This is a genomic window from Marinomonas sp. PE14-40, from assembly GCF_051623805.1.
Taxonomy (GTDB): Bacteria; Pseudomonadota; Gammaproteobacteria; order Pseudomonadales; family Marinomonadaceae; genus Marinomonas.
Genome location: NZ_CP130700.1, coordinates 230,687 through 288,357, shown reverse-complemented (window position 1 = coordinate 288,357; position 57,671 = coordinate 230,687). Strand labels below are relative to the sequence as shown.

The following is a 57,671-nucleotide window of genomic DNA, read 5'->3' as shown; positions in this document are numbered from 1 at the left end:
AACAGTAACAAGAGAGACACTGTTCAAACTGATTCTGTAAATAGATTTAGTAGAATGATAATAAAAACTGCTATCAACGCTTAAGGCAGATGAAAATGGCCACTGAAAAAACCGATTCACACCAGGAAATCATTGATAACTCTTGGGATAGGTGTCGAAAATATGGTTTAACTCACAGCAGTGAAATCAATATCAATCGTCCTCAAGCTGACGTTATATCAGATATTGTTGAAGCCAATAACTTCCTTGTTCATACCACGCACACTGAAGTGTTACCCTACTATGAACACATTTTGTCCAATACTGAATGCCTAATCATGTTGGCGGATCACTCTGGTCGAGTCCTCGACTCTTGGGGTGACCAGCGTTTTATGAATTCCGAGCGCAAAGCCATGTTTGAACAGGGCGTTGCTTGGCAAGAAAGATCATTAGGAACCAATGCTATAGGGACAGCTTTAGCAACAGGCCAGCCAGTACAAATAGAAAGGGATGAACATTTCTTAAAAGCTAATCGCTTTATGGTGGGTTCAGCGGCGCCTATCTATGATGTAAACAGAGAATTAGTTGGCGTTATTGATGTTTCAAGTGACGCTTATTTACCTCAGGCTCATACTCTTGGCATGGTTAAAATGATGACGCAGTCGGTTGAGAATCGATTAATCATTTCTATGTTTAAAGACGAAGCCTTTACCCTTACCTTTAATACCAACTTAGATATTCTTGATAGCCAATGGTCAGGGTTAATTGTATTCAATGAAGAAGGCTCGATTATTTCAGCCAATCGTCGTGCTGAACTTTTATTAGCGCAAGATTTGGCTCTACTTAATATTGAAAGTATTTTGAACATTAGTTTAAGAGAGCTGAAAAACCACCCAGAAGAGTTACCACTTGATCTAGTAGCCTGTAATAAGTTCCGTATCTATGGCATGTTAAAGCGCCCTAATATGCCCAAACCCCGTGAATTAGATTTTAGAAAGCAGCTCAAACCTGTTCCGCAAGCGTTTACTTTAGAAAGCATAAACCTTGGTGACTCTAAACTTAAACGCGCTATTGATCAGGCCAGTCGTGTCATTGAGAAAGACATTCCTATTCTGATACACGGTGAAACAGGTGTCGGTAAGGAAGTTTTTGTTAAAGCGCTACATAACTCCAGTAGTCGTGCAAAAATGCCATTAGTGGCATTAAACTGTGCCGCGATTCCCGCAGATCTGGTTGAATCAGAATTATTTGGCTATGAAAAAGGGGCTTTTACCGGTGCTAACAATAAAGGGTCGATTGGTCTCATTCGTAAAGCCCATAAAGGAACACTCTTTTTAGATGAGCTTGGCGACATGCCTCATAATGTACAAGCAAGGCTTTTAAGAGTCTTACAAGAAAGGCAAGTCACACCATTGGGTAGTACAGAAAACTATTCGGTCGATGTTCGTCTAATCTCAGCTACTCATAAGAGCTTAAAGCAAAGTGTTGCCATTGGTGAATTTAGACAAGATTTATTTTACCGAGTATCTGGTCTGAATATTTCTTTACCTGCACTAAGAGAGCGGGAAGACAAGCAACTGCTTTTCCAACAGGTGCTTAACCATTATTCAGAGGCAAATATTCCGCCATTATTATCGGCTAGTGTGACTAAGTTATTTGGGAGCTATTCTTGGCCTGGCAATATTCGACAACTTGTTAGCGTACTTCAAATAGCTGAAATCATGTCTGATGGCCAAAGCATTCAACTGATGGATCTACCTGATGACTTTATTTTGGAAGTAGAAGAAGAGCAACGCCAAGTTGAAGATAATATCGATTACGCCCCACCAGAAAAGCAAGATAACTGGCTAGCTGTATTTGAAGCAAATGATAGAAACGTTTCTAGAACAGCAAAAGCACTTAATATTAGTCGCAATACGCTTTATAAAAAATTAAGAGAGCTGGACTTAAAATAAACTTACCTCATAATAGCCGGTTTTCTTGGCTCCTAATTTTCCATGACAGACTCTAGAATACGATTTAACTTGCATCAGGTTGATCATTTAAGGCAGTACTGCCAATCTATTTCAACCCGTCCATTTGTTGCAAGGGGCGCAAACTTAACCCGCTGCCCTTCTTGCCTTATGGCTCATGACGCCTGCTTTTGTGATGCAAGAGTTGAGACAAATTTACCGATTGAAATTGTGCTCTTGTACCATAGAGATGAGATCCATAAGCCAACAAACAGCGGTCGCTTGATTGCAGACCTATTTCCAAAACAAACTCATGCTTTTTTGTGGTCGCGCAAAGACCCAGAGTCTAAGTTACTTGATCTTTTAAATGAGGAAGATAGAGAGATAGTTTTACTCTTTCCTGATGTGGAGAAAAAGAATACGTCATTTGAAGTTAACTCTGAGACAAGCCCGTCTAGCACTAAAAAGACGACCCTCATTTTATTTGATGCGACCTGGAAGCAGGCGAGTAAGATGTTTCACTTAAGCAAATGGTTAAGAAATTACCCTTGCTTCAATATTAATGTGGAAAAGCAAAAAGCCTTCTTAGTGCGTCATGCCAAACATGACATGCAGTTTGCGACGGCTGAAGTGACGGCCATGGCGCTGAATGCCCTTGGTTATCACGAAAAAGCCAGCCAACTCATGCAATACAATGCGACTTTTAATCAGCATTGCTTGATGAGTCGTAAAAGGTCTGGACAGGTGAAAGCTAATACTTAAGACTTTTTTGATAATAAGGTACAGGTACCATCACTAAAAAATTGAACCGCCTGCTTCTTCTTTTTCCCTAACAGAAGTGGGCCATTATCAAAGAAAAGAAAATTCTTCCAACTACGCTTAAATACGCCATAGCTTGTTTCAATCACATCATCTTGGTGATAGCAGAAGTAAATAATATTGTCGTCTTGCCAGTTTTCTAAATGCGCCAACACCTCATCAGGCAGAGGCTCATCGTCAGACTCCCAACGGGTTTGCCAATCTAAATTAAGGCCAATGGCTTCAGGATCTTGAGACCAATCCTTTTGGTTAAGATGATCAGGATGAGTGCGCTCTTGACTAATATAGTCTCGCCATACTTGATTAGCCCTAAGTTCAGAGAAAGGTTTTATATGAGCAAGATCTTCAGGTTGAATAAAAGGGTCTGAACGTTTGAATATCCAGGCTTTAGCAAAGCCATCAAGCGGTTGGTAAGGCATTTAGAATTTGGTTTCCTAACAATTTAGAGGGCGAATTTTAAGCAATTCGAATCACACAATTTATTGGCTATAAGATACAGCAAATAGGTAAATTTTAACATAAGCATACACGCCTTTTATCAAGCATCACCTAGAAGTAGATAGATGAATTTAATTCACCTACTTGCTGAAAAAGCATCGTTTGTTGAAATAAAATCCACTCTTTATAATCTCCCAAATAGACATTAACTCCATTTACAGAGAAACAAAATGAACAACATATCAAGCACAGAAATTTATGACTCAAACACATTCACGCTTCTTGCAACCTTAAAAGAGTACATAGTTAAAATCAAAAACATGATCACAAGCCCCGAAAAATTAAGCGACTTGACCATGCAAAACCCTGTCGATTTAGACTCAAAAATTGAATTAATTAACAAAATCAACAAACTAGACTTTATGTCAAAGTGATAATATAAAGTCTAAGCTTAACCTTCACTTATTAAGGAAGTGGAAGATGTCATTTAAAGCCATTATTTTTGATTGTGACGGTGTCATCGTTGATACAGAGACTATCTCTAATAATATTTTTAAGGCAAAACTCGCGGCATTAGGACACTCTCTAACTGAACAGGATATTCAAACACTATTTACTGGCTATACAACAGAGAAGAACTTAGAAACTGTCGCTAATATTCTTGGTTATTCATTACCTGAAAACTTTAAGTCTGAACTAAAGGCCGCTTATCAAGCCGAAATGGAAAGACACCTCGAATGCATTCCAGGCATTCCTGAGATACTTCATAATCTAAACTGCCCTTTTGCTATGGCAACCAATGCCCACCGATCAGATATGGAGTTTAAGTTAGCAAAACTTGAACTTGGCCAAATTTTTACTCAAAGGTTCTGTGTTGAAGATGTTGAACAGCCTAAACCTTCACCAGACCTATACTTACTCGCCTCAAAAAACTTAGGGGTACAAGTAAAAGAATGCTTAGTCATTGAAGATTCAATTGCAGGTATCAGAGCTGGCGTTGCAGCTGGAATGACAGTATTTGCCTATAGCGAACAAATGAATGAAAGTGAGCAATTAAAGGCAGGTGCTAGTCGATGCTTTGAGTCCATGATAGAGCTAAAACATCAACTAGATGAGATTGGGCTGTCTCGCAAAATTTTTACTTAGTTAAATTGCGGTTACTTAGCTAAATCCTTTTGTAATTGCTTTAGTAAGCTTCTCGGCAAGTCATTAATCGTTAATGATTGAGTGGCTTCATTAAATGAAATGCTTTCCCCTAATAAATCACTATCAAAACTTAACGTTAGCGTCTTATTGCTACCAGAATAACGTGTTAGTTTTTTCAAGCCAGCCTTTTCAATAAAGATTTCTTTTTCAAGATTAAAGCTTTCTGAAGCAGCAAGATCCAAAAACTTACTCGCTTGATCAGCCGAGAACTGAGTTTCTATTTCGGCAGCGATGTCTTTAAGTTCAATCGGCTCTTTATCTTCGACTTTTTCAAGGCAACGATCAGCCACTACTCGCTTTAATTCCACAGCAGCTTTTTGTGGTACATTCATCTCTTGGCAGAAAGCAGAGGTTAAATCTACTAGCTTACGGGTTTCTTTAGCGGCAGCTGCAGGTTCGTTACACCCGATGAAGGCAGTAAAGTAATCACTTTCATGGCGTGGTGCGCGACCAAATCGAAAAGCGATATAACGCGCCTCGTCTTCCGCTTTCCAAGCAGATAGATTAATGCGCAAAGCCATATGCAACTTATCCATTTCAATTTGGTTAATTTGCTCAAGACTCAAATCAGAATTAAGTACGACACCTTGTTTTCGCTTCAATAAAACAATTAATAAAAAACTAGTATCTTGAACTTGATAATGATGGAACCATAAAAGTCCACCTTCCACATCTTCAACAGGCTCTAAGTGTCTAACATATTCGGCCGCGCAAGCTTTGGAAAATCCGACAAAGTCACTAAAACCTACCCCATCAAAATGCTGCTTAATTAAACCCGGTAATTGAGACCCTTCATCACTTCCATCTGGATTACTGAATCGGCCAGTATTCATGCCAGAACGATTAAATAAATCATTAATTTTTTGTGATAATGCCAAGGCTTGATCATCAACAGCCATTTCTTCAGGACGTGCAATCAGGAGTGCTTTATCATTGGAACTGTTTTTTTGTATTTCATGAACAATGAGGTTCGAAATAGACACTATTAGCCTCTTAAAGTATTCTGTTTTATTAGCCTTGTATTTTGCTGCATTCATGCCAATCTATCTAGTTAAATAAATAAAACTGTTTGTAATTAATCAGCTAGTTAGGCAATCAGTTAGACAATCGCTTTAATTTAAAACGTTTTGCGGAGCAAGTCCCTTTATTATGGTAAAACCCAAACCGACGAAAAAGGAAACCAGACAAGAAATTGCCGATCAAATTGAGGCATTCTTAAAGTCTAAAGGGGAAATACAGCAAGCAGACATGGGTGAGTCTGGGCTTGTTGACGGCAAATATAACACTAGCCACATTGGTTTTGGTGAGCCTAGACAAGAAAGGACGCCTTTGAACCATGTTGTTGCGGAAATGCAAAAAAGAAAAACGGGATCAAATACACAAGCACCAGCGATTAAGCGTCGTAAGAAAGTCATTGTTTATGATGATTTTGGCGACCCTATACGCTGGTATTGGGAAGAAAGCTAAAACAGTCTTTCACTGGAACCAAGTGAATTTTAACACGCGTAACACAAGGATCTATCGTAAATGAGCATAAAATATCTTCACGCCATGATTAGAACATCTCAACCAGAAGCCAGCCATGAATTTTATACCAAAGGCTTGGGTCTTATTAAAACGCGTCAATTTGATAGCGAATCTGGTCAATTTTCTTTGATATATTATGCAACAGAAGAAGGCGCACCCGAGGTTGAGCTCACCCATAACTGGGATGATAGAAGCTATTCTAATGGGGACAACTTTGGCCACCTTGCGTTTAGCGTGTCTGATATTTATAAAACGTGCGACACCCTAAGTAATATGGGCATTACCATCTTACGCCCTCCAAGAGACGGTCATATGGCCTTTGTTAAAGATCCTAATGGTATATCTATTGAACTATTGCAAGAAGGTGAATATTTAGCACCAGCTGAGCCTTGGCAATCAATGGAGAACACAGGCTCTTGGTAATCTGACATTCAAGAAACGAAAAATTGAGAATAGCAAAAGTCGAAGACATCCGTTTTTGCTATTTTACTTATAACTTAAAAGGATTTCAGTCCTCAAAATAACGATTACAAATTAGATCAAAAGCTACATTCAATAACATTCCTATCCAATCAAAATTACAAACCACGCTTTTTTAACACAAATTACACAAAGTTCTGCAAACCATTGAAATTTGCTACATTTTTTGTATAAAACTTTTTCTAGCAATACTTTATTATTATTAAATAGTTATTGTGGAAATTTTTATTAGGACTCACTGTCGAGGCATTATGAAAAAACATCTTCTATTCATTCTGACGTTACTTATCTGTTCACAGATAAATGCCGGCTCCTTATATGGAGACAAGGTGCGTTCACGCCTTGCAGATACGGATAAAGATGGTGTCATCGATATAAGAGACAGATGTAACAATACAATATATGGCGCTAAGGTAGACAACTATGGCTGCAGCAAAACCAGCACCAAGCTTTTATCTGTCGAGCTAAAGGTATTGTTTGATACGGGCAAGCATGAAGTAAAACCTAAATTCTATAGCGAGCTAAGAAAACTGGCTAGCTTTCTTAGGAAGAACCCTGCCAGTGCGGTTGTAATTGAAGGCCACACAGATAACGTAGGATCTGCTAAAAGCAATCAAGCCCTATCACAACGACGTGCATCAGCTATTGCAGATGTACTCACCAGTAAATTCCGCATAGCTAAAAACAGAGTTGAACCAAAAGGCTTTGGCGAAACGGCTCCAATCACGACAAATGATACTGATTTTGGTCGTGAAGCGAACCGCCGTGTTGTTGCAGAAGTCTTCTCAAGACAAACAGCGTCCCTAAAACGTTGGACAATTTACAGTGTTGATGAAGAAAATAAAACAGCGCTCACTAAACGATAAGCCTAAACATAAGGCCATGACTTGAAGCAAAATCCCAAATCAAAGTAATAAGCCTTATATCCTCCCCCCTAATCTTTACCATTTACAATCAGTTTCCTTTAACCACACCTTTCACTTATACCAATAATGCTGCAGTCAAAGAAGGCAGGTTTTGCCTCTTCCTGCGATGATGATGTAAACAAGCTTAAAGACAGAAATGACAAATACATTTGTTTCAATAGGCTACAACTAAATAACAGAGGAAGTAATAGATGAGGGTAAGAAGCAAGAACAAAAGAAGAGTTCAAAATATCAATGCACTCTTCTAATGCCCTTTTCAAGCAAATGAATAACGCTATAGCAATAGGACTCACTATAGGCTGGATAGATTATTGCTTTTTAAAGTCTCTCTCAGCCACATGAGAAAGAAGTAGGTAAGCAGATCCGATGAGTCCACCCATTGAATCTCCATAGCGGCTTCTGTTTAAATATAAAAATTGGTCATTTTTAACCGCAAATAAATTTTTCCATTGAGCCGAATTACGAAAGTCTTCTGTATCCTCTCTGCTATCTAACATAGGCTCATAAGTGTCTATAATGATATCCGCATCCATATCACTAATACGCTCTAAGCTATAATTAATGCCTTTTTTAGCATCCAAATAACCTTGAGGTCGACCCAAGCCCATATCGGCGATCACTTCGTCTAATCCACCGCGGCCAATTAACTGGAAATTATCTTCATAAATCTCCAGTGTCGTCACTGTAATTTTCTCTGGCTCAGGCACTAGACGTTTAAATTCACTGATAATCCAATCATATTCTTTTTGCTGATCTTCAAAACGCGCCGATTTGCCCGTCAACTCTGCTAACTGACGCGCCCATTCCTTGATCGTCTTAACCTTGGTTGGAAGAATAACCACAGGGGCTATCTGATCTAACTTCTCTTTAAATTTACTCTGATAAGAAAGGCCAACAATTAAATCCGGCTCAAGTACGGCTATCGCCTCTTCGTCTGGTGACTTATGACTACCAACATAGGTTAAACCTTCCGTATTAAAACGGTGTTGGACACCCCTAAAAATAGGGTCAGACCATAGTCTTTTTCGAGCGACTGAGCCACATGGTTGAACACCCAGTTCAAATAGCTGAATAGTTAAACTAAAGTCATGTAATGACACGACACACTCAGGCGCGACTGGCACTTCCACTTTGCCATATTGATTTTCAAAGGTTTGCACTTCTGCTGCTTGTAAGCTCAGTCCAACCAAACCAACACAAGCTACCGCTAACTTCTTAAACATTATTTATTCCTATATAAAATGACTACGCTTTACGTAGACGGCTAATCAAAACAATAAAATAAGGAGCACCGATTAACACCAACACAAGCCCTGCGGGCAATTGCAATGGTGCAAACAAACTCCTTCCTAACGAATCCCCTAAAACCACTAAACAAGCACCAATGACGGCAGACAAAGGAATCAAAGCACCATGACGGTTAGCACAGAAACGCCGGGCTATATGAGGTGCAATTAAGCCAACAAAAGTTAGCGTTCCTGCTGTTGCGACAGAGGCAGATGTCAAAGCGACACATAAAAACAATAAGAAAGGTAAGGCTTTACGATTATCAACCCCTCTTGAAAAGGCGACTTTATTTCCTAGAATTAAGAGGTTTAGTTGTCGAAAACATAACCAAGCTAAGCTTCCCGCTATCAAGAGCCAAAACAACATGACTTTCACTTGTGACCAAGAGGCTTGATGTAAGCTCCCCCCGAACCACATCAAAGCAGATTCGACTAGATCGATATCACCATAGGTAATCAGCATTTCTGAAAATGCACTTAACATGGAAGTAATACCAACCCCAATTAGAACCAGTCGAATGGGAGAATAACCACGCAGTGACGATAATATCCAAACACATGAAGCAACAATAAAACCGCCAATCATGGCAAAGACGGGTAACAAGAAGATTGGAATGATACCCGGAACAATCACCACAAAAACCAACATGGTGGCGCTCGCCCCCGCCTCAACACCGATGAGACTCGGTGATGCCAAAGCATTGCGCGTGATGGATTGCAAAATCACACCCGCAATCGCAAGTGCAGCACCACATAAAGCGGCTACCAGCAAGCGAGGTAAACGAAACTCCCAAACCACGCGCACCAATTTTTCAGGTGCCAATTCAGGTGCAAGAATAATCTGCCAGCTTTTTAGAATACTTAATTGATAGCTACCTATTGCTGCGCCCCAAAGAAGCAGAAACAACAATAATAAACTAAAGAAAGCTAACCAAAAGACATCATTTGATCTGGCATAAAGGCTCACATTTGGAAACAGCTTTATGTGGATTGGGCGAGAAGAAGCTAATGTTTTTTTCACTTCATTCTCCCCAATACAAGTGCAATAAAGACGGGAGAGCCAACAAAAGCAGTGATAATACCGGTATTAATTTCGTAAGGGCGCAAAGCAAACCGTGCGGCAATATCTGAAAGAATAAGCAGTAAGGTGCCAATCAATAAGGAATAGATAAAGAGCCAAGCATAGCTATTCCTAACCAATAATCTTGCAAGATGCGGAACCACTAATCCAACAAAGCCAATAGGACCTGCGACAGTAACCACACAACCTGACAGCACGACGACTAAAGCTAATCCGCTTATCTTTAGCAGTAAAACATTCACACCTAAACTAGCCGCGACACGCTCTCCCAGATGAAACGCATTTAGAGAACGAACCAAGGCAAAACAGCCCACCATGGCACAGATCAAATAGGGATATACCCAATGCAGCTTTTTAAGATCAGATGCCCCAATAGCTCCAGTTAGCCAATGCCTTACTTTCTCAAGACCCTGTTGATCAATCAGTAATAAAATGGCTGTCATAGCAGAGAACAATGCGGTTACGACGACACCTGCTAGCACCAGTCTCTCAGATCCTTGCTCCCAACCACTTAGCATCATGACAAGAAATGCAGCAAAAGCGGCACCTAAAAATGCAAAAACAGGCACATAACCTTGTCCAAACATAGGTAAAAATAACAAGCTAGCCACAACAAAAAATGCAGCACCACTGTTAATTCCGAGTAATCCTGGATCAGCCAAAGGGTTACTGCTGATCGCTTGCATAATGACACCTGCTAAGGCAAGTGATGCCCCCACAACCACGGAAACAATAAGGCGTGCCTGGCGGCTTTCTCTTATGATTACCTGATCCATATCTGCAGTGTTATAGTCGAACAAGGCCTGCCAGATAGTTATCCAATCAATATCTTTTGCGCCAAGACTAAGATGTAAAAATGCTGCGATAACGACAGCCAAAAGCAGCAATACAACACCACTTACACGAGCAACTGGAAAGCCACTCATACGATGAGTTTCCACGGTACTACGCATAATGCATTTGCTGCCTATTGTTCAGGTTTGTTGTTGAAGCCTCAGCATCAGACGATGCCACCACAGGAAGCGCAATAGGCGTGTCATTGTAAGGATCAGTGATGATATTAGCGTTCAGCCCGAACACCGAGTTTAGATTCTCTTTGGTAAATACATCCTTTACTTTTCCTTGTGTATAGACTTCACCTTCTTTCATCATGACAAGATAATCTGAATAGGTCGCGGCCTGATTCAAGTCGTGTAATACCGCTATGATTGTTTTGCCCTTGGATTTAAGGGATGAAATCAAGTTCATCAATTCAACTTGATGTGCCACATCTAAATAGGTGGTAGGTTCATCTAATAATAAAACTGGCGTATCTTGTGCAAGCGTCATGGCGATCCAACAACGCTGTTGCTGCCCACCTGAAAGTTGCTCTAAAGGTAGGTCCAAATAGTTCTCTACATTGGTCACTTTGATCGCATCATTAACTGCTTTCTCGTCGGCATCTGACCATTGTTTCCACCAATTTTGCCAAGGAAAACGTCCTTGCATAATCAATTCACGTGCAGTTAAACCAGACGGCGTCGTAGCGATTTGAGGCAAGAGCGCCAGCCTTTGAGCAACATCCTTGCGCTTCAACGTTAACAAGTTAGTCTCATTCAAAAAAACATCACCCTTGGTGACCTTTAATAAACCCGAGATAGAATGCAACAAGGTTGTTTTCCCACACCCATTCGCACCCATTAACGTAATAAAGCCACCTTCCGATAGCGTCAAATTAATGTCTTTTAAAACCTGTTTATTCTTGTAGCCTGCATTTAGGTGCTCGATAACCAGCATTCAAATGTTCCATTTCATATAAACAAAAAATCAGCGCCACTTAAAAAGTGGCACTGATACGATATTTCCTAATTTTTAAAGGTTAGAAATCTATACGTGCTGTCGCATAAATGGTACGAGGATCACCTTGGCTGATTCGATAAGTGTTACTACCACTGGCTGTGTAATAAACTTCATCCGTTAGGTTTTTCACACCCGCGTTTAGTCGTAATTGTGTTTCCTCAGATAGAGGTAGGTAGTACCAAACTGATGCATCATAAACCGTATAGCTTGGCAGGCTAAAGGTGTTGCTATCATTACCATAACGTTTGCTAACATATTCAGACCCCATACCAAAACCTAAGCCAGCTAAGTCGCCACCTTTAATTTCGTAAGATCCCCAAAGACGCATTTTATGATCAGGAATATTATATGGTGTATTACCATCATCATTACCATCATCAGATTTTATAATTTCTGCATCCATATAAGAGTAAGAAGCCAGTACATTTAAGCCCTCTAGGAACTGCATAGAAGCACTTACATCAACACCATTTGTTTCTGTTTCGCCATTAAGAACCGTGTTTAAATCACCATCAACTGTCGCCACATTTTTACGTTCTAATGCATAGGTAGAAACACTTAAACGTAACTTGTCATCAAGCATGCTAGATTTTAGGCCCACTTCAATTTGTTTCGCTGTTTCAGGATCAAAGTCACCGCTATAAACACCCTCAGTAATCGACGGGAAGTTGGGCTTAAAGGATTCTGCATAAGATGCGTAAACAGATACGTCATTTGAAACATCATAGATAGCGCCCAACTGACCGCTGATATGATCATTTGAACTATCAATATCAACCGCCTGAGGATCAGACACTTCTGTGTAGGTCAACTCATTATTCGTTGTATAATAAGAAGTGGCATCCCCTTCAATCTTATAATAATCGTAACGAGCACCCGCTAGCACATTCAAGCGATCTGTCACATAGGTTAAGTTCTGAATAGACAAACCGAATTCATCAGTAGTGGTATCGCTATTACTAATATCCGTTGTCGTATGCTTGGAATTCGAAGCAGAGACTGAATCTGTGACATCGATGATATCGGCATTAACAGCCATAGTTCCGCCTCCAATATCAACTAGGGCCAACCCGTCAGTCACATCTTCTTTTTGACTGTGGTAATTCACGCCAATATAGAGGGTATTATCTAACCCGCCTAACTCATAATCACCCGTTAGGCTATCAGAGAAGAAAGTATCACTCAGCTCCATCTCATTAGAGTCTGTACGACGCAGCAGTAAATTATTACTTTGCACAGAACTTGAAACGATATCTGTGTTACTGCCTAAAATATCTAAGACACTTGAACTTGTGTTAAGAGATGTACCATCACTCAAACCTCGAACACCACGAGTTTGATAATCATCAAGCTCTTTTTCGTAATAGCCTATTTTGAATTTATTAGTCCAACCATTATCTAGCTCATAATCCCAGTCAAACTGAATAAGATCATCTGTACTATCACGGATATCGAATTCCGTACCCAAAGCTCTTTCATACGGAATATCTGCGATGGAAAGATTACCACTTCCGTCGTTCACCATTACCGTACCACGATCAATCGGTAGTTCTTGCTCCGAGTGATTTAGGCGTAAGGTAAAGGTATTTTGATCATCTGGTGTGTAGCTAATCGAAGGAGACACAGTCAAACTCTTTCGCTCTGTATTGAAGGTACCATCTTCTGTCGTTACTTCACGGTAAGTTTCCGTATCTTCTCCACTAATCACAATGCGATACTGAGTCGTATCTGACAAAGAACCAGTACTATCTACTGTTAGTTTTTGCTTACCATGCTCATCCACATCCATCTGTACAGAATGAGCACTTTCTTCCTGTGGCTTTTTCGTTACTACGTTAATAAGGCCACCTGGACTCACTTGTCCATGCAGAATCGACGCTGGCCCAAGAACCACTTCAACACTTTCAATATTGGCAACATCAATATTGTAACGTGAGCTAACAGGGCTGCCGTCTAAAAACAGGTATTCGTTTCCAATACCACGAATATTCACTTCTGTTTCAGCGCCACCAAAACCATCAGAACGAGTAACCGCTGCCGAGTTAGATAACACGTCATTAAGGTCTTTTGAGTTCTGGTCAAGAATTAACTGCTCAGGGATGACCTGAATTGTACGAGGCACTTCATCAATGTCAGTCACAAATCCAGTCGCAGATTCTGCTTCATCAAATTCATAACGGCTAAGTTTAGTGCCTTGAACCACGATAGGTGTTAATTCAACATTTACTTCTTCTGTATTCTCTTCTGCCATTGCTAAAGGAACAGTAAACAAAGATAAAATAGATGCTCGCATCACCTTAAGTTGCACTTCACGACTAACTAAACGAGCCAAAACCGTTCTCTTCATGTACTAATTCCTTAATTCAATATGTGTAAGAGTTATAGAAAATTTTAATGTAATTCACAATTTACAATAATGGGAATTATTATCATTTCGTTCATTATTGTCAACAATAATTAAGTTATTGTCTTTGTTAATTTTTATATAGACAATATACGGCCTCAAGGGAGAATCACCCCAAAAGTTAATTACAAACTATAAAGTGAATAAATCAGTGCTCATTTTGACAATGAACGAAGAGATGAAATCACAAAACTTAAAAGTCTCGATCTAGGGAGCAATAGCGTAAAATGCAAAAACACACGTCTGTTTTTCCAATCAATACACAGATACAAGGAAGCCTCCCCACCCTATTTTGTTTACCAAGCGCAGGCGGGTCTGCTGCCATGTATCGTGAATGGCAAAAAAATTTACAAAAGATTCAGGTAATCCCAGTGGAATACCCTGGTAGAGGTTCTCGATTTACCGAAACCTTTGCTGAAGATATAAAATCCTTAGCGAGGGATATTGCGCATACGATCGTACAAACTAAGATTACTCAATTCAGTCTATTTGGACATAGCCTTGGTGCACTCATCAGCTGGGAAATCACGCTTGAACTACAAAAGCGAAACTACCCTCTTCCCCAAAAACTTTGGGTCTCCGCCAGAAAAGCTCCTCACTTTAAACCCTCAACAGAACGCAGAAGTGACTTAAATGACACTCAATTACTGGCATTATTAAAAGAGATGGGTGGCACTCCTGAAGAGTTCTTAAACAACATTGAATTCCAAGCCTTACTTCTGCCAATTATTCGAGCTGACCTTAAGCTGCATGATGATTACGTGTTTCATCAAGAGCATAAAGAGCGCCCTATTTTAGCAGTTCCCATCATTGCATTAGGTGGGCAAGATGATACGCAAGTCGCTTACGACACCTTATCAGAATGGGGTCGATACTCGGATTTGCGGTTTGAGCAATTTGAATTTCAAGGTGGGCATTTTTATTTACAAGAAGCGTCTTTTTTAGACTGGTTTAAAAATAAGCTCTCTCTTTGATTTTTCTTTGATAAGAAAATGACCTTAATCGCTCAGAAGAATAGCCATTAATTAACACGTTTTTTGAAAAGAAATTCATGATGCACTCTAAGTTCTTTAGCGTGCATCATCTTAATTAAACGATAAGAACAAGAAAGTCTAAACGCGCTTCCAAGCCGTTAACCCGTTTTCAATGTCCCATGTTTGAGTAAAGTCAGAAAAGGCTTGTCGTTTAGCCCTAGATGTTTTCTTCGGTGTACCAATAGACAGCACGCCTAAAACCTCATCTTTCTCTTTTAAATTGAGAAGATAGCGTAATGCATCATCAGACTCTAGAGTATGCCAAATCCCAGCAAAACCAAGTGCATGAGCCGCCAACAATATATGTTCACAAGCCGCTGCACCTGAAAGCTGTTGGTCCAACACTGGCACATGATGCTCTAAAGTAAGGTCAGAACACACAAAGATCATCATGGGTACAGCGGCGATCTCCTCCACAAAAGCGTCAAGATGCTTTTTTGACATACTGGCTGAATATTTCTCTTTCACCAACATAGACAGATCTTGAATCCCCTGCCCTTGCACTAGGATAAATCGCCAGGGTTTTAAATTTCCATGATCAGGCACTGTCATCGCCGCTTGCAGTATCGTTTCAATTTGTTCCTTATCTGGCGCAGGTGCAGCTAGGTTACCACGCGCATAGGAGCGACGACTCATGAGTGTATCAATAGCATCCATTTATAACTTTCTTCCTCATAGACTTTTATACTTTTCTTTAAGCTGTTGCTGTTTTTTCAATCGGAGTGTGAAATAAAGAGTCCGTTTTGAGATCAAACGCACTAATACAACCTCGATCCAATCGATACACTTTATCAGCGGCATCAAAATAACGATCATCATGGCTAATAGCAATAATGGTTTTTCCTGCTGCTTTCAACTCAGGTAAAATTTCTCTGTAGAAAACATCTCGAAATACTGGATCCTGATCAGCTGCCCATTCATCCAGCAAGAGCACCTGTCTATCTTCCATATACATTAAGAGTAACGCCAAACGCTTACGTTGTCCCTGAGACAAAGAAGTCGTAGATAGCTTACCCTTCTCAATACTCACCTTATGATCTATGGCTAAACGCTTTAAGTAGTAATCGACTCTTTCTTTAAAGTAATCATTATCATGGTTATTTGAATTTGCTTTATGTGAGCCATCTAACACATCATCAAATAGAAAGAAGTTCGGGAAAATAGTCGAGAAACAACTGCGATAATGGGCAACATTACCAGAAGTAACTGGCTCTTGGTTAAACTTAACAAGACCGTCTGTCGGCAAATACAAGCCCGTTAGTAACTTGGCTAATGTAGACTTACCACTACCATTACCTCCCACTAAAAAGATCAACTCTCCTCGATTTAGCTCTAAATTCGCTGGCCCTAAGGTAAATCCAGTTTCTTCTCCCTGACTTGGATATTGATAGCAAGCATTAACCAAGGTCAGAGACTCAAACTTAACTTCCACGACAGGCTTATCTGCACCGCTTCCTGTTTCTATATCTGTGCAATCAGCATCAGCAAGCTTTAATTTATCAATCGCTTTAAGGGCAACGGTTCCTCGTATCACCGAAGGAATCGCTTCAAGAATCATGGCGATGGGTGTGCGTAAAAACATGGTTGTCAGTACATAACCAACCACCACATCCTGTGTGATAGATGCCTGAGTCATGCCCAAGAAAAAGGCTAAACCAATCAAACCGAACACCAGCACTGTGGTCCAATTTAAGTTAATTGCCCACAATAGATCCGCTTTAACAGCCGTATCCATAGCGCCTTTTGCCGCAGGTTCGAAGCGTTTATCAAATAAATGCTGACGCCTTGGTTGACTTAAGCCCAATTCATTACGACCCTCAATCACAGCCTCATATTGCTCAAAGAGACGTTCATCATAACGACGCACATCCGCCATCATGACCTTAGTACGCCCCACTAACTTAAAGTCACCCCAGACTCCCAAGGCAACCAATACAAGAGTACAAAGAAACAATAAAGGCGAAAGCCAAGCCAAATAACTAATGCCGGCCAATAACAAAAGGCCATTGTAGAGTGAAATAGGTAATTGCTTGGTCGCATTAGCCACCATGGTCACATCTCGTGTTAGAACGTTATAGAGAGCGGGCCCTCCAAGCTGCTCCTGGCGCTCTAATGAGGTATTTAGAATCCGCCTAACAAGTTGCAAGCGTAACTGATACACCATGCGGTGACCCAACCCGACTAATAAAGATTGAGACCAAACGCCACTCATAAACAAAATGGCGACCATCACAACATAAGCAATGACAGTATTTGTCAAAGATTCAAAGCCATGTTCCAAGGCATGATTCACACCACCAATAATCATGACCCCTGCCACAGCACTTAAAGCACTCGCAACAATGGCCAATAACATAGTACGACGAGACTGTGCCAACAGCTGTTTAATCATCTCCACCTTAAAACTCTCCTCTGTATACCAACATTAGGCACTCTCTTTTTCTAAATCGTTAACAGGCTTAGTTAGTTGAATCTCATCAACTAATGTCAGCAATTGCTGCGCCATTTCGTTTGAAAACAAAATACTAAAATGATCTGACAAGATATTGTTTCCTATGATTTTATCTGAAGTAAAGGCACGCCATGCGTCTATCCCAGAGATATTATTATCACTACACCAAACCCAAAGCGGCACATTAACAACTGGAATAGCTTGTGCATAGAAGACTTTTTTCAAAGCCCATCGCTGCAACACAGTCTGATAAACCCAATCCGTTGGTAACTCCTCTCCTAGTAAGTGTTGAACATCAGGGTTATCAAGGGCTTCTTTAAGCACATGCTTATAATCAGCAGTTGCAGATGTTTTTGTTGTTAAATTATTAACTAAAAGATCGAGCTTTTTCGCATCATAATGCCCATTATGAATTGCGAGGTAGTGCTCTAAATCGGCTTTTATCTGCACAAGGTCATCATCTTGATTATCTAAGGTTTGCAATGGGTCATAATCAATAATAGAAACAGCCTTAATATCAAACCCTTCTGCTTGTAATCTGTGGGTTAAAAGCATCATATGACGAGCGGCTAAACTCCAACCTGCCAATACAATTTTTTCACCTTTTAGGGCCTTAAACTGCTGAACATAATCATCCATGAGGTTTTCAAAATCACTTTCCTCTGCACTTGATAACAGCTCAGGATTAGACAAGAGACCGTAAATATTGGCCTTACCTGCTAAGTTTTCAAAAAGCGGTTCATAGTAGTTCACATGACCACCGTGGGAATGCATCACCACAATTGAAACGTTAGACTCTTCACTGCGACTTATTTCTACTAGACGAGATTCAGAGGACTTTTCATAACTTGATGCTTCACCGATAAACTCAGCAAGTGCTTCGACACTTTGTTTACGAAACAGTAAATCTGTTGGGAATTCCTGAGCAAAAATTTGTCTCATACGAGCAACAACTCTAATCGCAGCAAGGGAATGACCACCAATATCAAAAAACTTATCCGTCACACTGATACTAGGTTGCTGCAAAATCTCTTGCCATAACTCGCAGAGTGTTTGCTCAATATCATTACGAGGTGCTACATAAGTACGTAGAGACTTTTGTCGCGCTTGCTCTAACAAGTTATGCCTATCCACTTTGCCATTCGCATTCAAAGGCAGGTATTTAACGCCAATTAACTGAGTCGGTACCATATAATCAGGCAGTTGTTCTGCCAACCAAGCTTTAAGGGCCTCCTCATCTAGAGCACCGCCCACATAAGGTACAGCAAAGGCGACTAAATGCGCTTGATCTCCTTCTCCTTGTAGTAATACTGAGCTGTGCTGGACAGTTTGATGAGATGCTAGAAGTGATTCAATTTCTTCCAACTCCAAACGAAATCCACGAATTTTAACCTGCTGATCCGCTCTACCAAGAATATCGATACTGCCATCTGCGCGACGCATGGCAAGATCACCCGATTGATAAAAACGCCCACCAGCAACAAAGGGGTTTGGAAGATAACGGTCCGAAGTAAGGTCAGAGGCATTCAAATAACCTCGACTTAAGTTAGACCCAGCAATGTACAACTCTCCAACTTGTCCAGATATCACAGGGTTCATAAACTGATCTAAAAGGTAAACTTGCGTATCACCCATAACCCCCCCTAGAGCAGCATCACCCGTATCTAAATCAACTTCATTCCACAATACCCCTACTGTCGTTTCAGTCGGGCCATAGTGGTTAAACAGTTTGCAGCTCATTAACTCATCATCTTGATACGCTTTTAATTGAGCCAAAAGGCCATCGCTTATCCGCTCCCCCCCTAGCACTAAGACTTGTTTAGGCAATAAAGCACTCGCATCAGAACCGCTTAATAGCGCCGCTAAATGAGAAGGAACAATTTTCAAACAATCTAGTGGAGACTGTTCATAATACTTGGCCAAAGCGGTAGCGTCGGTACTTTCTTCACGCCCAATAAGATGCACGCATCCACCCTGTAACCAAGCAGGAAACAACATGGTATTGCCTAAATCCGCCATCAAAGAAGAAACAAGACCATAGTGCCCTTCTTTAGGTAGCTCTAATGCCCTAATCGCCGATTGACTATAATGAAGAATATTTTCATGGGTGACTTGAACGCCTTTTGGCTTCCCTGTTGAACCAGAGGTATATAACAAATAGGCAAGATTACTGGGTTTTAGATTCGCTAAAGTAAGCGACAATGTATCAGTGAGAGCGACAGTCTCTTCATAAGGTATTTCTGTAACAAGCTGAGACCAAGCCATCACTTCACTTTCATGCCCTTCTTTGAGTAAGACATCTGCAGAGGCTTTAACTGCCTGATCTAAATTGCTCTGAGCTACATCAGATGTAACAATCACACGGGCTTTAGCATCGTTCAAAATACTTTCGATACGCGCCTTAGGTAACTCAGGATCAATCGGCAAATACGCAGCGCCTGATTTCAACACAGCTAACATAGCAAGAACCAGCTCAGCGCTACGAGGCAAGCACAAGGCGACAACTGTTTCTGTTTTTACTCCCACTCTTACTAAATTCGTTGCAACAAGATCACTTTGGCGATCTAAATCTGCATAACTTAATAAGCTATCACCTTCTCTTAACGCTGGCGCATCTGGATTATGTGAGGCATGTTGACGGATGCTCTCAACTAAACCTAATGTCAGGTCATGTGCTTTATCATGTGCATAAGAGCTAACAAGTGCGTTTTGCTCACTCTCAAGTAATGCGTTCAAGCAACCCAAAGGCTCATTTGGCGCACTCAAAGCTTGCTCCAGCATGACAGGTAATCTTTCTACTAAACGAACCATAGATAAGGCGCTGTATTTGCTCTCATCATACGTCAGAATCCATTCACCAGCCCCACTTTCTGTGGCAACAAGCTGTAGTTGTAATGCATCCCCTTTAGGCAGGTACGCGCTAGTTTCAAGATTCCCAAGGCTAGCTTGCGTCACATATTGAAAGTTCACAGAATAGGCATTAACGATAGTCTCAGACACCTGCTGCACATATTCTTGATATTCAGCCTGCTCATCTAATAAAGGCTGAAAACCCATGAGTGCTTTTTCCAAGCTCATTGCAGAGATATCGTAGAAAGGCACAGGCAGTCTCTGCTGCACCAAGCCAAAGCAATCGTCTAGCTCTTCATAATCGTCTCGACAATCATGATAATGACTTAGTTGGAATTGCTCTCGACCACTGACCCTTTGCAATAATGCGGCCCATGTGATTAACCCAATCGTCTGTGGCTCAACTTCCATTGCCTCAGCTTTTTGCGCTAGAAGATCCTGCATTTCCCGAGAGAAAGGCACTCGCACACTTGCCGCTTTGCTTTCTATTTTTCCTTCAACGCTTTTCTCTAGATTTCTGTCAAAACAGGCTAGACGTTCGTTCAGCTCAATACCAGGCAGATCCTGCCACTGAAAGCCTTTCCAGAAAGACACAGCATCCGCCGCATCTTCATCTTCCTGTAATTCACTAATCCAGTTTGCGTAATCTAGGTACTGCATTTCTGGTTCAATATCCGCATCACGATCACCTATTAGCACTTCACGAATACGCGTTACCGTCCCTTCATCCAACACAAGTTCTGAACCTATGAGAAGTAATCTATTTTGGTTATCGTCCCATTCTGAAGCTGACACAAACCAAGCCAATAAGTGCGGCTTTTCTGCTGCAAAAGTTTGCTCTGCTTGCGCTTCAAGTTGCGTTTTTTTCTCAGCCGATGCGCTGTTTTTAATGCCATCACTATTCGCATCTTCATTTTGAACGAGAGACCAATTTAAACGCGCCTCCTGTATCTGCTGACGTAAAATATTAAACCCTTTAGGCACACTGAAATCGGTTGTTAGCGCCTGCTGGTGTTCCATTAAGGTACGAAGACGTGATTCGACTTCATTTTCGGTAGCACCTCCAAGGTTTAACCAGAAGCGTCTAAATTTTGGGGACTCTTCACCCTTCACAATAAGGCTTTGTTGATAAGCAAGTGCGGCACCTGTTTGAATGTTGTCATGGCTCATAGCGCTTCTTCCTTAGTCTGAGTTGAGATCAATGCATCAGGCTTTTCATCCAATTGTTCTCTATGGTAAATATCCCCCATAGCAACAGCCATTTTACGTGTCCCTTCAAACGGGTCTCTAGCATGAGCTGCCAACATATTATCCAACATAACAACATCACCATGACGCCAATCGAAACGCACCGCATTGGCTTCGTATAACTCGCTAATTAAATCAACGGTTGCTTGCTCTAATGGTTCACCATCCCCGTAATAAACATTGCGAGGTAAACCTTCTTCTCCTGCAACAGACAAGAAATGCTCACGAATATCAGCCTCCAAGAAGCTATAATGGTGCAACTGTATTTGATTAAAAAAGCTCATTTCACCCGTCACAGGATGGCTGATCACAGCAGGACATACCTGACTAATACGTAAAGTATCCTCTCCATACCATTCAAATTCGATATTGCCCTCACGACAAATAGCTTCAACCTGAGCGCGATCTTCTGTCTTAAAGAAATGCTGCCAACTCACATCCAAGCCACTAAAATTACGGACGTATTTAAGCTGTTTTTCTTGTAGCTTCTTACGCACAGCTTCTGGTAATTTTTGGTATAAGGCACGGCAATCCACAATCGGTGTACAACCGCCTGATTCAGCCGCAACCTCACAATAGAACCATTGTCGACGAGGCCACTTATGCTGATGAGAACTTTCGTTATGGAACATGATCATTTGATCATTGGGATAAGGTGTCGACTGATAGATTTTCTCACCCACTTCTTTCTTTGGAAGATCGCCATATTGTCCAAATAACTCTGGGTAAATCCCCTCGCAGAAACGCTCAAACTCAACGGGTGTTGGCAAATTGAAGCCACGGAATACAATACCACCATGCACTTCTAGCCACTCCATAATCAGAGTTTGGTTAGCTTGTGCCCATACATTAGGATCAAGACCTTTTTCATTGCACTCCACTAACAAAGGAAAAGGGGCATCATCATTTAAAGGGCGAGTACTCACAAGAGGCACTTTCACCGCTGGCGCCGCTTTAGTTTTTTTCATTTTACTAAGCTTGTTTAGCTTACGTTTTGTTGGAGATTTTGTGTCCATATTAGGGTTACCATCTGCATTTTTTGTTAAAGCACTTCGTTTTAAAGACAGAAGAGGCACATTGATGTTTTTGACAATATTCTCAAGCAGGGCGAGTAAATCACGGCCTAAACGCTCCATTGTCGACGCGTCGAAAAGTGACGTTCGAAACACCCAGCGTAATGCCAGCTGCTCTCCCTTAGTCGTCGTTTCTTCACTGGCAAACAAAGCCATATCAAATTTAGAATGCTGTTGAACATTCATTCTTGGTGTGACTTGTAAATCACCTAAATCCTGTCGTGCATTAGGTGTATTTTGCATCACTAACAGCGCTTGTATTAGTGGGTGACTTCCCTGTATACGGGCAGGCTGTACCGCTTCAACAACACGATCAAATGGAATATCTTGATAGCTAAAACCTTCAAGGCAAACTTGACGAACCTGCTGTAGATAATCTTCGAAAGAATGCATTGAATTAGGCTTCATACGCAGTGCGATTAGATTGACGAAGAAGCCAATAATGTTCTCCGTATCGCCATGATCACGGTTGGCAACATCTGTTCCCATTACGATATCCTGTGATCCTGTTTCTAGATGCAGTTGCGCCGTATAAGCGGCCATAAGCAGCATAAACAAGGAACAACCTTGCTCATTCGCTAACTGATTAAGCGATGCGGTTAATGCCTCAGGAATAAGCAAATCTACCGCGTCACCCTGGTCTCCAGCCGTTGCGGTACGAGAGCGGTCTAAAGGTAGCGCCAATTGCTCTGGCATCCCCGTCAGGTGGCGACGCCAGTAGTCTAGTCCTGCTTGTTGTTTGGCACGGACCTCTGTACTAGCTTGCCAAGCGGCGTAATCCAAATATTGAACAGGCAAGCTTGCTAAAGCCACACTTTGGCCCTGAATAGCTTGCTGATAAGCCTCAATAAGATCATTAATCAGCAAAGCCATTGACCAACCGTCTGAGGCAATATGATGCTGCACTAACTGCACTAACCAACGGCTTTCACTTAGTTTGTAGAGTACAAGTCGTAAAGGGCTTTCAGCAGTTAAATCAAATGGCGTATTTGATGCTTCAAGGATCAAATCCCCCACTATCACTTCACGTTGAACAGGACCTTCAGCAGTAAGGTCAACAACAGAAAAAGCAGGGGTTAAATCAGAATCAACACGCTGGTACCCTTCGCCATTGGCATCCTCATGGTAGGTAACGCGTAAAATTTCGTGGCGCTCTGCAACAGCATAAAGCGCTGCATGAATAGCATCCGTATTCAGTCCATTAGTTGCTGTTTTTCCTAGTTCGGCTTCTGACTTACCTTGCGGTTTGTCGTCTAATTGAAGCGCCAGCTCGACCACACTACTCATATTGAAGCTTGCATCATTTTTCTTCAGTTGTTGCATAAACCAAAGTCGACGCTGCGCATCTGATAATGGCATCTTTTCTTGACGTTGTACTAATGGGATAGACTGATCAGAAACGTGATGCGAAAGCAAAGATAGGTGCTTTGCTAACTCGCTCAAAATAGGTGTTTCAAACAAAGTCTTCAGCGATACGTCATAACCTTGAGCACGCAAACGAGAACGCACCTGTGCAGCCATCAGTGAGTGACCACCAAGATTGAAAAAGTGATCTTGCTTATTTACTGCCTCTAAGCTCAGTAACGCCTTCCAAATATCACTGACAATGACTTCATATTGAGTCAAAGCTTGCTCAGCTTGATCATTTAACGCTTTCTCACTTACCTCATTTAAACCAGACTGGCTTGTGGCAGAAAGCTCACGTTTAGACAGTGCATTCCTATCTACTTTGCCACTGGCATTTAACGGCAAAGACGATAGCCATTCATACCCTTGTGGCAACATGTACTCTGGCAAGATTAAAGCTAATTCAGCTTGTAGTTTTTTGATGGTTGCTGAGGACTCAAAAGCTGAATGAGAATCCGACTCTGAGCTAGGCTCTGAAGTAGGCACGGCAACACACCAAGCAATCAGCCTTTCTTTTTCAATGGTAACGGCGGCTTGTTTAATATTTGGATTAGTTAAAAGTGCGGCCTCAATATCACCCAGCTCAATTCTAAATCCTCTTAACTTCACCTGCTGATCCACTCGTCCAACAAAGTACAAGGTGCCATCTGCCAAGTGTTTAACCAGATCACCTGTGCGATACAAGCGACAACCATCACCAAATGGATTTGGTAAAAAGCGTTCTGCGGTTAAATCCGCTTGCCCTTGATAACCACGAGCAACGCCTTCTCCTGCAATATACAACTCACCAATGACCCCCCTTGGAACAGGTTGCAATTGCGCATCCAGTACATGCAAATTATTATTCAACAAAGGTGCGCCAATGGGTGTCAGTGGCAAAGATGTATCTTGTACCAAGTAAGAGGATGACCAAACTGTCGTTTCTGTTGGTCCATAGACATTAATCAAATCTCGACATTGACGTTTTAGCTTGCTTGCCAACTCACTGTCTAATGCCTCACCACCCGCGAGCGCCACGACATTAGATAATGCATCATCCGACACCTCTTCTAACAAGCGCCAACCAGACGGCGTTGCCTGTATCAAATCAATATCATGCTCTAATATTAAGCGACCAATTTGCTCCCCATCACGACGCGCGTCCTCATCAGCCAAAATAACAGCAGCCCCATTGGCAAGCGGTAAGAAAAGCTCAAGTCCTGCTATATCAAAAGTAATTGTGGTGAGTGCTAATACTTTATTGAAAGGCGGTAAAACACACTCCATCGCTCGCAAAAAGTTCGCAAATTGACGGCGCTCAAGCTGCACACCTTTTGGCACACCGGTCGATCCCGATGTATATAGGGCGTAAGCAAGAGACTGCTCCGGCACGACTAGCTCGGTATTAAGATTAGATTGAGTCAATAACTCTTCAGTGAGCGCATCCAAGCTAATCGGAGTTAAACTCTCAACGTCTAACGCTTCGAATGTCTGAATCGTGGTGCTGTCACATAAACAAAGTGTTGCACCCGAACGCTCAGCTATCATAGATAAACGCGCTTTTGGTTGAGCTGGATCGAGTGGAACATAGGCTGCACCGGCTTTTTGAATAGCTAAAAGAGCCACTAAAAGCTGACTATTTCTTGGTAAACAAAGTGCGACTAATGGCTCAGACAAGGGTTCAGATAAGGGTTCAGATAAGGGTTCAGATAAGGGCTCAGCCAAGCGCTCAGATATGCCATTTTGTCTCACACCTTGCCCTATCAACCAATGGGCCAAACGATTCGCCTCATGGTTTAACTCACGATAAGACAGCGCTCTATCACAAGCCTGTAAGGCTAATGCATCTGGCGTCGCTTCAACTTGGACTTCAAAACGTTGAATGAAAGCATCTTGCGAGTTTACTGAGTAAACAGCACCTTGCGCTTGGCCTTGTGCCATAGAAGGCAGTTGTAATTCGTGTAGCGCTTTTCTCACAGCACCATCAACACCCACCATTTGAGAGATAACAGCTTGATAGTCTTCAAAAATCTGTGTCACTGTCGCTTCAGAAAATACATCTCGATTGTATTCAAGCTGAACCCCAAGACTGTCTTGGCGGAACAGATTCAAACTCAGCTCGCTTTTACTGCTGATGTGCGTTTGCTCTATGGCTTCGATGGCTAAACCAGGTAAAGCAAGCTTTCTTTGCCCTTTTGTATCCACTTGATAATTAAACAATGTTTGGAACAAGGCAGGTCGCGCCATATTACGTTCTGGCTGCATAATCTCAAGTAAGCGCTCTAACGGAATCGATTCGTTAAGGTCTTCCATGGTGCGAGTCGCTGTCGATACTAACCACTCATCTAATGGCAAACTGGCATCAATTTGGCTGCGACACACCATGGTATTGATAAAAACACCGACCATACTCTGAGTCTGTGAATCATCTCGGCCAGAAACAGGCACACCAACGGCAAAATCATCTTGACCACTATAGCGCCATAACAAAAGCTTCCATGCGGCAAACAATAACTGAAATGGGGTAACGTTTAAGTCTTGCGCTTTCTGATCTAATTGGGCGATTAACTCAGTCGGTATAACACCTTCTACTCGGGCGCCATTATCGGTTTGCACTTCTGGATAAGCATAATCTGTCGCCAATGAAATCGTTTGCGGCATTTCTGTTAAACGTTCAAGCCAGTAAGACTCAAAGTCAGAGGTTTGTTCTGCTTGTTTGGAAGCAACCCAATCAATATAGGTAGTGCCTTCTGATTGACTAGACTCAAGCAGCTCAACTGAATGACCCGCAAGGCTTTGCGAGTAAAAAGCGAGGAACTCTTGTACTAACAAGCCCATTGACCAACCATCTGTCGCAATATGATGAATATTGATCAAAAGCTGATATTCAGGAAGAGAATCAGTACCCGGTAAGCAAAAAACATCCAAGGACCATAATAAGCCCGTTTCTAAATCAAATACTCGGCTTTCCGCCTCTTCAACTAAGCGATCCAAACTAGCGTAAGACACTTGATGACAGGTAAAAGGAGAATCAACTTGATTCATTACTTGCTCAATTGGCTGTACCTGCTGCACGACTTGATCATCTTGACTGATAAAGATTGTACGTAGAATGTCATGCTTATTCATAATGGCATGACAGGCGACTTCTAGCGCTTTAAGGTCCAGCTCACCCTTGATAGACAAGCGCTGCATTACATTCCAAGCACTGCTGTCTGGCGCAATTTGCTGCATAAACCAGATACGTTTTTGCGCATCTGATAAAGGCTGAGGTTGGTTTCTATCAACTCGTTTAAACGAAGTTTGCTGCAAAGAAGAAGCCTTTTGACTCTTATCTACTTGGTTCTTATCTATTGAAGCAATAGCAACGTCTTTGGCAGTTCCACCCTTATCAGAAGCAGCGTCAGACAATACACTAGCCAAAGCCATTGGCGTTTTATGCTGCGCCAATAATTTAGGGGACAAGGCCACCCCTGCGGTTCGAGCACGGGCAATTAATTGCAAACTCAGGATGGAGTCACCCCCGGTTTGATAAAAATCGGCATTATGATCAAGCTCTGCTTTACCCAAAATATCTCGGTATAAATCTCTCAACTTGATAGCCACTGGATCTACCACAGAGTCTTCAACATCCACCTCAGGTAATGGAAGACAAGATGCCATTGCCCTCAAGGTTCGATGTTTCATCACATTAAGCGGCGTCAAAACAGCACCTTGCTGTCGCGCTAAACCAATAAGCTGAAGACTTAGAATCGAATCACCACCTAGCGCATAAAAGTCATCATCCAAAGTAACTGTCTCTCGCCCAAGCAGCTGACACCAAATGTTCGCTAATAAGGTTTGGTTAGTATTCATCTGCAAAGCATCACTTTGCTTTGCTTTATCAGTGGATGATGGCTTATTTTGTTGCTCTTCCAGTCCAAGCTTGTCTAATTGAAGCCTTTCTAATTTAAGAGACGTTTGATCAGTCACTTTTTGACGATCTATTTTGCCGTTCGCGTTAAGCGCTATCTTGTCCACAAAAACGAGATTATCAGGCACCATATAGTCAGGCATGGCAGCCTTCATACGAACCAATAATTCATTGGCCAATTTACTCTCATTGGCATCAGTGCTTATGTGCGTATTGGAGAGTTCAATGGCTGCAATTAATAAGGTACGTTCATTGCGCTCGAGAACAAACGCAGAAGCGAGGGAAACCTCAGCCTGAACTTGCAGCCAACCACTGACTTCACCTAACTCTAAACGATAACCACGTCGCTTAATTTGATCATCTAATCGGCCAAGATACTCAAACACCCCTTGATTATTAAGGCGAGCTCTATCACCTGTTCGGTAATATCTTTGATTTGTGGCGCTCTTTGAAGAGCTAGCAGCACTTTCTACAAAAACTGCATTCAAATCCTTAGCTGCGGTTTGAGCTTGAGCATCCCCTTTTACAAAGTAGCCATTAGCCAGTTGCGGGCCGCTAATACAAAGTTCACCCATTGCCCCCTGAGGTAATAAAACGCCATTTTCAGAGCGAATTTCCAAACAAGATTCAGGTAAAGCTCGACCCAAAGGCGCAACCGAACTCATCCCTTCAAAAGAGTCAGTAATTTGATCATTCAGTTCGATATAACTCACGCCGACCGTCGTTTCACTCGGGCCGTAATGGTTGAGGATTGCCATGTCTGGCGCAAGGCTATGAAGCTGATTTAATAAGGCTTCATCCATCCCTTCACCACCACTGATCAAGGCACGCTTTGGCAATATGTCAATTGGAGAAGAGACGCTCAGTAAACCTTTCAAATGAGAAGGTACAATTTTTAGATAATCCGCAGGATGCTGACGTAAAAACTCCGCTAATTCAGGTGGATTAAAAGCAAGCTCTTCTTCTGGTAACAATAAGGTTTGCCCCTGATAAAGTGCTGCTAGCACAGAGGTTAAGCCCAAATCTGCTGCCACGGTCGCCAGCGTTAACCAACGCCCATCCTCTACAGAAGGAACCGCTTGAGAGATAGCCGCTGAATAATGGGCTAGCGCACCATGGGAAACTAATACGCCTTTTGGTTTACCTGTTGAGCCAGAGGTATAAAGAATGTAAGCAATGTCTTCAGGGGCAATATCTTCAAAGACCATGCCCTCAGAAGCAAGCTCAAGAGACAAGATATCAGCGGTAGCAGTCTCATCACTTTGTACGTTTAAGTCATTCCATGGGGCCAATGAAAGGCTAGAAACACCTTCACTTTGCCCATTTTCGATACTAAATAACCACTTAGAGTGCTCAGTGTACGAAGCATCACTTGGCAACAGGACGTGAATGACTAATGAAGTATTTGACTCTTCTACCAAGTCTTTAAGTCTTTGCTCGGGCTGCCTTGGGTCCAACATCAAAGCAATGGCGCCTATACGCCAACAAGCAAGTAAACTGGCTATTTGACGCGCTTCTCTTGGCATCAAGATCGCAACTTTATCGCCTTTTTTGATGCCTTTTTGATTAAGCTGAACCACAAGGTTTGTCACAACTGTATCAAGTGCTTGATAGGTAATTTGCTGCTTGCCAGTATCGAGCGCAATACGTGCATTGTGTTCAGGTTGGGACCAATACTTCATCACCTGATTCATCAATTGAGCTTTGTTAGATAAGGTCTCACCAAGCTGACGACTTAGGTCTGATGTCAATGCAACCTCAGATAAACATGTCATTGGCTTAGCTAAGGTCTGTACTAGTATCTCTTCTAGGTGATTAAGCAAACGAGTCACTGTTTTTGCATCAAACAGCTCAGCGCTATACTCCATCTCAAGGCGAATATCACCACCTGATGGCTCCAACACTCGTAAGGTTAAATCAAAGCGTGCATGTCGCTGCTCTGGCACTATGATATCGACTTGTGTGCCAGGTAAGCTAACACTCTGACTGTCAGGCAATGCCACATGGACAAACATGACTTGAAACAGAGACTGGGCCGCTTCTGCTACTTTTTCGTCATCAGATTTAAGCAAGTCGTGTAACTGCTCAAGCGGTAAATCTTGATTATCAAAGGCACCGGCTGTCACAGCTTGAGTGCGCTTCAACGCCTCATCAAAACTTGGATTAGCATCCAACTGTTGGCGCAATACGAGCGTATTCAATAAAGGCCCGACCAAGGGTCTAAGTTCTTCTCGCCCACGGCTTGCAACAGAGCTACCAAAGCAAAAATCGGTTTGTTGGCTGTAGCTTGATAACAACCAGCTAAAAGCCGTTTGAAAATAAATATACAGGGTATTATTGGTGTCATTGACCCTTCTGCGTAGGGACTCTGAAAACTCATGGGGCAAGGTAATCCCTTGCACGGCACCTGCATAACTGCGTTCATGATTGGGTTTGCGTGTACGGTCAAAAGGTAAGGCTAATGATCTTTGGGCGCCCTCTAAGTTTTGCTTCCAATAATCACACTGGCGCTGATAATCATCCCCTTCCAGCCATTCAGCTTGCCAACTGGCATAATCCGAATATTGAATTGCCAGCTCAGGTAATTGCAATGCGCCACTCTGAGTACGCTTACTGTCTACTGCAGCACTATAAAGTAAGCTAAGTTCCTGATTTAACTGCTGAGATGACCAAGCATCGAAGGCCACATGATGTATGGTGAAGAACACCCAATAACTGACATTATCATCAGTCTCAGAGCTATTTTTCAAAGAAACATCTTCAAAGGACTCATCTTCCAAGGACACTTGATAAAGCTCGACTCTTAAGGGGAGTTCATTACCTAGGTCAAAAGGCACCTCAAGTTCTTGCTCATACTGTGTTTGATACCAGTTTTTCAGTGTCGCATCATTCGCCAAAGAAACGGCTTTTGGCGCTAATGAAAAGCTAGGTGCTGGCATCACCTCAGGTGTCCAGCTTCCCCTGTCATCCATAATGTATCGAGTGCGTAAGACTTGATGGCGCTCCACAAGGGCTGTAATCGCTTGCTCTAACGCCTCTATATTTAATCCATTATCAAATCGCAGTACCGAGCAAAGGTTATATAAGGCCCTAGTCGACATCTGTTCTGCAACTAAAAAGCGCTGCTGAGCCAATGACAATTGTGTGCCCGATTGCTCAGTCGATACAATAGGTAGCTGCCAACTATCAATACCTTGTTGGGCAAGCTTTTCACGAAATAATTGCCTTTTTTCTTTAGGAAGGCTCGCTAAACGTTTCGCGATGTCTAAATAGCGTGTTTGTTTCATATCAAAAAGTATTCCTAATCTTCAAATTCACTGAGCAACTGATCCATAAAGTCCAGCTCATCATCTTGTTGCTCATCAGAGCCAGTAATTTGTTCTGCTAATGCAGCAATTGTCGGTTTCTCAAAAAGGGATTGCAGTGCCAAACGAATGCCAAACTCAGCTTCCACTTTCGCGATCATTTGCATAGCCAGTAAAGAGTGACCACCTAGTGCAAAGAAGCTATCTTCTGCTCTTGGTGAGGTGCCAAGTAATGCCTGCCAAATATCAGCAAGACGGTGTTCAACATCCCCTTCTAGCGCGCGGCTTTGCGCCATATTTGATGTGCTTTGAAACTCAAGTTCTGAGGCTTGAGAAGTCAACGCTTTACGATCAATTTTACCGTTACTGTTAAGGGCAAACTCACTCACACAAACACACTGGTAAGGCACCATGTAAGCAGGTAGCTCAGCCTCTAATCGTTCACGCATGGTTAGGCTGGAGATGCTTTCTTGTGCTTGCAGGAAGGCCACTAAACGCTGTTTATCATCTGCAACGACAACAGCCTCCGACACGCCCTCAAATTTGCGCAAGCTGTTTTCAATCTCACCAAGCTCGATACGGAAGCCACGAACCTTAATCTGAAAATCACTACGACCAATGTATTCAAGCACGCCATTCACACCAAGACGCACAAGATCGCCCGTTTTATATAAACGTGAACCATCTTGGCTAAATGGGTCTGGCATAAAGACGCTCGCAGTAAGATCTGGGGCATTTTGATAACCACGTGCCACACCTTCACCCGCTATATACAACTCACCGGTTGCACCAAGTGGCACAGGCTGCAAATGATCATCCAATATGTAACAGCGGTTATTCAGAATAGGCGTACCAATGGCAGCCACACCGTCTTCGCTTATGCCCTTTTCAACAGCACCTTTCTCGTTGAACGGAAGAGTCGTTGACCATATTGTGGTTTCAGTTGGCCCATAGGCATTGACTAGAGTGACACCTTTTTCCATCAGCTTTTTGGCCAGATAGTTAGGTACTGCCTCTCCTCCAACAATGCCTTTCAATGCTGGCCAAACAGCGTCATTCTTGGTCAATAGCATTTGCCAACTTGTCGGCGTCGCCTGAAAAACTGTGGCTTGACTGAGCAACTCAAACAAAGCATCAACGTCCATAGTTTGCTGGCTATCAGCTAACAAGAGCGTCGCACCTTCTAATAGCGGTAAGTAGATTTCGAGGGCACTAATATCAAATGAGGTAGTCGTCACCGCCAACCAAGAATCCGTTTCAGAAATGGCGATTTTTTGTCCCATACCATGAAGAAAGTTCGCTAAGTTACCTCGACTAATAGCCACCCCTTTAGGCTTACCCGTAGAGCCCGAGGTGTAAATCACATAGGCTAATTGGCTATAGTGAATGCTTCTAGATGGGTTTAGATTCCAATCATGATTGATCAAAACACTTTCTTGATTGAAGGCTAAACCACCTTCACTAGGAAGGGAGTTCAGAGAAAGTACATCAACACTGGAGTCAACCAAACCACTGTTTTCTTTCTGAGTGATTAACAAACTAGGTTTTGCATGCTGACAGATATAACTCAGCCTTTCTGCAGGTTGAGCAGGATCAAGTGGAACATAAGCCCCCCCAGCCTTTAATACAGCTAGATGAGCAATCACCACTAGCGGGCCACGATCAAGCAAGATAGCCACTTTTTGCTCTGCCCCTACCCCTTTATCCATCAGATAATGAGCAAGTTGGTTAACCTCAGAATTTAAGCGACGATAACTCATAGATTCATCATGGAAGCGAATAGCGATCGCCTCTGGCGTGCTTTCCACCTGTGATTCGAAACGACGGACCAAATCATAATCGTCTTTCAGCTCACCGCTTGTATCATTAAAGCCTTGTCCTAACGTCTCATCTAAATTGCCATTTAAATGGCCATCTGATTCGGACAATATCTCTATTTGACATAAGCGTTTTTGCGGCTCAGACAGCATTCCTTTCAACAGGTTTAGATAGTGGCTAGCGTAACGCGCCATGGTGTCTTGCAGGAATAATTCGCTGCTGTATTCCAACACGCAGAACCATTCACTCTTACCTTGTTCACTCTGGCCTTGCTCAATCTGCATTCCGATTTCACTCAACGCTGTGCCTTCATCTAACTTGATTCGTTCAGTGGTGAAGCCAGCAAAGTGAGAATCTGAGTCTAATTGAATCAGGTTAAATAGAGACTGGAACAAAGGTGCACGGCCGTTATCTCTTGGTAAATCAAGTGCTTCAACCAGCTGTTCAAAAGGAAGATCCTGATTTTGCTGTGCCTCTGTCAGAGTTTGCTGTAGACGCTCCCAGCTTGTTTCCACACTATCCTGTAACGCAAGTGGTGCTTTAATCACTTGGGTAGAGGCAAAATAGCCAATTAATTTACCGCTATAAGCCTGTTGACGATTCGCCACTGGGATACCAATCTGAATATCATCTTGGCCACTGTAACGAGACAGCAATAACTGCCATGCATTAAGTAAAGGAACAAAGGCTGTCACCTGACGTTGTGAACTTTGCTGCTTTAGCTGAGCCACCAGAATCTCAGGTAACTTGAAACGATAACGCTGACCTTCAGAACTCAACTGTTTTGGTCGAGGGAAGTCCGTCGGCAAGTCCAATAACGGCTGCTCGCCTGCTAGTTTCTCTTTCCAATAGTTAAGCTGCTGCTGAAGCGTGTTACGGGTTTCTGAACCTTGCCACCAGCTTGCATAATCACCAAATTGATAAGGCAGTGATTCACGCTCTTCAATATTGAGTACATCCGCCACTGAGTCAGAATACAAAGCCTGCAACTCATCAAAGAAGACTTTTAAAGACCAAGCATCAGCAATCAAATGGTGCATACACAGCTGTAAAACATGCTCTTCGCCTTGCTCAGATTCAAGCACGTCTAAACGCCATGGTGGCTTTTCTTCTGGGGTAAATGCCTGATTAGATAAATCACGCAAAGTATCCACCAACAATGTCTCATTCGTCTGTTCAAACAAGGTCGAATCAAGAGTATGCACATTGAGCGGTACCATAAGATGACAAGTCTCTGTGCCAGCAAGCACTTCTTGATACAAGTCGCCGTCTTGCTCTACAAAAATAGTACGCAGGCTATTTTGCTTTGACATTAATACGGCTAGCGCCTGTCGTAGGGCGGTTAAATTAAGCTTACCTTTCACTCTTAAAGATAAAGTCAGCTGATAAGCTCGGCTTGCACCGCTGAACTTTTCTAAAAACCAAAGACGTTTTTGCGTCGCATGCATAGGAAACAGGTTCGCGCCTGATGATGCTTCAGCCATCTTACGAGACGGGATAATGAAAGGTCGGCTATCATCTGTCGACTGCTCAAGCAGCTCAATCTCTGCCGCTAGAGCCATTAATGTCGGCTTTTCAAATAGGCTACGAAGCGGCACATCCACCGCAAAGTCTTCTGCCAAAGCCGCCACAATACGTGCAGCTAATAGGGAATGACCACCGAGCGAGAAGAAATTATCTTCACGGGCAATGTCCATTTGCTCACTGCTATTATCAAGAGTCTTATCAACAAGCTCATCAGTACGACCCAACAAGACCTGATTCCATATGCCCGCAAGACGTTTTTCCCAAAGACTTTGAGGGACTGTTCGCTCGCCGGTTTGAGACTGCGCACTCGCCAAACTCGGAAGAGCCAAAGCCTTTAGTGCTGCTCGGTCTAACTTGCCATTGGCGTTTTGTGGTAAGACTTCTAACCATTGCCACAAAGTAGGCACCATATATTCAGGCAGACTCTTGGCAAGATGTTCGCGCAAGACAGTAGATTCGTCTTGCTCACCGCTCCAATAAGCGACTAATTTTGCTTGATCACCCTCACCCTCTAATAAAACAACCGCATTATCGACACCATCAAGTTGAGGCAACAAGGCTTCTATTTCACCTAGCTCAATCCTGAATCCACGCAATTTCACTTGGAAGTCATTTCGTCCTAGATAATCTAACGTGCCATCAAGTCGACGACTCACTAAATCACCTGTCTTATAGAAACGTTCATGTCCAGCAAATGCAGCGCTATAGGGATTAGCAACAAAGGCTTTTTCGGTTAAATCAGCGGCCTTATGATAACCAAGACCCACACCGTCCCCACTCAAATAAAGCTCACCGGTTACACCCACAGGCACAGAACGCATTGATCCATCTAAAACATGGGCAGATAACCCTTTTACTGCCTTACCGATTGGTAGCGTTGCACTCGCTGTTGCACCATCACAATCAGCAAGTGTGACAGGATGGAAGGTAGAATAAACCGTCACTTCTGTCGGGCCATAGCCATTAATCAGCTTTGCGCCACGCATCAAAATTTGACGCCCTAGTTCTGCACTCAAGGCTTCACCACCAGCAATTGCCGTCACCCCATCAAGGGAGCGACGAGAGCGAGCTAACAACATACTCCAAGTGGCAGGTGTTGCTTGCATTAAGCTGACAGGGGTGTGATTTGCAGACGCATCAAGTAACTGATCCAAGAGACGAGGATCTTTAGCTTGTTCATTGGATGCAACCAAGATGCTGGCGCCCTGCGTCAATGGATACAAGAGCTCAACAATGGAAATATCAAAGCAATAGGTTGTCAGAGACAGTACCTTGTCCTTAGCTGAAAGCGGAACGCGACCAGATAACTCACGACATAAATGCGCAAGATTATCGATACTGATCTCCACCCCTTTAGGTCGCCCTGTTGACCCTGAGGTGTACAGAATATAAGCCAGTTGATCTGGCTTATCTGTATAAACAAGAGATTGTTCTGCCGTTACTTGGCTATCGCTATCATCATTGGCTAATTCAACCCAAGTGTCAGCACCTATAGCCAAACAAGCTAACTCAGGCTGAAGCTCTGTTACCTTGCTTTGATATGCTCCATTCACAAAACAGAGTGCTGGGCTTGAGTGCGCCAAAACATAGGCCATACGATCTGCCGGCCATTCAGGCTCAATCGGCACATAGGCAGCACCGGTTTTAAGCACCGCCAAGATACACACTAACATTTGTTGATCTCTATCGACACAAAGAGCGATTCGATCACCTTGTTTGATGCCTGATTTCTGTAACTGAATCGCTAAACGATCACTATGCCTATCAAGTGCAGCATAAGTAAGAGAGTTCGAGCCTGCCTCCCCACCTTGAACACCAATGGCATCAGGCTGATTTCTAACCTGCTCTGCAAACTGGCTCAAAACACGCTTGGCCTTAGGAGTCGACTCAACGTCTAATATCTCAGCAGCAGTCGGTTGCCATAAATCCATCTGAGCCAGTTCAGACACTGGATTCTCAAGCATCCATTCCAAAATACGCTCAAAGTCATTGGCCATACGAATCACCGTATCTGGATGGAACAACTCAGTACTGTATTCAAAGCTTAAATTGAATGACCCTTCATGGGCCTGTACATCCAGTTTGAAGTCACATAATGCCGTGTCTGGACGGTTATCTATGGCGTCTACCTCAAGGCCACCCAGATCTAATTGATCTAGCGCCTTACCAGACAGGTAATTAAACATGGATTGAAATAGCGGGTTATAGCTTGTCTGACGATCAACGCCCAACTGGTCAATCAAATAATCGAATGGCAAGTCTTGATTCGCTTGGGCTTGTTGCGCCTGCTCGACAATCGATTCAATTAACTGCTCAACACTTTGAGTCGCCGTCAGATCAGCACGCTGTACCAAGGTATTAATGAAGCAGCCAAATATGTCTTGTGTCTGTGCATGGTGACGGTTAGCCACTGGCACGCCAATCAGAATATCTTTTTGACCACTGTAAGCACCTAATAGCAACTGGAATGCCGCCATGGTAGAGGCAAAATGGCTACGCCCTGCTGCGCGATCAAAGTCAGTCAGTTTTTGAGCAATATCCGCTGACAAGGTGGTCACATAACGTTTGCCTTCACCACTTGGCTGCTCTGGTCTTGGATAGTCGCTACTAAGGGATAAAACAGGCAGTGCTAACGACTCATCAGACGTTGACTGCGCTTTTGGCTTAAGCAGTGTCTTCCAGTAATCTAGTTGCGATTCTAAATGGCCCTCGTCCATCAAGTCTCTTTGCCAAAATGCATAGTCTGAGTATTGTAATTCTGGTGTGGACAAAGCAACGGCTTGGTCATTCACTATGGATTGGTAAATTTTGCAGAATTGGTCAACCAAGAGACGCAAAGACCAAGCATCAGCGATAATATGATGACAGTTAAATGTCAGCACTTGACTGTGCTCAAGCTCATACAAACTCACACGTAATAAAGGACCTTGATCCAGAGAAAACGGCTTCATGGCATCCGCTTTTAATGCTTTCTCTAAGACTGCAGATTCAGATAAAATGTCATCCTGTGTTTCTAGGTGCGATACAGAAATTGAAATGTCGCCCTTTGGTGAAATCACCTGAACAGGTTCACCCTGCTCAACGACAAAGTGAGTTCTCAGAATATCATGCTGAGAAATAATACTATTCAGGGCTTGCTCAGCCACAGTCACACTGAGTTTTTTGCCTTCAGCCGTTTTATGAACTCGAATCGCGGCTGGTAAATTGTAAGCGGCACTTTCTGGGTCCAATTGCTGTAGGAACCACATGCGTTGTTGAGACCAAGAGAGTTTCGCCTTCTCATTTTGGCTGGATGACGTGCTATTTTCTTGGGCCGATTTCAGCGGTGGCAGTGCATTTTTCCCCTCATTCGCATCAATCCAGCTCGCCAGTAAGGCAATTGTCGGCTGCTCAAAAATACTTCGAAGGGGCACTTCACGGCTCAATAAGCGCGTTAATTGTCCTGCCATTTGAGTGGCCAATAAGGAGTGCCCACCCAGCTCAAAGAAGTTGTCATGGATGCCAATGCGATCCAAGCCAAGCAAGGATTGCCAAGTTTCACATAAGGACACTTGTAAATCCGTTTTAGGCGCAACATAGCCTGCCCCTAACTGCTTGTTAAAGTCCACATCCGGTAGCTGCTTACGATCGACTTTACCGTTGTTATTACGAGGGAGTTTTGGCAAGCAAACAAAAGCACTCGGTACCATGTAATCAGGTAAACCTTGGGCCACAAAATCACGCAGCTCGCTCCAGTTATTTTGCTCATGCTGCTCTTTTGTTACAGTATTTAGTGTTTCACCCGCTATGTATGCCACCAGCACCTTACCGCGCTTTTTATCATTCGCTGCAAGCAATACCACTTCATCAACATCCGGATGCTGAGCCAATCTAGACTCAATTTCACCTAACTCAATACGATAGCCACGAACTTTAACCTGATAATCAACTCGCCCTACATATTGCAAACTCCCATCTGCTAAGTAACGGGCAAGATCACCCGTACGATATATACGCTCGCCATTATTCGAAAACGGATTCGGTAGGAAAACACCCGCGGTACGCTCAGGCTCATTAAGATAACCACGGCCAATACCCGTACCTGCCACGTAAATTTCGCCAATCGCTCCGATTGGCACCAACTCAAGTTCAGGGCTTAATAAATAAAGACGGTTATTCGCTGTTGCAGAACCAATTGGCACATGCAGTATTTGGTCACTAAGGCGATCCACAATAGGATAAAAGGCAACATCGTCTGAACACTCAGCGGGGCCATAGGCATTCATTAAAGGAATAGCAGGATATTGCTCTATCCATTGCTGAGCCAATACGGGCGGTAAAGCTTCCCCTGTCGGTAAAACCCATCTTAGTGTCGATAAAGACGACTTAGAGTCTGGTGTTTCAGTAGCGAGCATGCCTTGAATTAAGGCTGGCACTGGTTCTAACACGGTGATACCACGACGATCAATTTCAGTGACTAATCGAGCAGGGTCTTGGCTTATACAGTCGGGCAAAATTTCGACCCTTGCCCCAAGAATAGGCGCAATCAAAAACTGCCAGACAGAAATGTCAAAACATTGAGAGGCAGTTTGAGCAATGACATCCTGATCGGTTAATTGCAAAGGCGCAAATTTACCCAGCATGTTATTCAACATGCCATTTCGGGTCACCATGGCACCTTTTGGTGTTCCAGTAGAACCTGATGTAAAAATAACATAGGCTAGGTTTTGCCCAGCCAGTTTGTAATCTGGCGTTTTAGCAGAATCAAAAGCCAATTCGCAGCTAGAAGAAACTTCATAGCCAGCAGGCGCATCATAGCTTGTAGACCATTCTCCTGCCTCATAGGTTGCGACTCTCGGCTTATCGGCATCAAGAGCACATTCTGCCAAAGCTTCTAGAGCCAAGCCTTCAAACTGAGGATTTGCCAATACCAAGCTTGATCGGCTTTGCTTTAAGACTTGAGCAATACGCAATGATGGATGACTAGGATCGAGTGGTAAATACGCAGCACCCGATCTTAGTACCGCTAAGATCATGACCAGAAAATCGCTATTACGCTCGCCTAACAGAGCAACCACACTATCGACTTTGACACCTTGCTGAACTAGCTTTTGAGCCAAGGCATTAACGCACTGATTCAATGACGCATAGGTCAGTGTCGTTTCACCATCACTGACGACGACTTTATTTGGATTAGCTTTAACTTGCGCATCAAAACGCTCGATATAGCTCTCGCCCAAATCAAACTTATCTCCTTCAGACCATAGTTTTTGCTGCTCAACTTCTTCGGCTTGTAACATAGGCAATTGGCTCAAAGTCGCCTTTGAATCAAGCGTCAACATAGACAGCAATAGGGTTTTAAAGTGGCCCAACATGATACTTACTGCATCATGGGAGAAGTCTTGCCCTTGATAGGTCAATTGCAAATGCAAAGACTCACCAGGAATAATCACCACAGTAATTGGGTAGTTAGTATGGGTTCTGTTAGTCGCATTTTGGACGATAAACTCAAGGTTTTCCTGACTCAAACCCGCATCCATTGGGGCGTTCTCAAATACGAACAAACTTTGAAATAGATCCTGCCCCTCAACATCGCTCCATTGTTGAATATCAGCCAAGGAGCTGGTTTCATGCTCACGCAAAGCAAGGTTTTCAGTTTGTAAGGCACGCAGCCATTCACCTAAAGACGCGGTTGGTCTAACATTCCAACGAAGCGGCAAAGTATTAATAAACAAGCCAACAATGGATTCAATGCCTTCCATATGCGTAGGACGACCTGCCACAGTCACACCAAAAAGCAGGTCTTGCTCACCACTGTATCGGTTTAGCAATAACGCCCAAGCACCCTGTATTAGGGTATTAAGCGTCACTTTATTTTGTGCCGCTAAAGCTTGTAGTTTAGCGGTGTCGTCAACACTTAGATGCTCGACAAGGTCAACAACAGAATCAGCCTCTAAATATTGCTTAGGCTCACGGATACCAAGAGAGGTAGGCACATCAAAACCAGCGAGCCTTTGCTGCCAAAAACCTTTATGGGTATCAGCAGGTTGTTCACGTAGCCAGCGAATAAAGTCTTGATAAGGGCGTGGCTTTGGTAGTGTTACCTGCTCCCCTTTTGCAAAAGCACGGTAGTAGGTCAAAAAGTCCATCATGATTAATGAGAAGCACCAAGCATCCATTAAGATATGGTGATAGCTACGGACAAACTGATAGCGATTTTCATCTAACTGAATAAGACGCACTCGCATAATCGGCGCCTTGTTAAAATCCAATTCGTCTTGTCTTTCTTGAGCTAACAGCGCTTCTAACTTTTGCTGCTGCTCTTGTTCACTCACACCACGCCAATCCATTAACTCAACTGGCAGGTCTACCTCTTTAAAAACAACTTGTAAGGGACGCTTTTGCTGTTTCCAAACAAATGCCGTTCTAAGCAGTTCGTGACGTTGTACTACCGCATTCCAAGCTCGCTGAAACGCCTCAAAATCAAGAGATTCCATCTCCATAACGTGGCGATATTGCAGTAGATACATACCTTGTTCAGGGTTCATCAAGGTATGAAATAACAAGCCTTCTTGCATAGGGGCAAGTGGGTAAATCGATTCAATTTTATTCGACAAAGCATTCATTTCTGGTGATGCATGAGAAATTGAAGTCATTAGGTTCTTCATAGTCAGTCTTATGAGAGCTTTCGCTCTCAGGCCTCCAATTCTGCAAGTAAATCAATAAATTCCGCGTCTGTGATGTCAGCGTCAGGAAAGTCTACGGCCGTCGCACGACCCGTATTTGGGTGGCAGCAATGCTCAATCAGCAAGACCAATTCATTCATATAGTTCTCGGCAATATCAGGCACACAGGCATAAAGGTCATGGCTGTTTTCGCTATTTCCCTGTTGATTTGATGCTGGGTAAGTCCATTCAAGATGTAACTCACCCGACAAGATCACAGCATTAATATCTAAAACATGAGGTCGTAGTGCCGTCGCGGCTTTCATGCCAGGACATAAAGGCGTGGATAATGAGAATGGGCTATCCCCCGCTAATCCGTCTTGCTGCCCTAAATAGTTAAAGGACACAAAACTGTGACTTCTCTCATTAAAGGTTTGCTTAAAGCTTGGCTTGGCTGCTGCTTCTTGAGAGCCAGTGTCTGTACCATAGCCAGAGAGGCTTAAATACCTTAATAGGCCATATTCCAAGCCTTTATCCGGTAGGCGGCGCAGTTGCTCTTTGTTGTGAATCAATGCAGATTCCCAATCCACTACGGCAGATAGTTTCTGCGGGAAGCGACTCGTAAACCAACCAATACTGGTGGATAAATCCAAATCGCTGTCACCAGACTCTCGTCCATGTCCTTCAAGCTCTATGGTCACGTCTGGCAATTGCTGCCATTGCCCTAGCACTTTTGCCAAGGCTGTCAGTAATAATTCCTGCACACGGGTTTTGTAAGCCACATTGGCATCACCTAGCAATTTATGTGTAAGCTCTTGGCTTAAACTAAGGCTAAGCTGTTGGCTATTTTGATAAGTATTATTGGCATCCACTTGCGGCAACTCAGTTTGAATCTGAGATGACCAATAAGCAGTAGCCGCCTCCACATCCAGCTGGCTTGCTCGCTCAGTTAGGTAATCTTGCCACTGGTCGAAACGCGCCACATCTGTTGCAGATAAAGCGTCAGACTGGTTAGTTAACGCTGCTTTATAATAAGCATGAAGATCTTGTAGCAATACCTGCCAACTGACCGCATCCATAATCAAGTGATGAGCAGCACATAACAGTTGCTTAGATTTTGACAGCCACACAAATTTAACAAGAGGCGCTTGGTCGAGTTTAAAATCAGATTGCAGTGAGGCCAGCACAGAATTATTTACATCCTCTGCGTTAACATCTTCGCCATCATATTCTTGAACTAAACGCTCTCCCCAGTTTGACTCAATCGGCTGATAAATCTGCTGCCAGTTTTCAAAGGATTGCTCTGACCCTTTAGAGAATGCCAAACGTAAGCTTGGGTGACGCTCTACCAATTTCAGTGTGGCTGCACGTAAAGCGACTAAATCTAAGTCGATACTAGCGTCAAGCAGAAGCGACTGATTCCAATGGGATAAACTTTCCTGTGGTGTCTCGCTTTGCTGCTCAAAAAACCATGCTTGTATTGGGGTAAGCGCAAATGGCTCACTAGGAAGAATAATTTCTTTCGAACTTGTTTCAGCTTTATTTGATGAAGCCTTAGCGGTATTTGCCTCTTGTGCCGCAAGCGCGAGCTCCGCCATTGTTTGATGTTCAAACACCTGCTTAGGTGTTAGTGCAATACCAGCGGCTTTGGCTTTCGCTATGATCTGCAAGCTCAGTATTGAATCACCACCGACCGCAAAAAAATTATCTTTTGCGGTGAGGTTTGACTTCCCTAACACCTCTTTAGCAATTTCAAGTAAAGCCTTTTCCAGCTTGTTTTCTGGTTTTTCGGGTGTTTTTGCTACCAAGGCAAGTTCAGCGACAGTTTGATGCTCAAAAATGGCTTTAGGCGTTAGGGTGATGTCTTCTTTTTTCGCCTTGGCAATAATCTGCAAGCCTAGAATCGAGTCGCCACCATTTGCAAAAAAGTTATCATGTATGGTCAGCGCTGGCTTACCTAACAGGGTTTGCCAGATAGTTAGTAAAGCACTTTCTGTAGGTGTCAGCGCTGTACTCTCACTGGGATTAGACTCAACTAGATTGGCCTTTTCAATATAAGCGTCTGCATCAGGCAGGGCTTTGCGATCAAGCTTGCCGTTTCCTAAAAGAGGCAAACGCTCTAACGGAATCCAAACAGCAGGCACCATATAGTCCGGCAATTCAGACAACATATTAGCTTTAAGAGAATTCAGCTTCTCATTGACAGAAGAAGCCTTACCTTTACCTTTACCTTCACTAGCAACAATATAAGTGACGAGTCGATTATTTTGTCTTTCATCAGGCACATTCAGTACGACAGCATCATCAAGATGTTGCTTTAACCAAGCTTCAACTTCGCCTGGTTCAACACGATAGCCTCGAATCTTGACTTGAAAGTCGCTACGACCAATAAAGTAAAGCGCTTCACCCACTTGCTTCACCCTATCACCCGTACGATACCAAGACTTTCCATCGACCTGATGGAAGCGCTCTTTGGTTAATTCTGCTTGTCCAAGATAGCCATTTGCTAAGGTCGGACCAGAGACTTCTAATTCACCTGCGAAACCTTGTGGCACAACTCGACCACAGGCATCAACAACCCGTGTTTCTACGTTGGCTAAAGGTCGCCCTAGAGCGATACCTTCATCAAATAGATCAAGTTTTTTAGCCACGACGCCAATAGTCGTTTCTGTCGGGCCATAGTGATTAAAAATAGACATGGTCTTGTTGCGAATGGAAGCCTTAGCAACAAGCTCTGGGGATATGGCTTCACCACCAAGAATCAAAGCCTCATTTGGCAACCACTCTGAACGCTCTGTTGCCAACAAGATGCCATTTAAATGAGAAGGGACAATCTTAAGGCAATCCACTGGAGACTCAGCTAACTCCTCTGCCAGCGCTTCTGCATCAAAGGCTAAATCTTCTGCTAACAAACGCAGTGTTCGGCCACTCAATAATGCCCCGTAAATGGCGGTATAACCAAGATCAGCACCATTGCTGGCAAGGGACGCTAAGCTTGTTTTCTCAGACAATTGCAAACGATCCAACACACCTGTGACATAGTGAATCAAGTTAGATTGGCTAACTTCTACCCCTTTAGGCTGCCCAGTAGAGCCTGAGGTGTAAATCACATAAGCCACATCCTTTTCACCCGGAAGCTGGCTTTGAGCCAAAGCGTCTGTTTGCGAAAGATCACCCCTCTCTTGAGAAGAAAGAGTAGATTGAGAAGAAATAGCGTATTCAGAAGAGAACGTAGACTGATTTACCCAAAGACACGCTTCTGGCAACCAACTTGGAGTCTCTGTATTTTCTGTGCTTTGTGAGTCTGAATGCTCAAAAGCACCTTCATCATGGCCCACCACAAGCACTAACTCTGCATCTTGGCAGATAAACTGCAATCGACTATCAGGCCACTTGTGATCCATCGCTACATAGGTCGCCCCTACACGCCAACAAGCCAACATAGCGACGATCTGCTCAACACTGCGTTCTAAACAAATACCAACACGCTTGCCGGAGTTAATCCCTTTTTGCTGCAAAAACACAGCAACAAGATCGACCTTTTGCATCAAGTCAGCATAACTCAGGGACTGACTTTCATTTTTTAGAGCAATATTATCTGGCCGTGTTTGAGCAATGTTTGCAAATGCATTCCATGCTGTGCTTGTCACTGGAGCAAGTGTTTCACCAACTAATACCGAAGCCGTCTCTGTGCTTGCTAAATCCAAAGACGCCAAAGGTTGTGACACATCTGTCAGCAGCTGATTGATAAAATGGATAAAGCTATCACGAATACTTTCAACAGTTTCACGGCGATATAAACTATTGTTGTAACGCCATTTTCCAAGAAAACCGGTGCGATTATCGACAACGACTAGGTTCAAATCATGGGCAGCACCACGCTGCTCCGCTAGCAGCTCAGCTTCCACGATGCCTTGCATGCCTGCTTCTGGTCTCTCGTGGTTTAGAGTAAACATATGCTGGAAAACAGGTGATCGACCAGCTTCACGCTTCACGTCTAACTTTTCGATCAAGGCAGAAAATGGGTATCCTTGATGCCTCATTACCTGCTGTGTTTGTTCATCAACTTGCGCGACCCAAGCATCAAAACCCTGAAGTAAATCAGGTCGACACCTTAGGGCTAATGGGTTAACCAAATACCCGACTAGTCGAGCATCTTCTGAGGACAATCGACCAGAACTTGGGGTACCAATAATAAAATCATCTTGGCCAGATAAACGCCCCATAAACCATTGAAACGCAGACATAAACCAAACATAAGGCGTCACTTCCAATTGACGACATTGCTGTCGTAATTGCGCCCCTTGGGATTTAGTCAAATTAAATTGAATCTCTTCCCCATCTGAGCCTGTTTTAGCACTGTGCGGGAAGTCTGTTGGTAAATTAAGTTGCGGCAAGTCGGCCAATTGCGCTAGCCAAAATTGCTCTGTCGCTTCACCTGTTAATACACTTTGTTGCTGCTTGGCACACCAGTCACGATAACTTGTGCTTTCAACAGGCTGGACGTCCAGCTGCTCAATGCTTTGACCGCCTAAAAGTTGCACAAGCTCCTGACGCAAGACTTCAAATGACATAAAGTCCGCAGCGATATGGTGAATCACCATGGTTAAGTAAAGATGTTGCTCGTCACCTAGGGTATTGGCCAGTAACGCACCACGGCACACCTGACCCTCATCCAGCTTTAAAGCCTTGTCCGCTTCACGGGAAACCCAGCCATTAATTTGCTTTTGGTTGGCATTATTTAACGACAGTACAGACAGGCTATGACTATTTTCGCTATTTTCTTTGCCTTCTATACCCTGCTGGCTATCTGACGTTGCCAACCATTGAACAGGGTCCCCATCTCGTTCCCCATACGCACTAGACAAAATAGGATGACGTTTTAATAATTCAACAAAGGCTTGTTGAACTGCCTCAAGAGTTACACGGCTATTCAGCTTGATTGCGTAGGCCATGTTATAAGCAGAACTCTCAGGCGCCATGCGATATAAGAACCAAAGGGATTTCTCATTAAGCCCTAAGGGTCTAGGCGCAAAATAATCTGGCTGCTGAGTTAGCGCCTCAATAATAAGCGCTTTATTAGTCCGTATTTGAGCAAGCAGAGCTTGATCCATCACGCCTTTTGCAGCTTTAAAGGTTAACTTACCTTGGTTTAGCGTTAAGGTGACGCCTTTTAACCAACACTCTCTAAGTAGTGGAAAGGCGGTTTGGCTGTTTTTTTGAGAGGTCATAATTAAATCTCTCCCTCAAGCAGGCATTCTTCTTCATTTGCATCTAGATCCACTTCCTGAGTCTTGGAAATAACCGGTGTCGATGCAAGGTATGCTGCCAACGCCTTGGTGGTCGGGTATTGCCAAATTAATTCCGCTGATAGATCAAGATTCAGTCGTTGAGAAAGCTCGTGAGTTAATGTCATTGAATCAACCGAATCAAGCCCTGTTCCAGCTAGCTTTTGCTCCGGATTCACATCCTCAATAGCAACCTGCAAACGCTGTGCAATCCAATAACACATCCAGTGAGAAATCGATTCTGCATCACCTGATTTCAACTCAGGTTCATCAGACACCTTCTCTTTATTAGTATTTTCTGCTTCGCCATCTTTCTGCCATTGCGCTACGGCATTTAAGGCACCTTGTTCGTACAAATCGCGGTTTTTAAGGCGCTGAATTTTACCCGATGTCGTTTTTGCCAATGACACAGGTTTGATTAACACAACAGCAGATAAGCTAATTTCATACTCTTCAGCAACCGCTTGGCGAATGCTTAAAATAGTTTCTTCAAAGTTTTTGCTGCGCATACCTTGGCGAGTGACTTCTTGCACCAAGACAACTTGATTATCTGTTGTTTGGAACACAGCACCACCATGTGGTGCTAGGCCTTCATCAACCGCCTGTACGCTTGCTTCAATATCTTGAGGATAAAGATTTCGACCATTCACTATGACAACTTCTTTTGCACGACCACTGACATAAAGCCAGCCATCTAGAATGAAACCAAGATCACCTGAACGTAAATAGCCTCCGTTATTTTCAGCAACATCTTTGGTAGTTTGTGGATCACAAAGCACTTCATTATTGAATACCTCGGCATTCACTTCAGGCTTGTTCCAATAACCTTGTGCTACGCTACCACCGCGAATCCAAATTTCACCTACCCAGTCATCTGCAAGCACTTGCTTAGTGTCAGGGTCAACAATGCAAACAGACATTTGGTCATTCAAACGACCAGAAGAAGGCACAACCACCAGCTCATCCAACAAGGCGTCATCGTTTGAGTGAGTAACATTTGCTCTTACCAGCTTACCTTTTTGCAACTCGACCTTATCAAGTTGAACACTTCGACTCGGCTGATCGCTGGCTGTAGTAGTGACAAACAAGCAGGTCTCTGCCATGCCATAACAAGGCTTTAGTGTATTTGCAGACAGCCCACATTCAGCAAAAGCTTGGTTGAACTTTTCCAAAGTCGCTGTATGAATTGGCTCAGCACCATTTGCTGCAAAACGCCAATGACTTAAATCTAGTGCCTGTTTTTGCTCTTCACTGACTCGTGCAACACAATGCTCATAGATAAAGTTCGGCCCACCACTTACAACCGCTTTATAATCAGAAATAGCCTTAAGCCAAAGGAATGGCGCTTGCAAAACAACAGGCGGGAGCAGCAACCATACAGAGGTTCCAGCACACATAGGCGCTAAAACACCACCAACAAAACCCATGTCATGATACATAGGCAGCCAAGTCACCACATTTGTGGTTTCAGTCATTGAGAACTCTTGAACGATTAACGCGGTATTGTGTATTAAATTACCGTGCCCCAGCATCACACCTTTTGGTGAACCGGTTGAACCAGAGCTGTATTGTAGATAAGCCACACTCTCAGCATGAATGTTTGGCATGACCCATTGCTCTGCTGACTCGCTTTTCTCTTCACCCACTACAAATTGCTGACAGTTTTGATCACACTCTTCTAACCAAGCTTTCACCTGATCTTGGTGTTCAGCACTACAAAGCGCGAGGCTTGCATCTGAATCTTTCAAAATACTACTCAAACGGCCCCAATCACGACGACGCTGTTGCGGAGCATAGGCAGTCACAGCAATAAGCCCAGCATATATACAGCCAAAAAAGCCCACTATGTAATCGATACCATTTGGCATTAACAACATAGCTCGATCGCCTGGGTCAGAAAACGCCCTCAACTCAACAGCCATGGCACGCGCACGGGTACTTAATTCGGTATAACTAATCGTTTCAGCGACATCAGATCCATTCGCCAGCAAGGTAAAACAGGTTTTATGACCATTCGAGCGCACTTGGTGCTCCAACAGTTCGATAAGATTTGAATAAGAAGGGGTATCAATCAGATAATCCTGACCCATGAAAGCTCTCCTACGACCTCCTCTCTTTAGAGGTCGCTTTTAAATGACGTTAGTGCCCTGACAATTTGGACTTTAAATATTTAGATTTAGGATGAAATTCGTCGTCTACTGGTTTACTGATTAGACTCAGCCATAGCCACAACCACTTTTCGATCGCCTTTAAAGGTGCCTCGCGCATGGGCTGTTAACATGTTATCCAGCATCATGACGTCACCTTCTTCCCACAAAAATTTCACCTCGCAGTCGTCCATTACTTGGCGCACATGGTCTAGATCTTTTTCATCAATGGCAGTGCCATCACCGTAATAAACATTACGTGGCAGGTTCTCTTCACCCACAATAGAGATAAGAGTTTCACGCACATGGGGCTGTAAATTTGAGACGTGGAAAAGGTGCGCTTGGTTAAACCAGACTTTTTCACCTGTTCTTGGGTGAGACATAGTGGCTTGGCAGATTTGACGAGTACGCAACTCATCATCACTTAACCATTCAAATTCGATTTGGTTTTCTATACAAAAGGACTCAACTTGTGCCTTACTTTCCGTGTTGAAGGCTTTTTCCCACGGCAAATCCAGACCATTACCATAATTGCGAACATACATAAGTTTCTTCTGTTCAAAGCGGGCACGAATGTCTGGATCAATTAAATTATAAATTTGTCGACTATCAGCAATTGGCGTTTCGCCACCCTCTTCTGCCACTTTCAATGAGCAGAACCAAATTCTCATTGGCCAACTCAAGGTATAAGCTTGTTCATTATGCAAGGGGATCACTTGGTGAGCAGGGTATTCTGTTGAGGTATAAACCTTGCCTTCCACATTACTGCGCGGTGTCGAGGCATAGTCGTAACTTAAAAGCTCTTCACCAAAGGCTTTCGCAAACGCTTGAAAATCTTTTTCATCAGAAACTTTGAATCCGCGCAATAAAACACCACCCACTTTTTCTAGCTGAGCATCAATCACTTCTTTAATATCGGCAAAACAAGCACGCCAGTTCACTTTTGCTTTAGGTTCAATTACAAGCGGCAAGAGACCTTGACCTTCCAACTGACGAGTAGACACACTGCTCTCAACAATTTCTTCTTTCTGAATTAGCATCAAAAAACCCTACAAATCTAAAAAATATTTTCACAAACACTTCAGCTACTTTGCTATGTACCAGCATATAAGTGGATATTAGGAGGCGATCATACACAATTTATGCAAAAAACAGAATAAGATTGATTATTATTTGCATTTAAATTATAAACTACACCCTCAATATCATTTACAAAAAGCATCATTTAAAAATACTCAATTTGATGGTTCAGAATACGGAGAAAAACATGAGTCTTGATAATCCAAACACCACATTCAGTGTCGTCGTTAACAATGAAGAGCAATATTCAATTTGGCCTGAATACAAAGACATTCCTGCTGGATGGAACGAGGCCGGAAAACAAGGAAACAAGGAAGAATGTCTGAGTTGGATTAAAGACAATTGGACAGATATGCGACCTAAAAGCCTTCAAGATGCAATGGCTAACCAGTGAGCTAAAGCGGATCAAGCAGCCTTTGCACTCTGTTAGAGCAAAAAATTTCTAAGTGTATTTTTTATAGTTTGGAGTCACAGTGAATTACACCAATAGCGAGATCGTCGTACCAAAGCACGATCAAACGATGTTATCGATCAAGGGTTCGAATAAAGAGCCATTAAATTTAAATACATTTTTAGAGCAACCTACCCGCGCTCTAGAATCAACTATTCACTTAGAGAATCAAGAAAATAGGGAATCAAACGCACGCAGTTATCCTCGACGCATCCCTTTAGCGCTAACGAGAGGCCTAGGCATATATTTACAAGACACTGAACAACAAGTCTTCATTGACGGTTTAGCGGCTGCCGGAACATTAGCATTAGGTCATAGCCATCCTGAAATTGCTGAAACCATTACGCAAACCCTGAATAGCGGCGTTCCTCTTCAAACACTGGATATCACCACCCCCGTTAAAGAAGAGTTTATCGACTCACTGTTTCAGCTACTTCCAGCTGACATGGCAAAACAAGCGCGCGTGCAATTTTGTAGCCCATGTGGAGCTGATGCTGTAGAAGCAGCCATCAAGCTTGCCAAGACAGTAACAGGGCGAAATACCATTCTTGCTTTTTCCGGTGCTTATCACGGCATGACCCAAGGAACCCTTTCCATTATGGGTAACCTAGGCCCTAAATCTGCAATTGGCGCCATAGTGCCCGATGTACAGTTTATGCCTTACCCTTATGCACCACGCTGCCCTTATGGCCTTGGTGAAGACGGGGTAAAAGCCAGCTTAAACCAACTTGAAACCATGCTAACTGATCCAGAATCTGGCGTACTAAAACCTGCGGCAATCATACTTGAAGCCGTACAAGGTGAAGCCGGCGCGATACCTGCGGATAACGAATGGCTAAAAGGCCTTAGAAGACTCACTCAAAAGCATGGCATTTTACTCATAGTTGATGAGGTGCAAGCAGGCATGGGAAGAACGGGCGAAATATTTGCCTTTGAGCACGCCGGCATTGAGCCTGACATTATCGTATTATCAAAAGCGATTGGCGGCGGTCTGCCAATGGCTGTCATTGTGTACAAGAGTGAAATTGACCTTTGGAAACCAGGCGCACACGCAGGGACATTTAGAGGTAACCAACTTGCCCTCGCTAGTGGCCGCGTTGTTATGCGCCACCTGTTAGAAGAAAACCTTCACCTGCATGCAAGAGACATGGGTGCTAGACTCAAATCCCATTTAGCCAAGATCAAAAGCCCGCTTGTGGGTAATGTTCGCGGTCGCGGTCTCATGCTTGGGGTCGAGATAGTTAACCCACTTGCAGAAAAAGATGGCCTTGGACAATATCCAGTCGATGGTGAGCGCGCTAGAGCAATACAACAAGAAGCCCTCAAGTTAGGCTTAATCGTCGAACTCGGTGGCCGCTTTGGCTCAACTATTCGCCTGCTTCCTCCACTTATTATCAAAGAGGAAGAAGTCGATACCATTGCAGAAAGGCTAGCAGAAGCGATTGATATCGTGACACTTAAAACCACCTGATTAGGTGGTTGGATGAGGTTTTAAAGTTGCTTTAAAACAAAGAAAAAGTGCACTCCTCCACTTGCCGCTAAGTATTTCTAGTTAGCGGCTTCGCTCTAAAGCTAGAAGTAAACATCACTTTGGATAAATACCGTCATGGACGAGCATAATAGATATGATTTCGAACGAAATGATGATACTTGCAAACAAACACCAACCTCACAAGCAAATGACTAAAGCATGGGAGTTAGTGCGTTATTAGATGACCCTTGTGTAAGGCCGTTTTTGGTGGGTTAGAGATTTGGTGGAGAGGTAAATACCATATCCAAAAACTTCTTTGTTAAAGTATTTTATTATGCAAGGTAAAATACGAATTACCACCTTTTAACCATCTACTATCAATTTTGTTACCAAGTACACCATTGATAATTTCATATTCCGTCACACCTCCTTCAACGTCTAGACCTTGTTTGACTACACCTTGATCGATGTACACATATCTTTTTTCATATAAATAATCACACCCTATCAAACAAACTGGCATAACTATATATGGGTCTAGCCTTTCTGCGTCATTACATTCAGATCGCTGTTTTTTATGGGCGGCGACAAGAGTACTTATACTGTAGGTTTTATTGCAAATAGCACATGCCTCTTGAGTTTTCCCTTTAAATAGCCAATCTTGGAGTATTCTTTGCTCTTTACGAGCTTTTTGCTCTAAGGTCTCGTCAGTGCCCACTGTAAGTAATTTTCTTAACCTGATTAAAAATTCTTTGTAACGACTTTGAGTAGAAGTCTTCTGTCCTTTTGTGCTAGTTGAGCTTATAAAACTATACTTATAATGTGTTCGCCCACCACTTTTATCAACAAATACAAATGGTGATGAGGTAGTAGCTTTTATAATATGGGGATCACCATAACCTTTAGATCGTAGATGTGCTCTAAATTCTGGGAAATGCACAGAAGCCTTACCTTCAAAATAGCACACTACATCTTTTTCTATATCGCCTATATCATTTGTCTCCCCTATAAAAGCAAGCTTACCGTCATCATTTTCAAAAAATATAGAGCTCTCTAAATATTTTTTTATTAATTCCTCTGATGGGTAAGGGTACTTGTAAGATCTAGCATCCAACGCGTTTCTATAGGTTGAGGCTAGTCGGTCAGATTTACATTCGCTTATAACAGAAAACAACTTTTCACTGTAATTGATTATAGTGTTATCGCGGTTTTCATAAATATACCAGAAGCCTTCATCATCTATATTTATCCAGCTTGTAGTAGCGTTAGCAATAAGCTGTGCAACTAGATCATAATAACTATTAAGCTCACTTTTTAAATAATTAAGATTAGCTATGCCACAACGACCAGGTAATCCTATTGCCTTTTTCAGTAGAGACTTTATATTTTTTAATTCAGAACCCTTAATTAAAAAGTTGTTTTTGTATAAGTTTAAACTAATTCTAGATGTTTTATCTAGTTCTGGCGTATAAATATCAAAATCACAATCAACATTAAGATCATCAATTAAATTTAATATCCCCTTAATACTAAACTGTTCTGTTACCAGCCCTCTATTCCTTATGCTTTTTTCTAAATCTGAAATTTTCCAATGATTTTTGCTATTCATTATTTCGAGAAAAATTTTAATCGATGGTAAGTCACTTGGTATTACGAAATCTCTGAAATATTTATTCAAAAGCTGTCTAATTCTTTCTCGTGTACCAACGTCATAGCTTTTAGCAGTTTCTTCATACGTAGGCCAATGTGCATCTCTAAAACCGTAGTAATAGGCTATGATCTCAATATTTCTAGATTTATTTCTACTTTCTTTTATATTATTTTCTAGAAATTGTATTAATTCAACTTCAATGTTCATTGACAATAATCCCTGATTTAATTAACGACATTTAATTCAGATCATTTTATTTAGACACCCATTCTAAAAAAGATCAAACGCAGTATCACCTAAAAACACTCACTTCGTTATTTTTACATTTTATAATTAAGAATCTGGAGATCTTTTAAAAGTTAATAAATCATATGGACAGTCATCACTAATTAATTAAATTTACAATGAGAGACCATATTCTTAATTTTTATCTAAGGACAATTCCCTTTCATATCCAGATATAAAAGCCTTTCTCTGTTCACAATCAGAAATTATAGTAAGCTGTATTACTGAATAAAGGGACCAGCAATCTTTTTCCATAGAGGAGTTAGATGTTTTTCCTTCCTTAAACATATCACACCTTACTTTAAAAAGACGATATACTTCGTCGTTAATAGAATCAGATTTTAAATCATCTCTAAAAAATTTGATTCGTTTTTTCCCGTTATCTTTGTTCCCCGGAAAAGAGTTCATTATTGCTTCAAAAGCCAGCCACATTAAGACAAACCTCTCTGATGGATATGTTTGCGAAAACGCTTTGTCAATGAGGATAGTCGCTTCATCTGGTATTTCTAATATCTTAGACTCTTCAATGGCTGGATTATCAAACATATTCAATTTTTGATTATCAAACTTTGATGCATAACCTTCATCAGAACTACGTGTTGCTTCAAGATTATCGTTACAATAATTCCTAACGAAAAGAAGCTCTCTAGCAATAGGGACACCAAATAATAATCGTAGAATATTGACAATATGAACTGTTTGGTTTTTTCGATTCTGCTCTTCCTCTCTGCTCTTATAACAAAAAGTAAGTTTCAAGTTATTACTATTTGCAGGGATAAATTCTTCTCTTATTGACGATATGCATTGCCCTGACCTCTCATAATGCGTTGTCCATCGCATACGTGTAGTATTACTGTCTTGAGGAATCACTAAAGAAACATCTACATTATTAATATTATTGTAGGTCAGCAGTCGTCGGATTTTTTTTAAATCTATTTGTTGTATTGAAGAGCTCCATATTGTTTCCCTAAACACCGAGAACCCAAGCTCACTCCACTCATTTAGCATTGTTTTTTTAAAATGATCCATAAGATTTTTTTATCCTATCACCTACCTTAAATGCCAGTACATAAGCCTTAACCTATTGACCTATATATTATTCCTGCATCCTATCAGCAATTTAAAACTGAACACACTTTCAAAATCAATCTACATCCCTAGGTTTAGCAGCTCTTGTTGCTTGAGTATTTCCCTTGCTAAATCCACTACGTCCCGTTGGGGTAGGTTGAAGTAATGAGAGAAAGAGGCAGACATGACAAAGGCGCAACGGCAGTACAGCTCTTTCATGAACTCCCCTTCTATATCATTGCCTACGTTGGCGTTGTTTTGGATAACCAACTTGCTTCCACAGCTTGGTCGTAGGTATATCTCGTCTTAATAAGAAGGTTTGAGTTTTAGCTTTTGAACAACTTAGAGTGATGCTTTATCAATGATGCTTTATCAAGACAGCCATTCTAAAAGAGATCAAACACAACATCACCGGAAAGCTCTCACTTAGTTATTTTATAATTGAAAAAATGAAGGCTTTTTAAACGTTTATTGCTCAATTTGAGATTTTTATTGAAGAAAATTCGAATTTGAGACAACAGAGATTCTCGCGATAACGATATGAATGTATTTATTAAACTGAGTGCTTGTAAATAGACTAAATGTTAAGAAAGAAGCCGTTTACAAGCCGCTAATCCCGATCGTCGTTGCAATTCAGCGTGTTCACAATACTCAGCTAAATAAGCTTCTGAGCCAACTGCTGCTTTAAAATGCTTTTCAAAGCTGGTTGTTACTTCTATCCATTGCTCTGACGTGAGGTTAATTCGTTGAAGAATCGGCGCTAGAGAGACATCAATACTCCCCCTTTTGTCCTCTCTCATGACCCTGCCTGTGAGATCGATTAATTCTAGATAATCTGCTAGCTTGAAAGACAAACCTTCTAGTTGATCTTCTCTTTCATAGCCAATAAAGGGAAATAAAGTGTTGGGTTGAGATTGATTCACTTTGGCCACTTCGATGCGAGTTTTGATACTTGTATGCTTTGAAGTTTCTGGTGTTACTTCCATCTTGGCGCGAACGGGGTTTAAGTCTACGTAAGCCATGCATGAAACTAAAGCAGCCTCATATAACAACGCTTGGGACTTAAACCGCCCCTCCCAAAATCGGCCTGTACATTTGTCTTCATTGTTGGCCATACGAGCAATTGGCTCATTCAGCTCTCTCATAAACCAGCTGATGTCACAAAGGCGTTCACGGTATTTTTCACAGCTTTCATAAACAGAGGCCAATTCGAACTCAGCCAGCCCCTTGTTTTCTAAATATTTTTCGGTGAATTGCGTGCCTTTATGCAGTAGATGCCAGCGCTCAAGTACTTCTCTGATAGACCAGTTATTGGCTTTCTCAGTATTAACATGAAGGACTAAGTGGGTGTGATTGCTCATCACGGCATAGGCACAGACATCTATCGCAAAGATAGCTGCTAGAGACAATATTTTACCTTCAATCCAGCCTCGTCTATGTTCGTAGCTTTGACCTGTTATCTCATCAGTACCGCACAGAAAAGCACGTCTCACACAGCGCGAAATGCAATGGTAATAACTTGTATCTTGGAGACTAATTAGGGATTTACGTGGTTTAGGCATATTAGATTCCTCATCCTTGAGTGAATCAAATAAAGCTAGCTCGAAAATATAGAGTGGTCAAATTTAAAAAAGGGTGTCCATGAAAGAAGTCATAAAAAAGGGTGTCCATGAAAGAAGTCTAGTTTTCTTCTGGTTCGCTGTAATAGGTTTTGAGTGTCTGATCTTTACCCGCAAAAACACCACCCATAAGTTTGATGAAGCCGCTAAAGTCGACACGGTTGGCAGCATCGTAAATATCAGCAAAAGCTTTGGGGGCGGCATCTGTTCCGCTTCAGCCTGTCTCAAAGTCGGTATCAATGTTTTTACCGTGTACGTTTTTGGAAATGTATTTGACGATATATCCCGTTGCATCCCCTTTGGCAGGGTCCATCTTTAAGGCTTTAAATCGATATCGTTTTGCGCCTCTTTCGTTGCCGTCTTCACTGAGTGCGTAAGCTTCAAACTTGGCTAAGCAACTTACAATGGGAGTCCATAGCAAAAATCACTGATCGGGTACCAGTCGACATAAGCCATACATATATAAGTTACAAAAAAGCCGAAACGTGTGTTTCGGCTTTAAATGTGTTTCAGAAAAAGGTGTTTAAGAAGAGAATGACACTTTTTAATTTATGGATAAGTCATCACACATATTGCGCAGCACAATAACCACTCGCCCAAGCCCATTGGAAGTTGTATCCACCTAACCAGCCAGTGACATCGAGCACTTCACCAATAAAAAATAAGCCTTTAACGTCTTTTGCTTCGAAGGTTTTTGAAGATACATAGTTAGTATCTACCCCACCCAAGGTCACCTCAGCTGTGCGGTAACCTTCTGTGCCATTGGGTTTAATCACCCAGTTATGCAATATTTCGGCGATTTCTTCAAATGTCTGATTACCATATTCAGCCAAAACACCTTGCCACTTATGATCTTCGATTAGCATACTGGCTAAGCGTTTTGGTAAAAGCTGGGATAGTACTTTATCAATTTGGCTTTTCGGATTCTGTTCTCTCGCTTCAACCAATAATGAGTATATAGACTCAGCAGGATAAAGGTCGATTTTAAGCTCATCACCCGGCTGCCAATGGTTAGATATCTGTAAAATGGCAGGGCCACTTAAACCTCTGTGGGTAAATAGCATGGGTTCTGTGAAGCTTGTTTTATTGGCTGTGACTGACACATCACAGCTTACACCTGCTAAGGGTTCGAATTTCGCTTTCAAATCGGGTTGCAAGGTGACCGGCACTAAGCCTGCTCTTGTGGGTAATACTTCAAGGCCAAACTGTTCTGCAATTTGATAACCAAACCCAGTCGCTCCTTTAGAAGGGATGGATAGCCCTCCTGTTGCAATCACTAAGGATTCACAAACAAAAGTACCTTGGTTTGTTACAACCTCTTTGCTTTCACCTAGGTCTGTTACTTTATCAACTTTGGTATTTAGAGAGATGTTTACCCCAGCCCATTCACATTCGGTCAACAAGATAGAAAGTAGGTCTTTTGC

General features: G+C 42.5%; 30 protein-coding genes (1 of these 30 cut by a window edge). 9 read left to right on the top strand and 21 right to left on the bottom strand.

Going from position 1 to position 57,671, the window contains the following annotated elements:
* Positions 1-95 precede the first annotated feature (95 nt).
* Together Q0A08_RS01215 and Q0A08_RS01210 are read left to right on the top strand one after the other, a co-directional pair.
* The gene (locus tag Q0A08_RS01215; protein WP_438464318.1) at positions 96-1,934 is read left to right on the top strand and encodes a sigma-54-dependent Fis family transcriptional regulator; all 1,839 of its coding nucleotides are present in this window, start codon (positions 96-98) and stop codon (positions 1,932-1,934) included.
* A gap of 42 nt (positions 1,935-1,976) precedes the next feature.
* Complete coding sequence (locus Q0A08_RS01210; protein ID WP_438464317.1) at positions 1,977-2,693, top strand: tRNA-uridine aminocarboxypropyltransferase; 717 nt, start codon at positions 1,977-1,979, stop codon at positions 2,691-2,693.
* Here Q0A08_RS01210 and Q0A08_RS01205 read toward each other — a convergent pair.
* Complete coding sequence (locus Q0A08_RS01205) at positions 2,690-3,169, bottom strand: DUF2947 family protein (protein WP_438464316.1); 480 nt, start codon at positions 3,167-3,169, stop codon at positions 2,690-2,692. The two genes, Q0A08_RS01210 and Q0A08_RS01205, sit on opposite strands and share 4 nt — an antisense overlap.
* Positions 3,170-3,668: 499 nt before the next feature.
* On the opposite strand from Q0A08_RS01205, the gene Q0A08_RS01200 reads away from it, so the two are divergent.
* Entirely contained in the window at positions 3,669-4,334 is a 666-nt protein-coding gene (locus Q0A08_RS01200) for an HAD family hydrolase (RefSeq protein ID WP_438464315.1), read from the top strand.
* 11 nt (positions 4,335-4,345) lie between these two features.
* Here Q0A08_RS01200 and Q0A08_RS01195 read toward each other — a convergent pair whose 3' ends face one another.
* Positions 4,346-5,377 carry a nucleoid-associated protein gene (locus tag Q0A08_RS01195; protein ID WP_438464314.1) on the bottom strand — a complete coding sequence of 344 codons (1,032 nt, stop codon included), beginning with the start codon at positions 5,375-5,377 and terminating at the stop codon, positions 4,346-4,348.
* Between the two features lie 166 nt (positions 5,378-5,543).
* On the opposite strand from Q0A08_RS01195, the gene Q0A08_RS01190 reads away from it, so the two are divergent.
* The 3 genes from Q0A08_RS01190 to Q0A08_RS01180 all read left to right on the top strand — a co-directional run bounded on the left by Q0A08_RS01190 (position 5,544) and on the right by Q0A08_RS01180 (position 7,267).
* Entirely contained in the window at positions 5,544-5,861 is a 318-nt protein-coding gene (locus Q0A08_RS01190) for a hypothetical protein (protein WP_438464313.1), read from the top strand.
* 60 nt (positions 5,862-5,921) lie between these two features.
* The gene (locus Q0A08_RS01185; RefSeq protein WP_438464312.1) at positions 5,922-6,344 is read left to right on the top strand and encodes a VOC family protein; all 423 of its coding nucleotides are present in this window, start codon (positions 5,922-5,924) and stop codon (positions 6,342-6,344) included.
* A gap of 308 nt (positions 6,345-6,652) precedes the next feature.
* Positions 6,653-7,267: an OmpA family protein gene (locus Q0A08_RS01180; RefSeq protein WP_438464311.1), complete on the top strand. Its 615-nt coding sequence runs from the start codon at positions 6,653-6,655 to the stop codon at positions 7,265-7,267.
* 368 nt (positions 7,268-7,635) lie between these two features.
* Here Q0A08_RS01180 and Q0A08_RS01175 read toward each other — a convergent pair whose 3' ends face one another.
* The 5 genes from Q0A08_RS01175 to Q0A08_RS01155 form a co-directional block, all read right to left on the bottom strand.
* Positions 7,636-8,550: an ABC transporter substrate-binding protein gene (locus Q0A08_RS01175; protein ID WP_438464310.1), complete on the bottom strand. Its 915-nt coding sequence runs from the start codon at positions 8,548-8,550 to the stop codon at positions 7,636-7,638.
* Positions 8,551-8,572: 22 nt separating this feature from the next.
* Positions 8,573-9,634 carry a FecCD family ABC transporter permease gene (locus tag Q0A08_RS01170; RefSeq protein ID WP_438464309.1) on the bottom strand — a complete coding sequence of 354 codons (1,062 nt, stop codon included), beginning with the start codon at positions 9,632-9,634 and terminating at the stop codon, positions 8,573-8,575.
* Positions 9,631-10,647 (bottom strand): FecCD family ABC transporter permease, encoded by a 1,017-nt coding sequence (locus Q0A08_RS01165; protein WP_052702348.1) that lies wholly within the window; start codon positions 10,645-10,647, stop codon positions 9,631-9,633. Before Q0A08_RS01165 ends, Q0A08_RS01170 begins: the two co-directional genes overlap by 4 nt.
* Positions 10,640-11,470 (bottom strand): ABC transporter ATP-binding protein, encoded by an 831-nt coding sequence (locus Q0A08_RS01160; RefSeq protein WP_438464308.1) that lies wholly within the window; start codon positions 11,468-11,470, stop codon positions 10,640-10,642. The genes Q0A08_RS01165 and Q0A08_RS01160 overlap by 8 nt, the downstream gene beginning before the upstream one ends.
* A gap of 82 nt (positions 11,471-11,552) precedes the next feature.
* Entirely contained in the window at positions 11,553-13,880 is a 2,328-nt protein-coding gene (locus tag Q0A08_RS01155; protein WP_438464307.1) for a TonB-dependent receptor, read from the bottom strand.
* A gap of 284 nt (positions 13,881-14,164) precedes the next feature.
* Here Q0A08_RS01155 and Q0A08_RS01150 point away from each other — a divergent pair, with 284 nt between their 5' ends.
* Complete coding sequence (locus Q0A08_RS01150; RefSeq protein WP_438464306.1) at positions 14,165-14,911, top strand: thioesterase II family protein; 747 nt, start codon at positions 14,165-14,167, stop codon at positions 14,909-14,911.
* A 138-nt stretch (positions 14,912-15,049) separates the two neighbouring features.
* Here the strand turns inward: Q0A08_RS01150 and Q0A08_RS01145 are convergent, their stop codons facing one another.
* The 8 genes from Q0A08_RS01145 to Q0A08_RS01110 all read right to left on the bottom strand — a co-directional run bounded on the left by Q0A08_RS01145 (position 15,050) and on the right by Q0A08_RS01110 (position 49,662).
* Positions 15,050-15,628 (bottom strand): nitroreductase family protein, encoded by a 579-nt coding sequence (locus Q0A08_RS01145; protein ID WP_438464305.1) that lies wholly within the window; start codon positions 15,626-15,628, stop codon positions 15,050-15,052.
* A 37-nt stretch (positions 15,629-15,665) separates the two neighbouring features.
* Positions 15,666-17,363: a cyclic peptide export ABC transporter gene (locus Q0A08_RS01140; protein ID WP_438467590.1), complete on the bottom strand. Its 1,698-nt coding sequence runs from the start codon at positions 17,361-17,363 to the stop codon at positions 15,666-15,668.
* 33 nt (positions 17,364-17,396) lie between these two features.
* On the bottom strand, positions 17,397-21,443 hold the full coding sequence (locus Q0A08_RS01135; protein ID WP_438464304.1) for a non-ribosomal peptide synthetase: 4,047 nt from the start codon (positions 21,441-21,443) through the stop codon (positions 17,397-17,399).
* Positions 21,440-31,180, bottom strand: a complete 9,741-nt coding sequence (locus tag Q0A08_RS01130) for an amino acid adenylation domain-containing protein (protein ID WP_438464303.1) — start codon at positions 31,178-31,180, stop codon at positions 21,440-21,442. The genes Q0A08_RS01135 and Q0A08_RS01130 overlap by 4 nt, the downstream gene beginning before the upstream one ends.
* A gap of 14 nt (positions 31,181-31,194) precedes the next feature.
* The gene (locus tag Q0A08_RS01125) at positions 31,195-41,178 is read right to left on the bottom strand and encodes an amino acid adenylation domain-containing protein (RefSeq protein ID WP_438464302.1); all 9,984 of its coding nucleotides are present in this window, start codon (positions 41,176-41,178) and stop codon (positions 31,195-31,197) included.
* Positions 41,179-41,216: 38 nt separating this feature from the next.
* Positions 41,217-46,418: an amino acid adenylation domain-containing protein gene (locus Q0A08_RS01120; RefSeq protein ID WP_438464301.1), complete on the bottom strand. Its 5,202-nt coding sequence runs from the start codon at positions 46,416-46,418 to the stop codon at positions 41,217-41,219.
* Between the two features lie 2 nt (positions 46,419-46,420).
* A complete protein-coding gene (locus tag Q0A08_RS01115) occupies positions 46,421-48,565 on the bottom strand; it encodes an AMP-binding protein (RefSeq protein ID WP_438464300.1) in 2,145 nt (714 codons plus the stop codon).
* A 113-nt stretch (positions 48,566-48,678) separates the two neighbouring features.
* Positions 48,679-49,662, bottom strand: coding sequence for a TauD/TfdA family dioxygenase (locus tag Q0A08_RS01110; protein WP_438464299.1), 984 nt, complete (start codon positions 49,660-49,662; stop codon positions 48,679-48,681).
* A 227-nt stretch (positions 49,663-49,889) separates the two neighbouring features.
* Between Q0A08_RS01110 and Q0A08_RS01105 the strand changes: the two genes are divergently transcribed.
* Together Q0A08_RS01105 and Q0A08_RS01100 are read left to right on the top strand one after the other, a co-directional pair.
* Entirely contained in the window at positions 49,890-50,096 is a 207-nt protein-coding gene (locus tag Q0A08_RS01105) for an MbtH family protein (RefSeq protein ID WP_438464298.1), read from the top strand.
* Positions 50,097-50,175: 79 nt separating this feature from the next.
* Complete coding sequence (locus Q0A08_RS01100) at positions 50,176-51,624, top strand: diaminobutyrate--2-oxoglutarate transaminase (protein WP_438464297.1); 1,449 nt, start codon at positions 50,176-50,178, stop codon at positions 51,622-51,624.
* 319 nt (positions 51,625-51,943) lie between these two features.
* Here the strand turns inward: Q0A08_RS01100 and Q0A08_RS01095 are convergent, their stop codons facing one another.
* The 6 genes from Q0A08_RS01095 to Q0A08_RS01070 form a co-directional block, all read right to left on the bottom strand.
* Positions 51,944-53,482: a hypothetical protein gene (locus Q0A08_RS01095; protein ID WP_438464296.1), complete on the bottom strand. Its 1,539-nt coding sequence runs from the start codon at positions 53,480-53,482 to the stop codon at positions 51,944-51,946.
* 213 nt (positions 53,483-53,695) lie between these two features.
* Positions 53,696-54,589 (bottom strand): hypothetical protein, encoded by an 894-nt coding sequence (locus Q0A08_RS01090; protein WP_438464295.1) that lies wholly within the window; start codon positions 54,587-54,589, stop codon positions 53,696-53,698.
* Positions 54,590-54,709: 120 nt separating this feature from the next.
* A complete protein-coding gene (locus Q0A08_RS01085) occupies positions 54,710-54,847 on the bottom strand; it encodes a hypothetical protein (protein ID WP_438464294.1) in 138 nt (45 codons plus the stop codon).
* A 365-nt stretch (positions 54,848-55,212) separates the two neighbouring features.
* Entirely contained in the window at positions 55,213-56,190 is a 978-nt protein-coding gene (locus tag Q0A08_RS01080; RefSeq protein ID WP_438464293.1) for a transposase, read from the bottom strand.
* A gap of 271 nt (positions 56,191-56,461) precedes the next feature.
* The gene (locus Q0A08_RS01075; RefSeq protein ID WP_438464292.1) at positions 56,462-56,668 is read right to left on the bottom strand and encodes a replication endonuclease; all 207 of its coding nucleotides are present in this window, start codon (positions 56,666-56,668) and stop codon (positions 56,462-56,464) included.
* Positions 56,669-56,810: 142 nt separating this feature from the next.
* Positions 56,811-57,671 carry the 3' portion of an NAD(P)/FAD-dependent oxidoreductase gene (locus tag Q0A08_RS01070; RefSeq protein ID WP_438467588.1) on the bottom strand. The gene runs 270 nt beyond the window's last position, so 861 of the gene's 1,131 nt are visible here — the last part of the coding sequence; the start codon falls outside the window, past its right edge; the stop codon is at positions 56,811-56,813.

What these genes read in the sequence shown, in the direction of transcription:
- Q0A08_RS01215 (WP_438464318.1), top strand. Translation starts at nt 96, where the DNA reads ATGGCCACTGAAAAAACCGATTCACACCAGGAAATCATTGATAACTCT.
- Q0A08_RS01210 (WP_438464317.1), top strand. Translation starts at nt 1,977, where the DNA reads ATGACAGACTCTAGAATACGATTTAACTTGCATCAGGTTGATCATTTA.
- Q0A08_RS01205 (WP_438464316.1), bottom strand. Translation starts at nt 3,169, where the DNA reads ATGCCTTACCAACCGCTTGATGGCTTTGCTAAAGCCTGGATATTCAAA.
- Q0A08_RS01200 (WP_438464315.1), top strand. Translation starts at nt 3,669, where the DNA reads ATGTCATTTAAAGCCATTATTTTTGATTGTGACGGTGTCATCGTTGAT.
- Q0A08_RS01190 (WP_438464313.1), top strand. Translation starts at nt 5,544, where the DNA reads ATGGTAAAACCCAAACCGACGAAAAAGGAAACCAGACAAGAAATTGCC.
- Q0A08_RS01185 (WP_438464312.1), top strand. Translation starts at nt 5,922, where the DNA reads ATGAGCATAAAATATCTTCACGCCATGATTAGAACATCTCAACCAGAA.
- Q0A08_RS01180 (WP_438464311.1), top strand. Translation starts at nt 6,653, where the DNA reads ATGAAAAAACATCTTCTATTCATTCTGACGTTACTTATCTGTTCACAG.
- Q0A08_RS01175 (WP_438464310.1), bottom strand. Translation starts at nt 8,550, where the DNA reads ATGTTTAAGAAGTTAGCGGTAGCTTGTGTTGGTTTGGTTGGACTGAGC.
- Q0A08_RS01165 (WP_052702348.1), bottom strand. Translation starts at nt 10,647, where the DNA reads ATGCGTAGTACCGTGGAAACTCATCGTATGAGTGGCTTTCCAGTTGCT.
- Q0A08_RS01160 (WP_438464308.1), bottom strand. Translation starts at nt 11,470, where the DNA reads ATGCTGGTTATCGAGCACCTAAATGCAGGCTACAAGAATAAACAGGTT.
- Q0A08_RS01155 (WP_438464307.1), bottom strand. Translation starts at nt 13,880, where the DNA reads ATGAAGAGAACGGTTTTGGCTCGTTTAGTTAGTCGTGAAGTGCAACTT.
- Q0A08_RS01150 (WP_438464306.1), top strand. Translation starts at nt 14,165, where the DNA reads ATGCAAAAACACACGTCTGTTTTTCCAATCAATACACAGATACAAGGA.
- Q0A08_RS01145 (WP_438464305.1), bottom strand. Translation starts at nt 15,628, where the DNA reads ATGGATGCTATTGATACACTCATGAGTCGTCGCTCCTATGCGCGTGGT.
- Q0A08_RS01140 (WP_438467590.1), bottom strand. Translation starts at nt 17,363, where the DNA reads ATGATTAAACAGCTGTTGGCACAGTCTCGTCGTACTATGTTATTGGCC.
- Q0A08_RS01135 (WP_438464304.1), bottom strand. Translation starts at nt 21,443, where the DNA reads ATGAGCCATGACAACATTCAAACAGGTGCCGCACTTGCTTATCAACAA.
- Q0A08_RS01130 (WP_438464303.1), bottom strand. Translation starts at nt 31,180, where the DNA reads ATGAAACAAACACGCTATTTAGACATCGCGAAACGTTTAGCGAGCCTT.
- Q0A08_RS01125 (WP_438464302.1), bottom strand. Translation starts at nt 41,178, where the DNA reads ATGACTTCAATTTCTCATGCATCACCAGAAATGAATGCTTTGTCGAAT.
- Q0A08_RS01120 (WP_438464301.1), bottom strand. Translation starts at nt 46,418, where the DNA reads ATGACCTCTCAAAAAAACAGCCAAACCGCCTTTCCACTACTTAGAGAG.
- Q0A08_RS01115 (WP_438464300.1), bottom strand. Translation starts at nt 48,565, where the DNA reads ATGGGTCAGGATTATCTGATTGATACCCCTTCTTATTCAAATCTTATC.
- Q0A08_RS01110 (WP_438464299.1), bottom strand. Translation starts at nt 49,662, where the DNA reads ATGCTAATTCAGAAAGAAGAAATTGTTGAGAGCAGTGTGTCTACTCGT.
- Q0A08_RS01105 (WP_438464298.1), top strand. Translation starts at nt 49,890, where the DNA reads ATGAGTCTTGATAATCCAAACACCACATTCAGTGTCGTCGTTAACAAT.
- Q0A08_RS01095 (WP_438464296.1), bottom strand. Translation starts at nt 53,482, where the DNA reads ATGAACATTGAAGTTGAATTAATACAATTTCTAGAAAATAATATAAAA.
- Q0A08_RS01090 (WP_438464295.1), bottom strand. Translation starts at nt 54,589, where the DNA reads ATGGATCATTTTAAAAAAACAATGCTAAATGAGTGGAGTGAGCTTGGG.
- Q0A08_RS01085 (WP_438464294.1), bottom strand. Translation starts at nt 54,847, where the DNA reads ATGAAAGAGCTGTACTGCCGTTGCGCCTTTGTCATGTCTGCCTCTTTC.
- Q0A08_RS01080 (WP_438464293.1), bottom strand. Translation starts at nt 56,190, where the DNA reads ATGCCTAAACCACGTAAATCCCTAATTAGTCTCCAAGATACAAGTTAT.